Raw genomic sequence first — 55,929 nt, 5'->3', positions numbered from 1 at the left:
GCGTCGAGGAGCGATATTGCGCAGGAATATTGGCGTCGATCACCGGGGAGGTAAACGGTTGCAGAATGCCCATCTGTTCGGCTTGCCAGAGGTTACCGGCGTCGACCGTCAGCAACAGGTCAGCGGTGGCGTTCTCACCTTCGGCCTTGATCCGCTGCATCAGCGGGGCTTCCTTGTCGGTGATGAACTTGACCTTCACACCGGTCTTGGCGGTGTAAGCATCGAATACGGGTTTGATCAGCTCATCGATCCGTGATGAATACACCACTACCTCGTCGGCAGCTTGTGCGGTGCTGCCGAGCACTGTCAGTGTCAGTGTCAAAGCAGCCAGAATACGCTTGCTTGCCTGCATGGGAGTGTCTCGCGTTTGCAAAATGAGGCGAAATGGTAGTGAATCCCATTTGCTATCTCAATCGAACTCCCGACTCAGCCGTTACCAGATGTTGCAGACCGCCGATGCCATGATTCAAATCCTGGCCAACTCCGGCAAATCCCCACTCAACCCCAGCGCCTGACGCACGAAGATCGCCTTGGCTTCCGGCAGTTGATTGACCACTTTCAGCCCGGTATTACGCAGCCAGCGCAGCGGCAGCGGATCGGCCTGGAACAGGCGTTCGAAGCCTTCCATGGCCGCCATCAGCGCCAGGTTATGGGGCATGCGCCGACGCTCGAAGCGGCTTAGTACGCGCACATCGGCCAGCCGCTCGCCACGTTCGGCAGCATGCAGCAACACTTCGGCCAACACTGCAGCATCGAGGAAACCCAGGTTCACACCTTGCCCGGCCAGCGGGTGAATGGTGTGCGCCGCGTCGCCGATCAAGGCCAGGCCTTGCGCCACATAGCGCTTGGCATGACGCTGGCGCAATGGCACGCATAAGCGCGGGTCAGCGCTGATCACTGGGCCGAGCCGCCCTTCAAAGGCCTGTTCAAGTTCGCGGCAGAATGTTTCGTCGTCCAGCGCCATCAGGCGCTCGCCTTCGCCCGGCGTCACTGACCAGACGATGGAACACCAGTGTTCGCCTTCACGCTCCAGCGGCAGAATGGCCAGCGGGCCGTTGTCCGTGAAGCGCTGCCAGGCGGTTTTGCGATGGGAATCGGACGTACGCACGCTGGTGACGATGGCGTGGTGCAGGTAATCCCATTCGCGGGTTTCGGTACCGGTCAGGCGCCGCACGGCGGAGTTCGCGCCATCGGCGGCGACCACCAGCGGCGCGCGCAACAAGCGGCCGTCAGCCAGCGTCAGCAGCCAGTCCTCCCCGGAGCGACGCATCTGCTCCAGTCGCGCGTTGGCAAGCAGGCCAATATCGCTGTCGTGCAGGCGATCGAGCAACGCATCCTGAACCACGCGGTTTTCGACGATATGCCCCAGAACGTCGGCGTGCACACTGGATGCGGAGAAATGAATCTGCCCCGTGCCGCTGCCATCCCAGACCTGCATTTCGCCATAAGGACTGGCGCGGCGCTTCGCAATGCCATCCCAGACGTCGAGACGCTGCAGGATGCGCTGGCTGGCCGCCGACAAGGCGCTGACCCGAGGTTCAAACGCCGCTTGCGGATCGAACGGTTTGACGTCCAGCGGTCCGCCGTCGAGCACGATGATATTCAGGCCGCTGCCCTGCAACGCCAGCGCCAGCGCGCTACCGACCATTCCGGCCCCGACAATCAGCAGATCTGCGCGCGTTTCCATGCTTTAAATCGTTCTCGCTTGCGGCGTGAGCCGGGATTTGGAAATAAGTGCGTCAAACATCGGAGCGAGTCCCCAGCCCCATGGCCTGACGCGCAAACCAGCGCTTGGCCCCAGGCAACAGGTCCAGCCCCAGCAGGCCGAGGTTGCGACCGGTGGCAACCAATGGCTGTGTGCTGCCGAACAGGCGTGTCACCTGATCGGAAAAGCCCACCGTCAATTGTTGATCCAGACGCTGGCGCTCGCGATAAGCCAGCAAGGTCGGCAGGTCGCCGGGCAGCTTGTCGCTGGCCAGCAAAGCTTCTGCCAGCGCGTGAGCATCGCGCAACGACAGGTTGAAACCTTGCCCTGCAATCGGGTGCAGACTGTGGGCGGCATTGCCGAGCACTACCAGATGCGAGCGCACCTGTTCTTCGGCTTCGATCAGATTGAGCGGGTAAACATGCCGCGCGCCCACCTGACGCAAGGTGCCCAGGCGATAGCCGAAGACATTCTGCAATTCACTGAGAAAGGCGCGGTCATCCAGTGCAGCAAGGCGCTCGACGTCTTTGCCGGTGCGCGTCCAGACCAGCGCACAGCGGTTTTCCGGCAGCGGCAACAGCGCCATCGGGCCTTCGTCGGTGAAACGTTCGAACGCCTGGCCGCAATGCGCTTCGCTTGGCGTGATGTTGGCGATCAGCGCACTCTGGTTGTAAGGCCGCTGGCGCACGCCGATGCCCAGTTGCTCGCGCAGGCTTGAACGGCCGCCGTCAGCAAGCACCGCCAGATCGCACTCCAGTTCGGTTTCATCGTCCAGCGTCAGGCGATAGCCATCCGCCAAGGCCTGCATGTGCTTGACCTCGGCTGGCACGCGCCAGCTGACCACTTCCTCGTCCAGCCCGCGCCACAGGCATTGGCCGAGCCAGGCGTTTTCCGCCACGTAGCCCAAGGCCGGTACGCCTTCTTCGATAGCGGACAGACGCGCAGCGCCAAAACGACCGCGATCCGATACCAGGATTTGCCGGATCGGCTCCGCACGGCGGGCGATGTCTTGCCACAGCCCCAGACGCTCGTAGATTTGCCGCGCGCCAAACGACAGCGCCGAAGAGCGCGCGTCGTAGCTCGGTTGATAGCTGTCGCCGGGCGCGAAGGGTTCGATCAGAACGATCTTCCAGCCCCGCGCCTTGGCACCTGCCTGCAATGAAAGGGCGAGACTGGCACCGACCAGACCACCACCGACGATGGCGAGATTGAAACGACTCATGCGGCCCATCCCGGTTGATTGCGGGCGTCGGCCATCAGCGCCTCGATGGCGGCAACAGTCTTGGGCACGCCATCGGTAAGAATGTCACAACCTTGTTTGGTCACCACAACGTCATCCTCGATTCGCACACCAATGCCGCGCCATTTCTTCGCGACGTTCTGATTGTCCGGAGCAATGTAAATTCCCGGCTCGACGGTCAGCGCCATGCCGACTTCCAGCACCCGCCATTCACCGCCGACCTTGTAGTCGCCGACATCATGCACGTCCATGCCCAGCCAGTGACCGGCGCGGTGCATGTAGAACGGTTTGAAGGCTTCGTTGACGATCAGCTCGCCCACGTCGCCTTGCAGCAATCCCAGCTCGACCAGCCCGGCGGTAATCACATGCACCGTCGCTTCGTGGGCCTGATTCCAGTGCTTGCCCGGACCAATGGCCGCGAACGCCGCTTCCTGGGATTTGAGCACCAACTCATAAATGGCTTTCTGTTCCGGGGAAAACCTGCCGCTCACCGGAAAGGTCCGGGTGATATCGCTGGCATAGCAGTCGATTTCACAGCCCGCGTCGATCAGCACCAGATCGCCATCTTTGAGCAGCGCGTCGTTCTCCTGATAGTGCAGGATGCAGGCGTTGCGGCCCGAAGCGACGATGGAACCGTAAGCCGGCATCTTCGCGCCGCCTTTGCGGAATTCGTAATCCAGCTCGGCTTCAAGGCTGAACTCGTGCAGACCGGCGCGGCTGGCTTGCATGGCTCGCACATGGGCGCGGGCAGAGATTTGCGCAGCCTCGCGCATGACCTTCACTTCTGCCGCCGATTTATACAGGCGCATGTCGTGCAGCAGATGATCCAGCGCAACAAACTCCTTCGGCGGCTGGGCGCCCAGATGCGCCTTGGAGCGGATCACGTTGATCCAGTCCATCAAATGGCGGTCGAATTCCGGGTTGCTGCCCATGGCCGAGTACACCCGGTCGCGGCCTTCGATCAGGCCCGGCAGGATGTCGTCGATGTCGTTGATCGGGAACGCATCGTCAGCACCAAAATCGCGAATCGCGCCTTCCTGTCCGGCACGCAGACCGTCCCACAGCTCGCGCGCAGGATTGCGCTCGCGGCAGAACAACACGTACTCGCCATATTCACGACCGGGGATCAGCACGACCACGGCTTCGGGTTCCGGGAAGCCGCTCAAGTATTGAAAGTCGCTGTCCTGGCGGTAGACGTGTTCGACATCGCGGTTACGAATCGCCACCGCAGCAGCGGGCAATATTGCGATGCTGTTGGGTTCCATCTGCGCCATCAAGGCCTTGCGTCGACGAGCGTATTCCGACTTAGGGATATGGATCATTGGCAGGCAGGTTCCCGTTCTGGTGCGTTCCCGGTCATGGCTGGACAGGCCTGCCGTGACCGGAGTCGCCGGTGATGAACAATCAGTGCAGCGAAGGTTTTGGCGCGAGTGCTTCGGGCTTGTTGCATTCAGTGAACAGCAACAGCGGCGCGACGCGCAGGTATTCCATGACTTCCATGTAATCGCTTTCGCCGTCTTCGGACTCTTCCAGCGCATCCTGGACCTGGGAAATCGCTGCCAGATCCTGCAGCACTTCCATGGCTTCGCCACTAATGGCATTGTCACGGGCAGTCAGGCCGAAACCGGCGAGAAAACCCTGGCACCATTGGCCCAATGCGATAGCGCGCTCGCCGAGCGGCTCATCATCGCCGGGCAACAGCAGGACAACGGTCATGTCGTCGCCGGTGAGTTCGCCCTTGACCATTTCCTGCAGGCCGATCAATGCCTGACGGACGTTATCTTCGGGCGCGGAGCCAAGTATTTCAGTGGCGTCGGTCAACCAGCCTTCGTTATCGAAGCCGGCACCGGCACAACTGCGGCCCAGTAACAGGCCATGCAGCTCGGCAGGAGAGACAGGATGACCGCTGCTGGTGAGCAGGGTGGCGAACGCTTTGTACGGGGAATTCTGAATGGGCATGGGCAACTAGTCGCCAAACGGCGCAATGTCTAGAATGGAGGTCTTGTATCCTAGACTAATCGCGCAACAAGATCATCAAGGCGGCCGTCCAAGGCTGTGGCTCAAAGCCAGCTCCTGTGCCACTCATCAGAAAGTATTCAGTGGAAAACAATGGAAGACACCGACCTGCAAGCGCTGATGGCCCGACTGGAATTACTGATCAATCGAGTCGAGCAACTTAAACGCGAAAACGGACTCCTATTAGCTCAGGAAAAGTCCTGGCGCGAGGAACGCGCTCACCTCATTGAAAAAAACGAAATCGCCCGGCAAAAGGTCGAGTCAATGATTTCGCGCCTCAAGGCCCTGGAGCAAGACTCATGAGCAACGGCAATAACGTCACCGTACAAATTCTCGACAAAGAATATTCGATCATTTGCCCTCAGGAAGAGCGCACCAACCTGGTCAGCGCTGCGCGTTACCTGGATGGAAAAATGCGTGAAATCCGCAGCAGCGGCAAAGTTATCGGCGCCGACCGTATTGCCGTAATGGCCGCGCTGAACATTACTCACGATCTTTTGCATAAGCAGGATTTGCCTGACGTGCAGACCAGCGGCTCGACCCGCGAGCAGGTCAGGGATCTGCTCGATCGCGTTGATCTAGTGCTCTCCACGGACGCGGATTCGCCACCGGATGCACCTCGAAGCTGAATGTTGCGAAGAGTTTCGGGTATACTTGCGCCGCTCCCTGGAGTGCTTGCCAGTCGGTCATGTCCCTGAGCCGATACGCACAACCACGGGGGTTGCACGTTGGGGTTGGTGTGCATGTCCGCCTGACGGAAAGCCTTAAAACCTCCTGCAATCTCCACCTTGAACTTTCGGGTTCAAGGGCTACACCGACAGCGGCTCGTCGGGGAGCACCTATTCTGTCTGCCGCCGGTTTTGCCCGGCGCTGACAACCCCGAGATCGTCGCCCTGACGACTCAACTCTGGTTCAACCTTCAATGGATCAGCCTGCATGACCTGCCACTCATGACATCCGAAGCGCCACTTACCCGTCAGCAATTGCGTCGTCAGTTACGCAAGATACGGCGTGCCTTGAGTGCCAGTCAGCAGCGTGCAGCGGCGCGCGGACTTTATCGTCAATTGGCGCAACATCCCTTGTTCCGCAGGGCCCGCCATATCTCGCTGTATCTGCCCATGGACGGTGAAATCGATCCGCGCCTGTTGCTGCGCGCCGCCCAGCGTCGCGGCAAAGCCACGTACTTGCCGGTACTCAGCGCCTGGCCGCAGACCAAAATGGTTTTCCAGCGGGTCAGGCCCGGCGAGAAATTCAAGCCCAACCGTTTTCGCATCCCCGAACCGCGCATCAATCCCGCACGCCAGCGCAAGATCTGGGCGCTGGATCTGATTCTGATGCCATTGGTGGGTTTCGATGACGAAGGCGGGCGTCTGGGCATGGGCGGCGGTTTCTACGACCGCAGCCTGGCCTATCGCGCACGCCGAAAAGCCTGGCAGAAGCCGGTTTTGCTGGGGTTGGCACATGAATGTCAGAAGGTCGAGCGACTGGCGCAAGCCAGTTGGGACGTGCCGCTGGATGGTACTGTTTCGGATAAGGGTTGGTATCTGGCTTGAGAAGGTGCCGATTGTGGGACCGGCTTTAGCCGGGAAGGCGATATTACTGACACAAAAAATGCAGCGGATGTACCGGCCTCTTCCCGGCTAAAGCCGGTCCCACGTTTAGAGCGTCATGCTAATCAATGCCGCGAAGGATACTTCTGCTGCTGTTGGGTAATTTCCACTGGTGCGTCCGGTTTGCTGGCCCACAAACTCTGCGCATAACCCGTCGTCACGACACCCAAGCCGAACAAAATGACCAATATCCACAGTAAATCCGGCTTGCGTTTCATTGATTGCCCTCCGTCGGCAAATCAATACGATGTCAGCAGCGGTTTTTGTATAGGCCGTGCAACAGCGTGGTGCTTAAAATCCCGGCATTCTCCGACAACATTGGCAGACACGCAAACACTGACGTCAGCCAACCGTCGGTTTATCAGCAAAGTGTCTGACAACCTATCCATTCCCCCTTTTCAGGAGCACGAAAAATGGCCTACTGGCTGATGAAGTCCGAGCCCGACGAGTTCTCTATCGCGAGTCTGAAAAAGCTCGGCACCGCCCGCTGGGACGGGGTTCGCAATTATCAGGCACGCAATTTTCTACGCGCGATGGCGGTAGGCGACGAGTTTTTCTTTTATCACTCCAGTTGTCCGGAGCCGGGCATCGCCGGAATTGGGCGGATTAGCCAGACGGGCTATCCGGACCCAACCGCGCTGGATGCGCAAAGCCACTACTTCGACGTCAAAGCCAACGCGGAAAAAAATCCATGGACGGCCATCGACGTGACCTTCGTCGAAGCCTTCCCGAAAGTGCTTGGGCTGGGTTACCTGAAACAGCAAGCGGCGTTGGAACAATTGCCGCTGGTGCAAAAAGGCAGTCGACTGTCCGTCATGCCGGTCACCGCCGAGCAATGGGCGGCGGTGCTGGCCTTGCGCTGATTGCTCTGCGGATTATTGAACGATGAAGTTGTTGAACAGCAGGTCTTCAACCACGGGCTTGCCTTCTTCGTCGGTCATGACTTGCTGAACCTGCTTGAGCGCTTCCTGACGAATCTTTTCCTTCGCCTCGGCGCTGCTCATGCTGTCGACCGTCTGCTGGGTAAACAGCGCCACCAGCTGGTTGCGAATCAGTGGATCATTGCGTTTCACAGCGGCCTGCGCTTCCGGGCCGGTCACACGCAAGGCGATGTCAGCTTTATAGACGCGCAGTTTCGGCCCGCCGTCCAGCGCGTAGTTGCCCACGAACGGTGGTGTCAGCGAAACATAAATGGCCTTGGGCGCCTCGCCCTCTTTGGCTTCTTCCTGCGCCATGACGGGCAGTGACAGGGCCAACAACATCAGGATCCACGCTTTCACAGTCCACTCCTTATCCGGTTTGGCGCATAGGTTACTTCAACTTATGCAGGCTTATCAGGCCGGGTCATGCTCATTGACGCAAAAACCCACATACCTGAACGTATCGGCCACAAGTCCAAAAGGAATAGTCCGATGAAAGCCTTGCTGTGCAAAGCGTTTGGCCCCGCCGAAAACCTGGTGCTCGAAGACATCGCGAGCCCGGAAATCAAGAAGAACGAAATCCTCCTCAACGTCCACGCCGCCGGGGTCAATTTTCCGGACACGCTGATCATCGAAGGCAAATACCAATTCAAGCCGCCATTCCCGTTTTCACCGGGCGGCGAAGCAGCGGGCGTGGTGTCGGCCGTTGGCGAAAAAGTGACGCATTTGAAAGTCGGCGACCGCGTCATGGCTCTGACCGGCTGGGGCAGCTTCGCCGAACAAGTCGCCGTGCCGGGCTATAACGTCTTGCCCATGCCCGAAACCATGGACTTCAAAACCGCCGCCGCGTTCAGCATGACCTATGGCACTTCGATGCATGCGCTGAAACAACGCGCCAATCTGCAACCCGGCGAAACCTTGCTGGTGCTCGGCGCTTCCGGCGGAGTCGGTCTGGCAGCCGTGGAAATCGGCAAAGCCATGGGCGCCCGCGTCATCGCCGCCGCCAGCTCGGCTGAAAAACTCGAAGTCGCCAGAAACGCTGGCGCCGACGAACTGATCAACTACAGCGAAAGCAACCTCAAGGAAGAAATCAAACGCCTCACCAACGGCAACGGTGCGGACGTCATCTACGACCCGGTCGGCGGCGACCTCTTCGACCTAGCCATCCGCTCCATCGCCTGGAATGGCCGCTTACTGGTCGTCGGCTTCGCCAGCGGCCGCATCCCCGAACTGCCCGTCAACCTCGCGCTACTTAAAGGCGCTGCGGTGCTCGGCGTGTTCTGGGGCTCGTTTGCACAACGCCAGCCGCAGGACAATGCCGCCAACTTCCAGCAGCTGTTCGGCTGGTATGCCGAGGGAAAACTGAAACCGCTGGTCTCGCAGGTTTATTCGCTGGAGGACGCGGGCAAGGCGATCGATTCGTTGGGGCAGAGAAGGGCGGTGGGGAAGGTGGTAGTGCAGATTTGCTGACCTCGGCAACCTTCCCTCGACAAACAACGTCTCCTCATATCCCAAGGCAAGTCTCTATTTCGTAACATCCGCTTACACATCGACTGCGTGTTCGTAAAACAACATTAGGTGAATCGATTCTCCTGAGAATTCCCGCGCGATAAGCACTGCTTTTTTCTGTAATGAAAATGTAATATTCGCTTTCGCGCAGAAAAACAAAAACTGGAGAGACTTCGATGTTTGCCTTCTTTCGTCCCGCCGCACACAAGGCCCCGTTGCCTGAAGAAAAAATTGATAGCACTTATCGCCGTCTGCGCTGGCAGATTTTCGCAGGCATCTTCTTTGGCTACGCGGGTTATTACCTGCTGCGCAAAAACTTCTCGCTGGCGATGCCTTATCTGATCGACGAGGGTTACACGCGGGGCCAGTTGGGCGTGGCGATGTCGGCCATTGCGATTGCCTATGGCTTGTCGAAGTTTCTGATGGGGATTGTTTCCGACCGCTCCAACCCGCGCTACTTCCTGCCTTTTGGCTTGCTGGTTTCAGCGGCGGTGATGTTCGTGTTCGGCTTTTCGTCCTGGGCGACGTCCAGTGTCACGATCATGTTTATCCTGTTGTTCATCAACGGCTGGGCGCAGGGCATGGGCTGGCCGCCGAGCGGACGGACCATGGTGCACTGGTGGTCGCAGAAGGAACGTGGCGGCGTGGTTTCGGTATGGAACGTTGCGCATAACGTCGGCGGCGGTTTGATCGGGCCATTGTTCCTGCTGGGGCTGGGCTGGACCAACGACTGGCATGCAGCTTTCTATGTGCCGGCCGCTGTCGCATTGCTGGTCGCCGTGTTCGCCTTCGCGACCATGCGCGATACCCCGCAATCCATGGGTTTGCCGCCGATCGAGCATTACAAGAACGACTATCCGGAAGGCTATGACGACAGTCATGAAAAGGAATTCAGCGCCAAGGAAATCTTCGTCAAGTACGTGCTGCGCAACAAAATGCTGTGGTACATCGCGCTGGCCAATGTCTTCGTTTACCTGCTGCGCTACGGCGTACTGGACTGGGCGCCGACCTACCTGAAAGAAGCCAAGCACTTCACCGTGGACAAGACGTCCTGGGCGTATTTCCTTTACGAGTGGGCGGGGATTCCGGGCACGCTGCTGTGCGGCTGGATGTCAGACAAAATCTTCAAGGGCAATCGCGGCCTGACCGGCGTGGTGTTCATGGTGATGGTGACCATCGCGACGCTGGTGTACTGGCTGAACCCGCCGGGCAACCCGACCGTCGACATGATCGCCCTGGTTTCCATCGGCTTCCTGATCTACGGCCCGGTCATGCTGATCGGCTTGCAGGCGCTGGAACTGGCACCGAAGAAAGCCGCTGGCACCGCTGCGGGCTTCACCGGGCTATTCGGCTACCTGGGCGGCTCCGTCGCAGCCAGCGCGCTGATGGGCTACACCGTGGACCACTTCGGCTGGGACGGCGGCTTTGTCCTGCTGCTGATCGCCTGCGTGATGTCGATTGTGTTCCTGCTGCCAACGCTTTGGCATAAGCAGGTGGCGAGTACGACGCGTGAGGCGGTGGCTTAAAGCTGACTCTATGGCAGATCTTGAGCATTCGAGATCTGCCTCGCTTCAAGGGTACTGGCGCCGGGAATGCAGCACATTCACGACTTCTATTTTGTCCTTCACCCGATCGACGACTATGTAATTGGGGTGCACCACAATTTCCCGGGTTGTCGGTACGCGTCCGAATCGATAGAGGTATGGATGTTCAGGAAGGGCCGAGGTCGCTGCTTCAATATCTTCTAGAAGTGCAACGGCAGCCTGAGGGTTACGTTCATCTATGTAGTCGAAAATTTCAATCAGGGCAGCCAGTGCTTCTGGTCGCCATTCAACAATCATTTCGTCGCTTATCCCGCTTGGCTGCAAGATGGGCTTTCAGCTCAGCCATGACCTCATCGTGGGGGACGTTGGGTCGCGGATCATCAAGAGACGCCTGCACTTTCGCTCTGAACCAGGCGTCATAGCTGGCGGCCTGCTCCTCGGATTCGAACTCTGAAACGATAGGTGATAGTTGAGCACTCATTTAGAAGCTCCTTTGTCGATGTCGCTAAGTCTAGCGTTTACCCAATCAATTGCGAAAACGGTTTGCAACCTGATATTTAAACCGTTTCACACACCCCCCAACACCGCTTCAACCGCGCCTCCAGATTCAGATCCGGCATGGCGTGGCTGCGCAGGGCGATGGCGGTTTGTTCGACGTAGTCGCGGGTGGTGCCGTAGCGTCCGCTGGCGCTGGCCAGGACTTGGCTGAGGACGCTGTCCGGCAGGTTGCCTGCGTAGCTGGGCAGATGGCGTTCGAGCACGAAGCCCAGGGCTTGAACTCTGGTGCCGTCTTCCAGGCGGCAGCTGAGCCAGTGTGGACGATACGAAGGGAAGGGCATTTCCCGTTGCCATAAGGCCAGCAACGACTCTTCGAGATTATCTTCCGGCAATCGATAGGCGAATCCGCTGCAGGAGCCGCCGCGGTCCAGGCCAAACACCAGGCCGGGCATTTCCGGCGTACCGCGATGTTCGTGGGACCACAGATACAGGCCGCGATGATAGCCATGCACTCGGCCACGCTGGCGCTCGATGGCAGTGCATTCAGGTTTCCAGATCAGCGAGCCGTACGCGAACAGCCAGACCGGGCCGCCCTCGTGCCGGGCCATGGTGGCGCGCATCGAGATCATCAGTTGTTCGCGGGTCAGTTGCGGCCCGAGGTCAATTATCGGTGGATACGTCAGCCCTAGGCCATCGTGTACCGCAGCCACCAAGCCGTTGATTTTATTGCCCATTTCTGCCCCCCCTGGCGAATGTGCGGCCAGTTGTAGCGGTCCCTGCCGAATAAATGTGTCCGTGGCACTGACAAGCAAGCAATGCCTCGTCAAAAAGTGCCTGCCTGTCAGACCTCCCCAGAGATCCGTCAGGTCACGCGTCAATACTAAAATGCCTAAGCAGATTGACTGCAATTAGCAATCCACGCTCGCTACCATTGGGCGGCTGCGGCAACGCTGTCAAGCGCTGCGGCACTATCTTGCGAAAGGAATCACGACCTTGGTGCGTACGCAAATACGTCAGCACGCATTTGATGGGCGTTCATGCCCGCGCTGACCAGCGCGTCGAGCGTCGCGTAAATCATGGCTGGCGAACCGCTGGCATAGACGTGGACCGCCGCAAGATCGGCGATGTCGCTGCGAACCGCTTCGTGCAGCATGCCGCAGCGTCCTTCCCAGCCACACAGGTCGCTGACGACTTTATGCAGGAACAGGTTGGGCAGCTGCTTCCATTCATCCCAATGCTGGATTTCGTAGAAGTCTTCCGGCCGACGCACGCCCCAATACAGATGCACGGGATGGTTGAAACCCTTGCTGCGGCAGTGCTCGATCAAGCTCTGCATTTGCGCCATACCGGTGCCGGCGGCGATCAACACCAACGGGCCATCAGGCAGTTCGGCCAGATGGGTATCGCCAAACGGCAGTTCAACCTTGGCCATGGTGTTGCGCTGCAATTGTTCGATCAGGCTCTGCGCGCTGGCTTCGCGAACCAGCACATGCAATTGCAGATCGCGACCGCTTTCCGGCGCGGAGGCCAGCGAGAAGGCGGATTTTTCACCGTTGTCGCGATGAATCATCAGATACTGACCGGCGTGATAGCGTGGCGCCTTGCCGGCCGGGGCGCGCAGGCCCACGCGCCAGACATCGCCGCCCACTTCCACGCATTCACTCAACTGGCAGGCGAAGGTGCGCACCGGCAGTTCACCGAGGGCGAGCACGCCGTCCCACAGGACTTCGCAGTCCTCAAGCGGTTCGGCCAGGCAGGTGAAGATTTCGCCATGAGTCAGTTCTTCACCGGCCTGCAGCACACGGCCGTGGGCCAGCAATGCCGAACACACATGGCAATTGCCATTGCGACAGCTTTGCGGGCAGTCGTAACCCAGGCGTTGCGCGGCATCGAGAATCCGCTCGCCGGGCAATGTTTCCAGTACTGCGCCCGATGGCTGCAAGGTTACACGCATCAATCTATTCCCAACTGATTCCAGATGTCGTCGACCCGACGCGTGACGGCTTCGTCCTTGACGATAACCCGACCCCACTCGCGCGTGGTCTCGCCCGGCCATTTATGCGTTGCGTCCAGCCCCATTTTCGAACCCAGCCCGGAAACCGGAGATGCGAAATCCAGGTAGTCGATGGGCGTGTTGTCGATCATCACCGTGTCGCGTTTGGGGTCCATGCGCGTGGTGATGGCCCAGATTACGTCGTTCCAGTCCCGGGCGTTGATATCGTCGTCGGTGACAATAACGAACTTGGTGTACATGAACTGTCGCAAAAACGACCACACACCCAGCATCACACGCTTGGCATGGCCTGGGTACTGCTTCTTGATCGTCACGATAGCCATGCGATAAGAGCAGCCTTCCGGCGGCAGATAGAAGTCGGTGATTTCCGGGAACTGCTTTTGCAGGATCGGCACGAACACTTCGTTCAGTGCCACGCCCAGAATGGCCGGCTCATCAGGCGGCCGACCGGTGTAGGTGCTGTGGTAGATCGGTTTGATCCGATGAGTGATGCGTTCGACAGTGAACACCGGGAAGCTGTCGACTTCGTTGTAGTAGCCGGTGTGATCGCCGTAGGGGCCTTCATCGGCCATTTCGCCGGGATGAATCACGCCTTCGAGGACGAACTCGGCGCTGGCCGGAACTTGCAGGTTATTGCCACGGCACTTGATCAGCTCGGTACGACTGCCGCGCAACAGACCGGCAAACGCGTATTCGGAAAGGCTGTCAGGCACGGGCGTTACCGCGCCAAGGATGGTCGCAGGATCAGCGCCCAGGGCCACGGATACCGGGAAGGGTTCGCCGGGATGTTTGGCGCACCATTCCTTGAAGTCCAGCGCGCCGCCACGGTGGCTCAACCAGCGCATGATGACTTTGTTGCGACCGATGACCTGCTGACGATAGATACCGAGGTTCTGCCGTTCCTTGTTCGGGCCGCGCGTGACGGTCAGGCCCCAGGTGATCAGCGGCGCGACGTCGCCGGGCCAGCAGGTCTGCACCGGGAGCATGCCCAGATCCACGTCATCGCCTTCGATGACGATCTCCTGGCATGGTGCGTCCTTGACGACCTTGGGCGCCATGGCGATGACTTTCCTGAAGATCGGCAGCTTGGACCAGGCGTCTTTCAAGCCCTTGGGTGGCTCGGGCTCTTTGAGAAAAGCCAGCAGCTTGCCGATTTCCCGCAGCTCGCCGACTTCTTCTGCGCCCATGCCCATGGCAACGCGCTCGGGCGTGCCGAACAGGTTGCCGAGCACCGGAATGTCAAAGCCGACGGGCTTTTCAAACAGCAATGCCGGACCCTTGGCGCGCAAGGTGCGGTCGCAGATTTCGGTCATTTCCAGGACAGGGGAAATGGGCATCTGAATGCGTTTCAACTCTCCGCGCTGCTCAAGCTGCTGCACGAAATCCCGTAGATCCTTGAATTTCATTAACCCGGCCACTCATAAAATAGGTTCGTATCGTACCTGATCGCGGCCAGTGTGGGAGCGAGCTTGCTCACGAAGACGGCGTTACATGCGCAGCCTTGCAGCGTTCGGACATCGCTTTCGCGAGCAAGCTCGCTCCCACATTCCCTTCACATTGCGTTCTCACTCAAAAAAATCGGCGCAAACAACGGCTTCATCCGTTCGCCGCCTTGGTCCGACAGGTGATTCTCGTCCTTGTACTGGGAAGAACCATCGATGGCGGCGCGGCAAATACCTTCAGCGCAGAGCAATGGCGCCGGATCGATGATGTGGATGTGAGGATCGGAGGCGGCAAGATTGGCGAACAGCTGATCGATAAAGTGCTGACGCTCGCGGTGATCAGCTATGGGACGGCCGACTTGCAGCGCAGAACGCCCAACCATGGCCAGGCTGCTGAGTCGCGCAATAGTGCCTTGGCGTTGCAGCGGGATTTCCTTGAACAGCCAGACGTTCGCCCCGGCGGCGCGCAAGCTGGCCACCGTCGCGCGCAAGTGGTCGGCCAGATGCTGCTCGGCGGCGGCGCGGCTTTCGTGGCGATAAGTCATATGTTCCCGGTCGCCGTCCTCCTCGCCATACAAGTAAAGGCTCCAACGGGCGGCGAGTACGACGTCGCGGACCTTCTGCTTTTCGATCAGCGCCAGGGTTTGCTGGTTGAAGGTCTGGCATTGCGGGCGAGATTCGACGCCCAGCACCGGCATGCAGCCGGATAGACTGGTTAGCCAGACCGGAATACCGAAGCGCTCGGCATCGTCTTTTACCGCTGGCATCAACGCCGCCGCATGACTGTCACCCCACACCAGTTGCAGCGGCGGCACGTCGGCATTGCCGCCGAATCGACAGGCTGCGCTCAAATCTGGGCTGTCGCGCTGCAGCAGACAATCCATCTGGCCACGTTGCCATTCACGCGCTTCGGCGTACTGCCGGGCCTGGCCGGACAAGCGCTGCGGAAAGCCGTCGGCCCAACGCACAGCTTGCCCGGCCATCGCCACGACCAACATGCACAGTGCTGCGCTGGCGAGCACTGGTCTGCGCCCGGCCAGCAGGCGTTTTTCGCGAAACGGCATTTCGATGAAGCGCCACGACAGCCACGCCAGCACCACGCACAGCGCAATCCAGAACAGCGATTCCCGACGCTGCATGCCATCAATGGAGATCGCATTGGCGTATACAAATACCGGCCAATGCCAAAGGTACAGCGAGTAGGAAATCAGCCCGACCGCCACCAGCGGCGGCGTGCTCAACACCTTGCCGACCAGCGTCTGCGCCTGACCGTTGGTCCAGATCAACGCCGTGGCGCCCAACACCGGCAGCAACGCCGCCCAGCCTGGAAACGGCGTGCTGCGGTCAAACCCGCACACCGCGATCAGGATCGCGGCCAATCCCGCCAGACTGACGCTTTGGTAAACCCAAGGCCGCAGTTTGACTTGAGAAACCGGCATGACCGCAAGCATCGCGCCACAGAGCAATTCCCAGGCGCGCATCGGCAGCAGGAAAAACGCCGAGTCCGGCGCGCGGCTTACGCTCCAGATATTCAGGGCGAACGACACCAGCAGCAGGCCCAGCAGCATCAAACGCCAATGGCGGAAGAAGCGCGTGATCAACACCATCAGCAGCGGGAAGATGATGTAGTACTGCTCTTCCACCGACAGCGACCAGGTGTGCAGCAGGGGTTTGAAGTCCGACGCCGGATTGAAATAACCGTCCTGGCGCATGAACAGGATGTTGGAAATGAACATCGCCTGGTAACGCACCGTGCGCCCCAGTTGCGAATAATCATGAGGTGTCAGCAGCAACCAGCCGACCAGCAAGGTCGCGGCCAGCACCACGCTCAAGGCCGGAATGATCCGTCGGGCGCGACGCGCCCAGAAGTCGACAAAGCTGAAACGCCCAGCGCTTATTTCACGGTGAATGATCGAGGTAATCAGGAATCCGGAGATGACGAAAAACACGTCGACGCCAACAAAGCCGCCGCTGAATGCGCCGAATCCATAGTGAAAGAGCACAACGGGAATTACCGCTAGCGCGCGCAGGCCATCGATATCCCGCCGGTTGCCGAATGTGTGCATGACGCTCCTTGTCGCGATTCTCAAAAATCAGGCAAAAAAAATGGTGTCCATAAGGACACCATTCATTTGAAGCCGTTCAGCCTGTTATTTGCGCTTCATCGACAGGAAGAACTCATCGTTGGTCTTGGTCTGCTTCAGCTTGTCGATCAGGAACTCGATAGCAGCGACTTCGTCCATCGGGTGCAGCAGTTTGCGCAGGATCCACATACGTTGCAATTCGTCGTCGGCGGTCAGCAACTCTTCGCGGCGGGTGCCGGAGCGGTTGATGTTGATCGCCGGGAACACGCGCTTCTCTGCAATCTTGCGATCCAGAGGCAGCTCCATGTTGCCCGTACCCTTGAACTCTTCGTAGATCACTTCATCCATCTTCGAGCCGGTTTCAACCAGCGCGGTAGCGATGATGGTCAGCGAGCCGCCTTCTTCGATGTTCCGTGCGGCGCCGAAGAAACGTTTCGGTTTCTCCAGGGCGTGGGCATCGACACCGCCCGTCAGGACCTTGCCGGAGCTAGGAATGACGGTGTTGTAGGCGCGAGCCAGACGGGTAATGGAGTCGAGCAGGATAACGACGTCTTTCTTGTGCTCGACCAGGCGCTTGGCCTTTTCGATCACCATTTCGGCAACCTGTACGTGACGGGTTGGCGGTTCGTCGAACGTCGAGGCAACCACTTCGCCGCGCACGGTGCGCTGCATTTCGGTTACTTCTTCCGGGCGTTCATCGATCAGCAGAACGATCAGATGCACTTCCGGGTTGTTACGCGTGATGTTGGCCGCGATGTTCTGCAGCATGATCGTCTTGCCCGCTTTGGGCGGAGCAACGATCAGGCCGCGCTGGCCTTTACCGATCGGTGCGCACAAGTCGATCACACGGCCGGTCAAATCTTCGGTGGAACCGTTACCGGCTTCCATCTTCATGCGGATGGTCGGGAACAACGGCGTCAGGTTTTCGAAAAGAATCTTGTTCTTCGCGTTTTCCGGACGGTCGTAGTTGATCGTGTCGACCTTGAGCAGAGCGAAATAACGCTCGCCTTCTTTAGGTGGACGGATCTTGCCGACAATGGTGTCGCCAGTACGCAGATTGAAGCGGCGGATCTGGCTGGGCGAGACGTAGATATCGTCCGGGCCGGCGAGATAGGAAGCGTCTGCAGAGCGCAGGAAACCGAAGCCGTCCTGGAGGATCTCCAGCACGCCATCACCGGAAATTTCCTCGCCACTCTTGGCGTGCTTTTTCAGCAGGGAGAAAATGACATCCTGCTTGCGCGAACGGGCCATATTTTCTATGCCCATCTGTTCGGCCATTTCGAGCAGATCGGTAATCGGCTTTTGCTTGAGTTCAGTCAGGTTCATATAGGAATGACGTAATCATGTATGGAGGGGGAAATTAAGCTTTTGGCTTAATGAGGCCGCGCCGCAGAGAAGGCGACAGGATCGCGTACTAATTCGAAAGGAGAGCGTCGGCGACGGCTAGCAGGGGGCAACGGAGAAGCCGTTCCGGGGCCGAATGTACCACTTGATTTTCGAGGAGTCTAGTACGTCACCCGAAAAAAACCCCGCAATTTGCGGGGCTTTGATCATCAGATATTAGCGTCGAGGAACGCTGCAAGCTGAGACTTCGACAGCGCGCCAACCTTGGTAGCTTCGACGTTGCCATTTTTGAACAGCATCAACGTCGGGATACCACGCACGCCATGCTTGGCTGGAGTTTCCTGATTTTCATCGATGTTCAGCTTGGCGATGGTCAGCTTGCCCTTGTAGGTCTCGGCGATTTCATCCAGAACCGGGGCAATCATCTTGCATGGGCCACACCACTCAGCCCAGTAATCAACTAGTACAGCACCTTCAGCCTTGAGGACTTCAGCTTCGAAGCTGGCGTCGCTGACGTGCTTGATTAGGTCGCTACTCATGGAGTTCTCCGAGTTAGTAGGCTAAAAAACGTGGCCCATCATAGCGGGCCTTGCCCCGTTCAGGAAGCCAGACGTCATTGAGTCTGGCTATAGCTATCCATCAGTCTGGTTATAGCCGGGGAACGTCAGGCGGGCGAACGACGCTTATGACGCCGACAGAGGTTTGATTCTGTCGGCATCAAATCGGTTGCCTAGAGAGTGCGCAACGAGCTTTCAATCAACTGCACGAGCTGAGCCTTTGTTAATAACCCAACGTGCTCCGCGTGTCGTTTACCGTTTTTGTAGATATGCAGCGTTGGGACGCTCCGGACACCTGATTTCTCCGCAGTTAGCGGACTCTCATCTGTGTCGCACTTGTAGGTAAGCAGCTGACTTTCAAAAACCAGTGCAAGCTCCTGCACGATTGGTTCAAGCGGCTTGGCTGGCCCATTCCAGCCCGCAGTAAACATGACTAGCACCGGCTTGGTCGCCTTCAAGACCTTCGTATCAAAACTGGTTTCATCACCAACCGTGGCAATCGTGGAATCACCCATGAGAAAAACCTCCATGTCATCTTTCGGAACCGCTCCAAGGCTGCTGCATTTGCGGCAGCTCCCAAAAGTTTAGTTCTCTAACCAAGGACTATCGTCCCAGCCGATTAATGGCTCAGTTCGCGGGCGAAACAAACACGATTCCGGTGCGCAGCGCCGCGCCACGAATATGTTCGTGCATGGCTTTCTGGGCCGGGCCTGAGGCGTGGCGGGCCAGCGCGCGGAGGATCTTGCGGTGTTCCTGCCAGGTCTCCATGGCCCTTGAAGCGCGGATGAACGGCATTTTCTGGCTTTCCAGAAAAATATCCGCGCCTGCGGTCACGATACCGAGCATGGCCTGATTGCCACTGGCGACGAGGATATGCCGGTGAAACTCGAAATCCAGTCGCGACGCCGCTTCGAAATCTCCGGCGCGCAGCTCCAGGCGCATCGCCTCCACGTTGTCTTCCAGCACGTCACGTTCGTCGGCGGTCAAGGTCACGGCGGCCAGCCCGGCGGCAAAGCCTTCCAGGGCATAACGCAGCTGAAACGTATCAGCAGGCGAAATTTGCGCATCGAAAGGCCAGGAAAATCCGCTCGTGCGCTGTTCTGGTTCAGAAATTTTCTGCACGAACACGCCTTTGCCCGGCTGCACGCTGACCACGCCCAACGCGCTGAGCGACGACAATGCCTCGCGTAACGAGGCGCGACTGACGCCAAGCAACACAGCAAGATCGCGCTGCGACGGCAGGCTGTCGCCCGGTTCATAGCCTTGCTCGGCAATCAATTTGCGGATGGCCCGCAACGCGGATTCGGGTACGGCGATTGGGCTATGTGGCATCACTGTTCAGGCCAGTCAGTCCAGTAGAACCTCCTTTTATAGTCATCTTCGCGATCAGGCAAGCGACGCCCAGGCCTGGGGCGACGGGCCTTCGAGGCGCGCCAAAGCAGTGCGACCAACCCGGCAACTGTTCAGACCAGTAAGACCAAAATCGCGCTGCAACCCGCAGGTTTGGGTCGCACTTCATCGGATGGCATGGCCTGTGCAATCGCTATCCGTATTCAGCCTCGCAGAACAATCACTCGTCCGACTCGGAGTCTTCCCATGACCAAGCGTTACAGCGCCCTGCTCACTGCCCTGTTTGCCAGCCTCGTACTCAGCCAGGCACCTGCTCATGCCAATGGGCTGGACGACGTGATTTCCCGTGGCACGTTGAAAGTCGCCGTTCCGCAAGACTTCCCACCGTTCGGTTCAGTGGGTACCGACATGAAGCCGCGCGGCCTGGATATCGATACCGCCAAGCTGCTGGCCGACCAGTTGAAAGTGAAACTGGAACTAACCCCGGTCAACAGCACCAACCGCATCCCGTTCCTGACCACCGGCAAGGTTGATCTGGTGATCTCCAGCCTCGGCAAAAACCCGGATCGCGAAAAGGTCATCGACTTCTCCCGCGCCTACGCGCCGTTTTATCTGGCGGTATTCGGCCCACCTGAAGCCTCGATCAAGACCATTGACGATCTGAAAGGCAAAACCATCAGCGTGACGCGCGGCGCCATCGAAGATATCGAGCTGAGTGCTGTTGCGCCCAAGGAAGCCACCATCAAGCGCTTCGAAGACAACAACTCCACCATCGCGGCTTATCTCGCGGGCCAGACTGACCTGATTGCCAGCGGTAACGTGGTGATGGTCGCCATCAGCGAGAAGAACCCGAAGCGCATCCCTGAGCTGAAAGTGAAACTCAAGGATTCGCCGGTTTACGTCGGTGTGAACAAGGATCAGCCGGAGCTGCTGGGCAAGGTCAACGAGATCCTCAATGCTGCCAAGGCTGACGGCGTGCTGGAAAAAAACTCGCAAACCTGGCTCAAGCAGCCTTTGCCAGCTGACCTCTGATCGCTGTTTCTGCCTCTGTTCATTAAAGCCTCAGGGATCAGCCAATGGCGTATCACTTCGACTTTGTACCGGTTCTGCAAAACGCTGATCTGCTGCTGAAAGGCGCGTTGTTTACCCTGGAATTGACCGCCATCGGCACGGTGCTTGGGGTTGGCCTGGGCATTATTGGCGCGATCGTGCGGGCCTGGAAGATCCAGCCGTTCTCGGCGATTTTCGGGGTGTATGTCGAGCTGATCCGCAACACGCCGTTCCTGGTGCAGCTGTTTTTCATCTTCTTCGGCCTGCCGTCGCTGGGTATCCAGATCTCCGAATGGCAGGCGGCGATCCTGGCGATGGTGATCAACCTCGGCGCGTATTCGACGGAAATCATCCGCGCGGGCATTCAGGCGATTCCTCGGGGTCAGCTGGAAGCCGCAGCGGCGCTGGCGATGAGTCGCTTCGAAGCGTTCCGCTATGTGGTGCTGATTCCGGCGCTGGGCAAGGTCTGGCCGGCGCTGAGCAGCCAGATCATCATCGTGATGCTCGGTTCGGCGGTCTGTTCGCAGATCGCCACTGAAGAGCTGAGCTTCTTTGCCAACTTCATTCAGTCGCGCAATTTCCGCTCCTTCGAGACGTACATCATCACCACGGTGATCTACCTGTGCATGGCGTTGCTGATCCGCCAACTGCTGGCGTGGATCGGCCGTCGCTATATATCGAGGAAAGGCTGATGGATTTCACCCTTTGGGATGTTGTGCGCAATCTGCTCACCGGCCTGCAATGGACGCTAGCGCTGTCTTTGGTGGCGTTCATCGGCGGCGGCGTGATCGGCTTGCTGGTCATGTGGATGCGTATTTCGAAGCTGAATGCGCCGAGGGTTCTGGCCAGGATCTACATCGAATTATTTCAGGGCACGCCGTTGTTGATGCAGCTGTTCCTGGTGTTTTTCGGCGTCGCACTACTAGGCTTCGATATTTCGCCCTGGGCCGCCGCCGCGCTGGCCCTGACCTTGTTTACCAGCGCCTATCTGGCCGAAATCTGGCGCGGCTGTGTCGAGTCTATCGCCCACGGCCAGTGGGAAGCGTCGGCGAGCCTGGCGTTGTCACCGCTGGAGCAGCTGCGTTACGTGATCCTGCCGCAGGCGCTGCGCATTGCCGTTGCGCCAACCGTGGGCTTCTCGGTGCAGGTCGTGAAAGGCACGGCCGTGACTTCGATCATCGGCTTTACCGAATTGACTAAAACCGGCGGCATGCTCGCCAACGCAACGTTCCAGCCATTTCTGGTCTACGGCTTCGTCGCGCTGGGCTATTTCATGCTCTGTTACCCCTTGTCTCTCAGTGCCCGCTATCTGGAAAGGAGACTGCATGCCTCTGCTTAGAATTTCCGCGCTGCATAAATATTACGGCGACCATCACGTCCTCAAGGGCATCGATCTTTCTGTGGAAGAAGGCCAGGTCGTGGCGATCATCGGTCGCAGCGGTTCGGGCAAGAGCACGCTGTTGCGTACCCTGAACGGCCTGGAGTCGATCAATGACGGCGTTATCGAAGTCGATGGCGAATACCTGGATGCCGCGCGCGCTGACCTGCGCACGCTGCGGCAAAAAGTCGGCATGGTCTTTCAACAGTTCAACCTGTTTCCACACCTGAGCGTCGGCGAAAACGTCATGCTCGCGCCGCAAGTCGTACAAAAGGTGTCGCGCGACGAGGCCCGCAAGCTGGCCAAACGCATGCTGGAGCGGGTCGGGCTGAGTGAGAAATTCGATGCCTTCCCGGATCGACTGTCCGGCGGCCAGCAGCAGCGCGTGGCGATTGCCCGTGCGCTGGCAATGTCACCCAAAGTGCTGTTATGCGACGAAATCACCTCAGCGCTGGACCCGGAACTGGTCAACGAAGTGCTGGGCGTGGTGCGGCAACTGGCGGCTGATGGCATGACGCTGATCATGGTCACCCACGAAATGCGTTTTGCCCGTGAAGTCGGCGACAAGCTGGTGTTCATGCATCAAGGGAAAGTGCACGAAGTGGGCGACCCGAAGATTCTCTTCGCCAACCCGCGTACGCCGGAGCTGGCGAATTTTATCGGCTCGGTGGAGCAGGGGGCCTGAAGCCACAGGGAATAGGGCATTCCTGTGCCGACTGTGTGGGACCGGCTTTAGCCGGGAATAGGCCGGTACAGGCGACGCAAATGTGTCGCCTGAAACGCCCCCTTCCCGGCTAAAGCCGGTCCCACGAGTTCGCGACAGCGCTTACAAACGCAACAAGGTTTTCCAGGCGCGGCTCTGGAACACCACGATGGTTTGTTGCACGCGAGCGTCCAGCACTTCGTCGCTGATCGGCTGTTCGGCCACTTGCACCAGCTTGTTCAGCTCGCCGTACAGACGATCCAGCTCCGGCAGATCCAGCGCGCCACGGGCGTGATGCAGCCAGGCCTGGATGCGTTCAATGCGCGGCAACTGCTCGGCAAGATCTTCCGGCTGCTGCTGATAACGACCCAACTGCAAGGCAGTCGCTTCGTCCGCCAACAGACGCGGCAACCAGCTGGCCAGTTGCGCAGCGCCCTGGCGATTGCCACGGTTGTTGCGTTCGGCGGTCCAGTTGCGGGTCAGCAACCAGCGAGAGGTGTTCAGCGAGAACAAACCCCAGCGCGTGTCCTGCATTTCCTCCAGGAACTGCTCGTGGGCAGCGTTGCGCACATCGCCATCTTCCTGGCCGGCCTGCACCAGCGGGCGCCAGTCTTCCAGCAACGCATCCAGCGATGTACGCAGTTCAGCCGACGAGGAGCGCGGTGCGGCCTGGCCGAGGCTGCCGGTCAGCGAACGCAATTCAACCAGCAACGCGACCCAGTCCTGCAACAAGCGCCAATGGCCATTGAAGCGGTACTGCTCGGCGAGCCGCTGACTGCTACCCAGCAGATGCCAGGCCAACGCAGAATATGCGTCGTCCAGCGGCATTTCGGCATGCAGTTGCGGCGTCGGCAGGCTCAGGGAATAACTGTTGGCATCGAACAGGCGATAGCCGCGCTCAGCCTTGCTGATATCGCACGGCATCAACGGCAGCGTCAGAGCCAGCTCGGCGGCCAGTTCCAGCAGCGCGGCCGGATCGCCTTCGCGCAATTCCAGCTCCAGCTCGCAGATTTCTTCCTTCTGCTTGCCCGCAACGACCTGACCCAGATCCAGTGCGGCTTCGATCACCACCTTGGTCTTGCCCCGGCCCCAGGCGATTTCTGCCTTCTCGCGGATGAAGTCAGTGGTGAACAGCGGCTTGATGGTTTTTTTGTCCAGCTCAGCCAGTTGCTCCGGCCAGCATTCGCCATCGAGCTTTTTCAGATCCAGCTTGGCTTTGGGCAGATCCCAGTTGTACTCGTTGCGCTCCGACAGGCCGGCAATGCTCTGCCCGCGGGTCTTGAGGGTCTGGATGATCTGCTCGCCATCACGACGCACGCGCAGGGCAACCTTGGCGTTGGCCAGGTCGCGCTCAGGGGTGTCGAAATACTGGTTGGACAGCTCAAGACGCTCCCAACCGCTTTTGTTGCGCTTCTTCAGCAACGGGTGTTCGCGCAGTGCAGCGAGGGTTTCGCGGCTGACGCGGAGTTTGATTTCTGTTTCTTTCTGCATGGCCGGGAATCCAGACGCTGATAACTAAAAACGGGGGCGCAGCCTGTTGTCGCGTGGCTGCTGAGGTCGTGCAGTGTACAGGACATAGGTTGAAAACTGGCCGGATCACTGATTTTGGATCAGATCAGGTGGCAGAACTCAGAGTGCCCTTGCCCTGCGTGGGACCGGCTTTAACCGGGAAGGGGCCGGAAGATGCTGCGGATCTGCGTCGATAGTCATGCAGCCTTCCCGGCTAAAGCCGGTCCCACAAGTCCGCCCAATAGCCCTATGATGGTCCGCGTGTTGACCCGCTTTGAGGAATCATCGATGCCTTTGCCGTCCATGAAAGACCAGTTTGCCGCCCTGATCGCCACGCCTTCGGTGAGCTGCACGCAGCCTTCCCTGGACCAGTCCAACCGCCCGGTCATCGATCTGTTGGCCACATGGCTGGGCGATCTGGGCTTTGCCTGTGATATCCAGCAGGTTTCGCCGGGTAAATTCAATCTGCTGGCCAGTTTCGGCAGCGGTCCCGGCGGCCTGGTGCTGGCGGGGCACAGCGATACCGTGCCGTTCGATGGCGCCTTGTGGCAGACCGATCCGCTGAAGCTGACAGAAGTTGACGGCCGCTGGGTCGGACTGGGCAGCTGCGACATGAAGGGCTTTTTCGCGTTGGTTATCGAAGCTGTGCAGCCATTGCTAGACAAGCCGTTCAAGCAACCGCTGCTGATCCTCGCCACCTGCGACGAAGAAAGCTCCATGGCTGGCGCTCGCGCGCTGGCTGACGCCGGTCGGCCGCTGGGGCGCGCAGCCGTAATCGGCGAACCCACCGGGCTCAAGCCGATTCGCCTGCACAAGGGCGTGATGATGGAGCGCATCGATATTCTCGGGCGCAGCGGTCATTCGTCTGACCCGAGCCTGGGCCACAGCGCGCTTGAGGCGATGCATGATGCGATCAGCGAGCTGAAAGTCCTGCGCCAGCAATGGCAGCTGGAATACCGCAATCCGCAGTTCAGCGTGCCGACGCCGACCCTGAATTTCGGCTGCATTCATGGCGGCGACAACCCGAACCGAATCTGCGGCCAATGCTCCCTGGAGTTCGACCTGCGGCCTTTGCCGGGCATGGACCCGAGCGTGTTGCGCGCGACGATCCGGCAGAAGCTGGAGCCGCTGGCCGAGTTGCACCAGGTGAAAATCGATTACGCGCCGCTGTTTCCCGAGGCGCCGCCGTTCGAACAGGACGCCGATGCGGAACTGGTGCGGGTTGCCGAGCGTCTTACAGGACATCGCGCCGAGGCTGTAGCATTCGGCACCGAAGCGGCATATTTTCAGCGCCTGGGTTGCGAGACGCTGGTATTGGGCCCTGGCGACATTGCGTGCGCGCATCAGCCGGGCGAATACCTCGAAATGTCACGCTTGCAGCCTACTGTGCGTCTATTGAGCCAGTTGATCGAACATTATTGCTTGAGCCCGCAATGAATCGGGCCTTGTTGACCATCCAGAAAAGGAGAGTGCGCGTGTTGCCAGGCCTGTTCCGACGATAACCATTTCACGGTTGTGAGTGTTTTTGTCCTTCGTCCATCTTTTTCGCAGGCTCCCAAGGTTATGCACGAGTACGTCAACTGGCTTCGCCACGCTTCGCCTTATATCAACGCCCACCGGGATCGCACCTTTGTCGTGATACTGCCCGGCGACGGCGTTGAACATCCCAATTTCGGCAATATCGTCCACGATCTGGTACTGCTGCACAGCCTGGGCGTGCGCCTGGTGCTGGTTCATGGTTCGCGACCACAGATCGAAAGTCGCCTCGCAGCGCGTGGTTTGACACCCAAGTTTCATCGCAACCTGCGCATCACCGATGCCGAGACGCTGGATTGTGTGATCGACGCGGTCGGCCATTTGCGCCTGGACATCGAAGCGCGCCTGTCCATGGACATGGCTGCCTCGCCAATGCAGGGTTCGCGGCTGCGGGTTACCAGTGGCAATCTGGTCACCGCGCGGCCAATCGGCGTACTCGAAGGCGTGGATTATCAGCACACCGGCGAAGTGCGCCGGATCGACCGCAAGGGTATCAATCGTCTGCTGGACGAGCGTCATATCGTGCTCTTGTCGCCGATTGGTTATTCGCCAACCGGCGAGATTTTTAACATCGCCTGTGAAGACGTCGCGACTCGCGCCGCCATCGATCTGGGCGCCGACAAGCTGCTGCTGTTCGGTGAAGAACCTGGCTTGCTGGATGAGCAAGGACGGCTGGTGCGCGAGCTGCGGCCTCAGCAGGTTCCGGCGCATATGCTGCGTCTGGGCACCAATTATCAGGCAGAGCTGTTGGAGGCTGCCGCTGAAGCCTGTCGCGGCGGCGTCGGGCGCAGTCACATCGTCAGCTACGTCGAAGACGGCGCGCTGCTCACCGAGCTGTTCACCCGTGACGGCGGCGGTACGCTGGTGGCGCAGGAACAATTCGAACTGGTACGCGAAGCGGCCATCGAGGATGTCGGCGGCCTGATGGACTTGATCACACCGCTGGAAGAGCAAGGCATTCTGGTGCGCCGTTCCCGCGAAGTGCTGGAGCGTGAGATCGAGCAATTCAGCGTGGTCGAGCGCGAAGGGTTGATCATCGCCTGTGCAGCGCTGTATCGCATCGCCGATTCGGATGCGGGCGAGCTGGCTTGCCTGGCCGTGAACCCGGAATACCGCCACGGCGGGCGCGGCGACGAACTGCTCGAACGCATCGAAACCCGCGCGCGGGAGCTAGGCCTGAAAACCCTGTTCGTCCTCACCACCCGCACCGCCCACTGGTTCCGCGAGCGCGGCTTCGAGCCAAGCACCGTCGACCGCATGCCTGCGGCCAGAGCGTCGCTTTACAACTACCAGCGTAATTCGAAGATCTTCGAGAAGGCGTTGTAGTAGCGGATCCTGTTGGCGAGGCTTGCCCGCGAAGAGTCGCTGGATGTAACGGCCTCTTCGCGGGCAAGCCTCGCCCGATCACGCCAGTACCGAGGCACTCCGGGAAAAATACCGCCCTGATCCAGATGTGGACATCGACAAAATAGTTGAAGTGACCGCAATCCTGGGGGAAGACTCGCTGGCACGCAGTGTCGGGAGAACGGTCGATTATGTGGTTGCGTCGCATGTTATCGAGCATGTCCCGAATCTGATCGGTTGGCTCAATGAACTGTGTTCGATTTTGAATGAAGGCGGTGAGATTCGGCTGGTCGTTCCTGATAAACGCTTCACCTTCGATTACCTCCGAGACACGACCCGATTGTCCGATGTGCTGTATGCCGATCTGGTGAAGGCGCGTTTTCCCATGGCTCATATCGTGATGGATTACGTGCTTAATGTCGTCAAGCTGGACGGAGCCAAAGCGTGGAGGTCTCGGATTAAACCCAGCGAACTTGAGCACCACCACACGCTCAGGGATGCGCTAAATATTGCACAGCAAATCCTCAGTTCAAATGCCTATCACGACGTTCATTGCTGGGTGTTCACGCCTCGCTCAATGGCGCAATTGTTCGTCGAGTTGACGGATCATCGGCTTGTAGAGCTTGAGTGCGTCAGCTTCCATGACACAGCTCCAGACACCATCGAGTTTTTTGTAGGCATGAGGCATACCAGGGATTTTGCGCAGGCCAGGCGGAGCTGGTTGTCGATGGCGGAAGCGGCAAAGCATGTGGAGACGCAGGTGCGCTGACTGTGGGGCGTGAGAATTTAACGTCACCTTGTTGGAGGCTTGCCCGCGAAGATCGATCACTGGGTGTATCTGAAACACCAAGGTGACTGATCGCGGGCAAGCCTCGCTCCAACGGATCTGCACGTACAGCCGATGCATTTGCGTCTACTGGAATGCCGTCTTCCCGGCTAAAGCCGGTCCCACAGTGGGACCGGCTTTAGCCGGGAAGACGTCGGTTCAGACAATACATCTGGCGCCTGGCGGTTGCCCCCCGACATAGAATCTCCAACAGTGACAGGGCACCGGTCAGTTACTGATGCGCAGAATGCTCGCCTGATAAGCCCCCACGAACGTATCGAAATCCACCACTTCTTCGGTCTGTTCCAGCTCGGCCTGTTCGGCGATGGAGGTTCGGGCCAGGGTTTCGAAGTTTGATTGCTCTTCCACGCTCAGCGGGTTGCTGCGGAAGTATTCGGCATGCAGCTGGCTCTGGCGCATCGAGAATGCAGTGAAGCCTTCCTTGTGCTCATTCATGCTCGCCAGCACCTTGGCCGACGGGGTCAGGGATGAGTCGTTGACCTTCGACTGCTGGGCCGCGATCGACTTGATGTGTTCGTCAGTGCCTTGCGCTTCATCGAGCAGCAGGGCGATCGGCTTGATCTTCTCCAACAGCTCGGTGGCCCAGGCTTTCAGGTCGATGGTGCTGTCATTGCGATTCAATTCCAGGCCCGGACGGCGGCCTTCCTTGACCACGGTCAGGAAGTTCGACGCCGCATTGTTGCACTCGTTATTGGCCAGTTGCGGGCTTTCCTGCAGGGCGCAATACAGCACGAACGCATCAATGAAGCGTGATTGCTGCAAGTCGATACCGGTCGGCAGGAACGGGTTGATGTCCAGGCAGCGCACTTCAACGTATTGCACACCACGGGCAACCAGCGCCTGAATCGGACGTTCGCCCGAATAGGTCACGCGTTTCGGGCGGATGTTGGAGTAGTACTCGTTTTCAATCTGCAACACGTTGGTGTTGAGTTGAATCCACTCGCCGTCCTTGTGGGTGCCGATTTCGACATAAGGCGCGTAGGGCGTTGCCACCGCTTTGCGCAGGCTGTCGGTGTAGCTGAGCAGATCGTTGTAGCAAGGCGTCAGGCCAGCCTGGGCGTTGCTTTGATAACCCAGATCGCTCATGCGCAAGCTGGTCGCGTAAGGCAGATACAGCGTATCGGCATCGAACTGATCCAGCTGATGCGCCCGACCGCGCAGGAAGCCAGCATCCAGAGCCGGCGAAGCGCCAAACAGGTACATCAGCAACCAGCTGTAACGGCGGAAGTTACGGATCAGCGCAATGTAGGAATGCGACTGATACTCCCGAGCGCTGCCTTCGAATTGCTCGGTTTGCTTGAGCAGCGGCCAGACAGCTTCCGGCAGCGAGAAATTGTAGTGAATCCCGGCAATGCACTGCATGGTCTTGCCGTAACGCAGAGCCAGGCCCTTGCGATAAACGTACTTGAGCTTGCCGATATTCGAGGTGCCGTAGTAGGCAATCGGAATGTCTTCTTCGGCGGGCAGCGGACAAGGCATCGATGGGCTCCAGAGGAACTCGCTGCCCAGCTTGCTGTAGGCAAATCGATGGATCTTGTCGAGACTTTCCAGGGTTGCCGCCGGATCAGCCAGCGCGGGCGTGATGAACTCCAGCAACGACTCGGAATAGTCAGTAGTAATCAGGCCGTTGGTCAGCGCAGCGCCCAGCTCTTCAGGATGGGGCGTCTGGGCCAGGCGTGCTTCGCCGGTCACGCGCAGGCATTCACGCTCTATACCATGCAGGCACTGCTCCAGCAGGGAGAGGTTAGTGCGCTCGCCAAGCAAAGCCAGGCGGCGGTTGAGAAGTTCGCTCAAGTTGGATTCCTTCACGCGTCAGTCGCCCCAATATGGGGGTGGACATGCCGGTGTACAAGGGTGAGGGGGGAACTGGCGTTGTCGCCTGGTTTTGCGCCCTATAGGTATTTCGTATAGAGCATGGTTCGAAAACGCCATTACCCGTTGCTCATTCTGGCCACAGCGAACCCGGAAAATTCCGGCGCCGCTTTCGCAACGCCGAAATTAACTCAAATCCAGTGGTGACAGCTAGAGCACAGCGAACGTGCCTTGTGCTTTTGCGACCAGTTTATCGCCCTGGACCACTTCGGCTTCGACGACCAGCGTACGACGTCCCGCATGCAACACCTTGGCGATGCACAGGACTTCGCCATCAGCCACCGCACGCACATAGTTGATCTTGCATTCGATGGTCGCGCTGCGTTGATCAAAGCCGTGGGAACTGGAGCAAGCCAGTCCCATTGCGATATCGACCAGGCTGAAAATCGCGCCGCCGTGCATTACATTGCCGCGATTGCGCAGGTGCGGCTCCAGCGGCAGCGCCACTTCGGCAACGCCGACGTCGAGCCGCCGCAACTGGCAGCCGATGGCGCGAAAATACGCGCTCTCGGTAAGGCCTTCAGGAATGTCCATCAGCGCTTCTTCAGTTGTTTGGCGTTGGCGAACAGCGAAGCCATGGCATTGTTGGCCGGAGCCGCAACCTGGGTTTCCTTGCGTGGCGCGCTGCTCTGCTGCTGACGCGGGGCCGAGCCTGGCCGTGCGCCGCGAGCACCGTCGATTTTCTCGCCCGGCGTGTCACTCATGCGCATCGACAGACCGACGCGTTTGCGCGGAATGTCCACTTCCATGACCTTGACCTTGACCACATCGCCCGCTTTCACCGCCTCACGCGGGTCCTTGATGAATTTCTCGGACAGCGCCGAGATATGCACCAGACCGTCCTGATGCACGCCGATGTCGACGAATGCACCGAAGTTGGTGACGTTGGTAACGACGCCTTCGAGGATCATGCCCAATTGCAGGTCTTTCAAGTCTTCAACGCCTTCCTGGAACTCGGCGGTCTTGAACTCCGGACGTGGGTCGCGACCCGGCTTTTCCAGCTCTTGCAGGATGTCGGTCACCGTTGGCAGGCCGAAGGTTTCGTCGGTGTATTTTTTCGGGTCCAGACGCTTGAGGAAGCTGGCATCGCCGATCAGGGAGCGGATATCGCGGTCGGTCTCGGCAGCGATGCGTTTGACCAGTGGATACGCTTCCGGGTGAACCGCCGAGGAATCCAGCGGGTTGTCGCCGTTCATCACGCGCAGGAAACCAGCCGCCTGTTCGAAGGTTTTCTCGCCCAGACGCGGGACTTTCTTCAGCGCAGCACGGGATTTGAACGCGCCGTTTTCATCACGGTGCGCGACGATATTCTGCGCCAGCGTGGTGTTGAGGCCGGAAATCCGCGCCAACAGGGCGACCGAAGCGGTGTTCACGTCGACGCCAACCGCGTTCACGCAATCCTCGACCACAGCGTCCAGGCCACGGGCCAGCTTGAGCTGCGAGACGTCATGCTGGTATTGACCGACACCAATAGACTTCGGATCGATCTTCACCAGTTCGGCCAGCGGATCCTGCAAGCGTCGGGCGATGGACACCGCGCCACGGATCGACACATCCAGATCCGGGAATTCCTTGGCGGCCAGTTCCGATGCCGAATACACCGAAGCGCCAGCCTCGGAGACCATGACCTTGGTCATTTTCAGGCCTGGGTATTTTTTGATCAGCTCTGCGGCGAGCTTGTCGGTTTCACGGCTGGCGGTGCCGTTGCCAATGGCGATCAGGTCTACCGAATGCTTGGCGCACAGCGCGGCCAGCACGGCGATGGTCTGATCCCACTGGTTCTTCGGCACGTGCGGGTAAACCGTGGCGTAGTCCAGCATCTTGCCGGTGGAATCCACGACCGCGACCTTGCAACCGGTGCGCAGGCCTGGGTCCAGGCCCAATGTGGCGCGCGGGCCAGCCGGAGCGGCGAGCAGCAGGTCGTGCAGGTTGTGGGCGAACACATTGATCGCCTCGGTTTCCGCGCCTTCGCGCAGTTCGCCGAACAGGTCGGTTTCCAGATGGCTGTAAAGCTTGACCTTCCAGGTCCAGCGCACCACTTCGCCCAGCCATTTATCGGCAGGACGATTCTGGTTCTGCAGGCCGAAACGCTCGCTGATCATCATTTCGCAAGGGTGCATGGCGCCGGGCAGTTCTTCGCCGACCTTCATGGCCGAACTGAGGAAACCTTCGTTGCGGCCGCGAAAAATCGCCAGCGCGCGGTGTGACGGCATGCTTTTGAGCGGTTCATCGTGTTCAAAGTAATCGCGGAACTTGGCGCCTTCTTCTTCCTTGCCGGCCACGACCCGGGCGCTGATCACCGCTTCCTGCTTGAGGAAACTGCGCAGCTTGTCGAGCAAGGTCGCGTCTTCGGCGAAGCGTTCCATGAGGATGTATTTGGCGCCTTCCAGCGCGGCTTTGACATCGGCGACACCTTTTTCGGCGTCCACGAAGCGCGCGGCTTCGGTTTCCGGCGTCAGGCTCGGGTCATTGAACAGGCCGTCAGCCAGTTCACCAAGGCCGGCTTCGAGCGCGATCTGGCCCTTGGTGCGGCGTTTTTGCTTGTAAGGCAGGTACAAATCTTCGAGGCGGGTCTTGGTGTCGGCGAGTTTGATATCGCGAGCCAGCTCGGGGGTCAGCTTGCCTTGCTCTTCGATGCTGGCAAGGATGCTGATGCGTCGCTCGTCGAGTTCACGCAGGTAGCGCAGGCGCTCTTCAAGATGACGCAACTGCGTGTCATCGAGGCTGCCGGTCACTTCCTTGCGGTAGCGGGAAATGAAGGGCACTGTCGAGCCTTCATCCAGTAGCGCTACGGCCGCTGCGACCTGTTGCGGGCGGACACCGAGTTCTTCGGCGATGCGACTGTTGATGCTGTCCATAAGACCACCTGGAGTTGTGAGCAAAAAAATCTGTTGCTAGCGAACTGCCATGTTCAGGCGTTGCCTGACTTCGAGGGCGGCGCATTATACCCAGCGTTGCCCGATTAGGGGATCAGCCGTTCAAACGCGCCTATTTGCGCCGGAAAAAAAGCCGTCAGTGGCGGCTCCGGTAAAATCTGCTAACAATGCACACGGTGCGCATCACAGCAGCTACGCCATAATGCGCGCCGAGATCAAAGGAGCATCTATGAGCAGCACTGCACAAACTGCTGAAGGCGAAAAAATCCTGATCGTTGATGACGATCCGGGATTGAGCAGCCTGTTGGAACGTTTTTTCACCAGCAAGGGCTATCGCGCCCGGGCCGTGGCCAACGTCGAACAAATGGATCGCCTGTTGGCGCGCGAGGTGTTCAACCTTGTGGTTCTGGACTTGATGCTGCCTGGTGAAGACGGCCTGTCTGCCTGCCGTCGTCTGCGCGCCGCCAACAATCAGGTTCCGATCATCATGCTTACCGCCAAGGGCGACGAGCTGAGCCGCATCAAGGGTCTGGAGCTAGGCGCTGACGATTACCTCGCCAAGCCTTTCAACCCCGATGAGTTGATGGCCCGCGTCAAAGCGGTCTTGCGTCGTCAGGCAGCGCCGGTCCCTGGCGCGCCAGGCAGTGAAGACGAATCGGTGAGCTTCGGCGACTACGAGCTGTCCCTGGCAACCCGCGAACTCAAGCGTGGCGAAGAAGTACACATGCTCACCACCGGTGAATTTGCCGTACTCAAGGCGCTGGTGATGCATGCCCGCGAGCCGCTGACCCGCGACAAGCTGATGAATCTGGCCCGTGGTCGGGAGTGGGACGCTCTGGAGCGTTCGATTGACGTGCAGATTTCCCGTCTGCGCCGCCTGATCGAGCCGGATCCGTCCAAGCCACGCTACATCCAGACTGTCTGGGGTGTTGGTTATGTATTCGTTCCAGATGGCGCCGGTAATCGATAATCGGCTTGCGTCAGCCACTCGAAGCCGTTGCCAGTCACGTCGATAACCCTTGAAGGGGTTATCGACGTTTTGGTTTTCGCGTTTCTGCGTTTGACACCATTCGCGATTCGCAAACCCTGCGAGCCTGGCTCGCTCCTGCAAAGTGTATAGCTGCAGTTATGAAGACCCCGCTCTGGTTTCCGCAAAGCTTTTTCTCCCGCACCCTCTGGCTGGTGCTCATCGTCGTGCTGTTTTCCAAGGCGTTGACCCTGGTTTACCTGTTGATGAATGAGGACGTGCTGGTCGACCGGCAGTACAGCCATGGCGTGGCGTTGACCTTGCGTGCCTATTGGGCGGCCAACGAAGACGACCGCGAAGCGATTGCCGACGCGGCGGGGCTGATCCGAGTGGTGGGCGGCGGTGTACCTGAAGGCGAGCAGCACTGGCCGTACAGCGAAATCTATCAGCGCCAGATGCAGGCCGAGCTGGGCGCCGACACCGAAGTCCGTTTGCGCGTTCACGCACCGCCTGCTCTGTGGGTGCGAGCGCCGAGTCTTGGTGATGGCTGGCTGAAGGTGCCGCTGTACCCGCATCCGCTGCGCGGGCAGAAAATCTGGAGCGTGCTGGGCTGGTTCCTGGCCATCGGTTTGCTGTCCACGGCGTCCGCGTGGATTTTCGTCCGGCAACTCAATCAACCACTCAAACGCCTGGTCTTCGCCGCCCGCCAACTCGGGCAAGGCCGCAGCGTGCGCCTGCCAGTGAGCGATACGCCCAGCGAGATGACCGAAGTTTACCGGGCCTTCAATCAGATGGCCGAAGATGTCGAGCAGGCGGGTCAGGAGCGGGAACTGATGCTGGCCGGGGTTTCCCACGACCTGCGCACGCCGCTGACCCGCTTGCGGCTGTCGCTGGAACTGATGACCGATGAAAACGAACTGACCGAGGGCATGGTGCGGGACATCGAAGACATGGATGCCATTCTGGATCAGTTCCTGGCGTTCATCCGCGACGGCCGCGACGAAGAAATCGAAGAAGTCGACCTGAGCGATCTGGTGCGTGAAGTGGTCGCGCCCTACAACAACCCGGAACTCTCGGAAGAACAGATTCGCTTGTGTCTGGAAACCATCCCACCGTTCCCTCTACGTCGGGTGTCGATGAAGCGCCTGATGAACAACCTGATCGGCAATGCCATGCATCATGCGGGCAACGGCATCGAAGTGGCGGCTTACGTGTCAGGCGACGCCAATGCGCCTTACGTGGTGCTGAGCGTGCTGGATCGCGGGGCGGGTATCGATCCATCGGAGCTGGAAGTGATCTTCAATCCATTCATCCGTGGTGATCGCGCCCGCAGCGGCAAAGGCACCGGCCTGGGCCTGGCCATCGTCAAGCGCATCGCGGCCATGCATGGCGGCAATGTGGAACTGCGGAATCGCTCAGGTGGCGGGCTGGAAGCGCGCGTGCGCCTGCCGTTGGGGCTGATGTTGCCGAGGGATGCTGTTTGAAGCAGCCCCAAGCCACAAGCGGCAAGTCAAGTAACCTGACTTGTGACTTGTAGCTTGTGGCTTAAAGCTTGTACTGCCCCTATCCTTTCCCTTTGGTCCGCGTCATATGCGGGCCGCTGTTCTTCTCCAGGTATTCGATGATCATCCCGGCCACGTCCTTGCTGGTGGTGACTTCGATGCCTTCCAGACCCGGTGACGAGTTTACTTCCATCACCAACGGCCCGTGATTGGAGCGCAGGATGTCGACGCCCGCGACGCTCAGGCCCATGACCTTGGCGGCACGAATGGCGGTCATGCGCTCTTCCGGAGTGATCTTGATCAGGCTGGCGCTGCCACCGCGATGCAGGTTGGAGCGAAACTCGCCCGGCTTGGCCTGACGCTTCATCGAGGCAATGACCTTGTCGCCGACCACGAAGCAGCGAATATCAGCGCCGCCCGCTTCCTTGATGTATTCCTGAACCATGATGTCCTGCTTGAGGCCCATGAACGCCTCGATCACCGATTCGGCAGCGGTTGCCGTCTCGCACAGCACGACGCCGATGCCTTGCGTGCCTTCCAGCACCTTGATCACCAGCGGCGCGCCGTTGACCATCTGGATCAGGTCGGGAATATCATCCGGCGAGTGAGCAAAACCGGTAACAGGCAGGCCGATCCCGCGCCGTGACAGCAATTGCAGGGAACGCAGCTTGTCCCGCGAGCGGGCGATGGCCACCGACTCGTTGAGCGGGAATACACCCATCATTTCAAACTGGCGCAACACCGCGCATCCATAAAACGTCACCGAAGCCCCGATGCGCGGGATCACCGCATCGAAACCTTCCAGCGGTTTGCCGCGATAGTGGATCTGCGGTTTATGGCTGGCGATGTTCATATAGGCGCGCAGGGTGTCGATCACCACCATCTCATGGCCGCGTTCAATACCAGCTTCGACCAGACGACGGGTTGAATACAGACGCGGGTTACGCGACAGCACAGCGATCTTCATGCAGCACCTGTGGCAGAGGTAGTCGAGGCCGGAAATACCGGCTTGTCCTGAACATAAGTAATGCCGGGATTGACGACCAGCTGGCCGTCGATCAAAGCGTTGGATCCGAGCAGCAAGCGATAGCGCATTGCTTTGCGGCAAGCCAGCGTGAATTCCACCGGCCAGACACGATCACCCAAGGCCAGGGTGGTGCGAATGACGTAGCGGACCTGCGCATGGCCGTTGGAGCTTTTAATGGTTTTCATCGCGACCAGCAGCGCTTCGCAACGGCGATGGCGCAACTGAACGACCGTACCCAAGTGAGCATTGAAGCGAACCCATTTCTGGCCCTCGCGCTCGAAAGGTTCAATTTCCGTGGCGTGCAGGCTTGAGGTGCTCGCGCCGGTATCGATTTTCGCCCGCAGGCCGGCTACCCCCAAATCGGGCAGCGCCACCCACTCGCGCAGGCCGATGACTGTCAGGTGATCAAATGTTTTCAAAAGGGATTCCGTACTTCTTACGCTGTCTGCCAGACACCAGGATCAACCTGGGCCAATGCTTTGAATGCAGGTTTGGCGAACCAGAAGCCTTGCATCAGAAAAATCCCGCAGTCGGCGAGGAAGTCACGCTCCTCGGCACACTCGATGCCTTCAGCGATGACTGTAACGCCCAACTCCGTACACATTGTGACAACCCCACGAACGATAGCCTGACGAACGCGATTGCGGTGAATATCTCGAATTAAATGCATGTCGAGTTTTATCAGGTCCGGCTGAAAATCCGCCAGCAGCCCCAGGCCTGAATAGCCGGCGCCAAAATCGTCAATCGCCGTCATGAAGCCGAATTCGCGGTATTCACGCAGAATATTGGTCAAATGGCGATTGTTATCGAGGTGTTCGGTTTCGATAGTCTCGAAAATCAGACGATCCAGCGGGAAGTTGTGGGTTCGGGCGGCCTCCAATGTGCTGCGAATGCACAGCTCCGGACGATAAACCGCGTTGGGCAAAAAATTGATCGACAGGCGTTCGTTCATACCCAGCGCGGCAGCGCCAGCGATGGCATGCGTGCGACACAGCTGATCGAAGCGATAGCGATTCTGGTCGGTCACCTGATTGAGCACCGACAACGCGCCTTCACCCTTGATGCCGCGCACCAATGCTTCATGGGCAAAAACCGACTGGTCGCGCAAATCCACGATGGGCTGGTAGGCGAATGCGAATGAAAAGTCGAGTTCGGGGCTGTTTTTGCAGCCCTCGCAGCCGGCTTTAGGTGAGGTCAATGACGATGGGAACTCAGTCATATCGCACTCCTTTTAAGAAAGAGGTCATTGAGGAGAAACGGATTTGGCGCCAGCAAGCGTATTGCTGGCGTATCACACGCGACGTAGTACAGTTCTGACTACGGCTTAGTTGAGGAATTCATATGGCACAAAAGTCAGAAGAAGACGACAAAGTTCGTCTGGACAAGTGGTTATGGGCAGCGCGCTTCTTCAAGACTCGCGCCCTCGCCAAAGCGGCTATCGAGAACGGCAAGGTTCATTGTCGGGGCGAGCGTTGCAAGCCCGGCAAGGAACCGCACATCGGCGACGAGATTGTGGTTCGCATCGGTTTCGAGGAACGTACCGTGGTCGTGCAGGCACTCTCGACCGTGCGCCGCGGCGCGCCGGAAGCGCAGACCCTGTACAGCGAAACCCCGGAAAGCATTGCCAAGCGGGAGAACGCCGCTGCACAACGCAAGGCCGACAACCTGGGCATGACCACCGATGGCAAGCCGAGCAAGAAACAGCGCCGGCAGCTGTTTCAGTTCCGTGGTTCGAGTAATGATGATTGAGTCTTTGTTGGCGAGGCCGTCCACTACACTCAGCCGCTGAACCACCGGCAACTTCTGACCCAGGCTTGGAAGAGTGCGGGATAGTCCATAAAATGGCCCTCATCGACATGACAAGTCGCACCACTAAAGTGCGAAACGGCGCTTTATAGAGGCTTGTCATCATTTTTGTCATCACCTCAGATACCTCTTTCCTATGCATGATTTCCCGGATATCGACTACACCCAGCGCTTCATCTTCGACGAGACCGACGTACGCGGCGAGCTGGTTGCGCTGGAACGCAGCTATGCTGAAGTACTCGCCAAGCACCCGTACCCGGAACCCGTCGCGCAGCTGCTCGGCGAATTGATGGCTGCCGCTGCGTTGCTGGTAGGCACGTTGAAATTCGAAGGTTTGCTGATTCTTCAGGCGCGCTCCAGCGGGGCCGTTCCGTTGTTGATGGTCGAATGCTCCAGCGAGCGCGAGCTGCGCGGTATTGCTCGTTACGAGGAGTCGCAGATCCTGCCGGGCGCCGGCCTGCAGGACTTGATGCCTGATGGCTCGCTGACCCTGACGGTCGATCCACGGCAGGGCAAACGCTATCAAGGCATTGTCGCTCTGGACGGAGTCGACCTGTCCGAGAGCCTTTCCAGCTACTTCGTGATGTCGGAGCAATTGGGCACACGTTTCTGGCTGCGCGCCGACGGCCATCGCGCCCGTGGTCTGTTGTTGCAACAGTTGCCCGCCGCGCGCATCACCGATTCCGAAGAGCGCGACGCCAGCTGGGAGCACGTCACCACGCTGGCCAGCACCCTGTCGGCAGAGGAGCTGTTAAGCCTGGACAACGAAACCGTGCTGCATCGCCTGTTTCACCAGGACCCGGTTCGGATGTTCGACATCCAGCCGATTTGCTTCCGCTGCAGCTGTTCACGGGAGCGCTCGGCCAACGCACTTATCAGCCTCGGGCTCGAAGATGCGCAGCAGTTGGTCATCGAGCACAACGGAACGGTGGAGATCGATTGTCAGTTCTGCAACGAGCGCTATTTGTTCGATGCCACCGACATTGCGCAGTTGTTCGCGGGCGGCGGTGTGGATTCGCCCTCTGATACGCGTCATTAAACAGGCACGTAACCACGTTGTGACACGCCTGGAGCCATGGTGTCGTTCTTCTGACAGGAGGGCCCTACTTTTTTTAGGCTTTTCTGGCATAATCCGGCCCACTTTTACGCTGTAGTAGTGGTTGTTTTTTTACTACAAAACCGTTTGGAGCACTCGGCCACTGGCCGACGGGGACCCTCATGACGCAAACCAATAACGCTGTGTACACCGATCTGAGCATCGACGAACTGGTCAAGGAAGCTCTTGCCCGCGGCGAAGGCGAACTTTCCGATACTGGCGCTCTGGTTGTGAAAACAGGCCATCGTACTGGCCGCTCGCCGGTTGATCGTTTCATTGTTGAAGAGCCGAGCACCCAGGACGCGATCGCCTGGGGCCCTATCAACCGCAAGTTTCCGGCGGACAAATTCGACGCTTTGTGGGACCGCGTTGCTGCGTACCTGGGCGAGCGCGAACGTTTCGTTTCCCACGTTCATGTAGGCTCTGATCCGGCGCACTACCTGCCGGTCAAGATGACCACTGAAACTGCCTGGCATAACCTGTTCGGCCGTTGCCTGTTCATCAATCCCGAACAGTACAACGCTGGCGGCAAGGACGAGTGGCAGATCCAGAACGCCCCTTGGTTCGTCTGCGAGCCAGAGCGTGACGGCACCAACTCCGACGGCACCGTGATCATCAACTTCGCAGCCAAGAAAGTGCTGATCGCCGGCATGCGTTACGCCGGTGAAATGAAGAAAGCGCTGTTCTCGGTACAGAACTTCCTGCTGCCAGCGGTCGACGTACTGCCAATGCACTGCGCGGCCAACATGGGCGAAGAGGGCGACGTCACATTGTTCTTCGGCCTGTCCGGCACCGGCAAAACCACGCTGTCGGCTGACGAAAGCCGTTACCTGATCGGCGACGACGAACATGGCTGGGGCGTGGGCGTTGTGTTCAACATCGAAGGCGGTTGCTATGCCAAGTGCATCGACCTCTCCGAGAAAAACGAGCCTGTCATCTGGAAAGCCATCCAGCACGGCGCCGTCCTGGAAAACGTGGTTCTCGACCCGGTCACCAAGAAAGCCGACTACGCCGACGACAGCCTGACCCAGAACAGCCGCGCGGCGTACCCGCGTGAACTGATCGAGAAACGCGCACCGCTGAACCTGGGCGGCGAGCCGAACGCTGTGATCTTCCTGACTTGCGACCTGACCGGCGTGCTGCCACCAGTGTCGATCCTCAGCGAAGAACAAGCGGCTTATCACTTCCTGTCGGGTTACACCGCGCTGGTGGGCTCCACTGAAATGGGTTCGGGCAGCGGCATCAAGTCGACTTTCTCCACCTGCTTCGGCGCGCCATTCTTCCCGCGTCCGGCTGGCGAATACGCAGAGCTGCTGATCAAGCGCATCCGCGGTTTCGGCTCCAAGGTTTACCTGGTCAACACCGGCTGGACCGGCGGCGGCTACGGCGTCGGCAAACGCTTCAACATTCCGACCACTCGTGGCGTGATTGCAGCCATCCAGAGCGGCGCACTGATCGGTGCAGCCACCGAACACCTGGACACCATCAACCTCGACGTGCCGCTGGCCGTACCGGGCGTGGAAACCAACCTGCTCAACCCACGCAATACCTGGGCTGACAAGGCTGCCTACGACGAATCGGCCAAGGCACTCGCCAGCCTGTTCATCGAGAACTTCAAGAAGTTTGAAGTGAGCGACGCAATCAAGGCAGCGGGTCCGAAGTTGTAAGATTCGGATTAGTTGAACAAAAAACCGCCCTTCGGGGCGGTTTTTTTGTGGGGTTCAACTTTGTGGGAGCGAGCTTGCTCACGAAAGCAATTGCCTGAACGCTAAAAGATGCACTGGATGCCCTGGCCCCTTCGCAAGCAAGCTTGCTCCCACAAATGCGGTCGAGCTGAGAATGCGGGAACCCACTGTGGGAGCGAGCTTGCTCACGAAAGCAATTGCCTGAACGCTAAAAGATGCACTGGATGCCCTGGCCCCTTCGCAAGCAAGCTTGCTCCCACAAATGCGGTCGAGCTGAGAATGCGGGAACCCACTGTGGGAGCGAGCTTGCTCGCGAAAGCCACGGTTTGAGCACTGCAGAGCCTAAAGCTGATCACAGTGCTGAGCCTGAGTAATATCCAGTCAATAATGCATTCCCCAGCTGTATTTTTTCTCAGTAAATTATCCCTCTGGCTTTCAGGATCAAGAGGGCAATGGAATGCCTGCAAAAGCTCACTCTCATTCATTACGCTCGGGCAGGGTTTCCTTGCCAGGGCAGGTTTATCTCGTGACGACACGACTGATAGATGGGCGTCGCACTTTCGCAGACTGGCAAATGGGGCGACTCGTGGTCGAGGAACTGCGCCAGGTGCATGAAAAAGATATAGCTCATTCCCTGGCCTGGGTTGTCATGCCAGATCATCTGCACTGGTTGTTTGAATTACGCGAAGGAACGCTGGCAAGCGTTATGCAGCGAGTCAAATCCAGAAGCAGCATCGCCCTGAATAAAGCTACCGGTAACTGTGGTCGTGTCTGGCAGACGGGTTACCACGACATTGCAATGCGTCACGAAAGAAACCTCAAAGATTTTGCCCGATACGTTGTAGCAAATCCGCTACGTGCCGGACTGGTCAGAAATGTTGGGGATTACCCATTGTGGGATTGTAAATGGCTCTGACATCCGGAACCTGGTCACTACCGTCTTCGCGAGCAAGCTCGCTCCCAACAAAATCGATTTCAGCCCGTGGGAGCGAGCGCGCGAAAGTGATTTGTTTATCGCCGCCAAACACTCGCCAGCCACGGCTGCTGCTCCAGCGGCAAGCCTTCAGGTCTGTAGTAATAATCCAACTCGCTGAATCCGGCCTCGCTCATCAGTGCGCGCCAAGCCTCTAGATCGTGATATGAGCCATAGCGCGGGCCGTTCCAGCCTTCGCGGTTTTCGCCCCGTGGGTTGGAGCTGAAAAGGACGCCGCCGGGTTTCAGCGTGGCGTGCAGTTCCTGCAAGACCCGTGGCAGTTCCTGCTTGGGGACGTGGAATAACGCGGCGTTGGCGAAGATGCCGTCGAAGCGTTCTGCAGGAAGGTTCAGTTCAAGGAAGCTCTGCTGCCAGACTTCGCAACCCGTCTCGGCGCGGGCCATCTCGGCGAAGCGCTCCGAGCCGTCCAGACCGACAGCGATGTGGCCCATGGCGGTAAAGGTTTTCAAGTCGCGACCCGGCCCGCAGCCGAAATCCAGAATCTGCCACGGCACCTGACTTTCTATATGCCGCAACAGCGCGGCAATGTTCTGGCTGACGTCGTGGTCGCGGGTGCCTTCGCGGAACGCGTCGGCCACCTGGTTATAGTGGCCAACGGTGGTCTCGGTAATCTGCGCGAGATCCTGCGGTGCGAGTTTCATGACGGGTCGTTCCAGGCAGTTGATGCCGTGAATATAACCCACTCAGCGTTTGTTCAGACCCCGCGCCAGCCGATCACCGCCCAGCTGAATCACCGCCACCAACACCACCAACAGCACAATCACGGTCAGCATCACCTGGCTGTCGAAGCGTTGATAGCCGTAGCGATAAGCAATGTCGCCCAGGCCGCCCGCACCGATTGCACCCGCCATCGCCGAAGAGTTGATCATCGTCACCAGAGTGATGGTGAAGCCACCGACAATCCCCGGCAGCGCTTCAGGCAACAGCACGTGCCAGACAATGTGCCAGCGTCGGCAGCCCATCGCTTGAGCCGCTTCGATCAGACCGTGATCGACTTCGCGCAAACTGACTTCCGCGATGCGGGCAAAGAATGGCGTGGCAGCGATAGTCAGCGGCACCACCGCCGCCCATACGCCATAGGTCGTGCCGACGATCAGCCGGGTTAAGGGAATCAGCGCCACCATCAGAATCAGAAACGGGATGGAGCGAAACAGGTTCACGAACCCGCCCAGCACGCGATTCAATCCCGGCGCCTGATAGATGCCACCCTTGGAGCTGGTGACCAGAATCACCGCCAGCGGGATGCCCAGCAGCAATGCGATGAGCGAAGACACGCCAACCATCAGGAAGGTGTCGATAGTGCCTTGTAACAAACGGTCAAACCACATAACCGATGACCTCTGCGTGTTGCGCCTGTTTGCGCGCCCTGATCAGCAGTTCTTCGCGGGAATGCGGCGAGTCGGCAATCGACAGCAGCAAATGCCCCAGCGCGCGGCCCTGAATACGTTCAACGCCGCCTTGCAAAAGGCTGACGCGTCCGCCCAGCGCGGCGAACAGCGCTGCCAGATCCGGTTCGTCGCCAGTCTCGCCGGTGAAGTGCAGATCCAGCAGCACAGCCGCGCCGCTTTGCTGCGGCTGCGCGGCGATGCGCGATTGCAGGTCTTCGGGGACGCCGTGTTGCAGCGGCGCGAGCAAGGTTTTGCTGACCTCGTGACGCGGATCGCCAAACACTTGCCAGACCGGGCCTTGCTCGACGACACGGCCTTGTTCGAGAACCACCACGCGGTCGCAGATGTCGCGAATAACCGCCATTTCGTGGGTGATAAGGATGACCGTCAGGCCCAGGCGCAGATTGATTTCGCGCAGCAGGCCGAGAATCGACTGGGTGGTTTCCGGGTCCAGCGCTGAAGTGGCTTCGTCACACAGCAGAATCGCCGGATCATGCACCAGCGCGCGGGCAATGCCGACGCGCTGCTTCTGGCCGCCGGACAGCTGCGCCGGATAGGCCTTGTGCTTGTCTTGCAGGCCCACCAGATCCAGCAGTTCGGTGACTTTGCGCTGGCGCTGGTCCTTGGGCACGCCCGCGACCTTGAGCGGCAACTCGACGTTTTGCCACACGGTCTTGGCCGACATCAGGTTGAAGTGCTGGAAGATCATGCCGATCCGCCGCCGCAGCTCCACCAGCTTGTCTTCGTTGAACTCGCCAATGTCGGTCTGATCGATGAGCACCCGGCCGCTGCTGGGTTGCTCAAGGCGATTGATGGTGCGGATCAGCGACGATTTGCCCGCGCCGCTGCGACCGATGATGCCAAAAATCTCGCCGCGCTGAATCGCCAGATCGATGTTCTGCAAGGCATCCACCGGCCCTTGCTGGCCCTGATAGGTCTTGCCCAGATTGATGAAGCGCACGTGAGCGCGATTCAGGTCGGCGTGCAGCTCGGCTTGTTGTGCCGAATGCGCTGCGCCCGTGGCTTCGAGTGGCAGTTGGCGTTGCACGGTGGCATTCATATCAACCTTCCCAGCCAGCTTGGTAAAGTTTGCCGTTCACTTTATCCAGCGCCGCGCGAACCACCGGCGAGTGTTGATAGATGTCGATGAACTTGGCCAGGCGCGGGTCGTTCTTGTGGTCAGGTTTGATCACGAACTGAATCACGTATTCCGGGTGATCGAGGCCGTCGAACATAATGGCCGAGGACGCGTCGAAAGTTTTCGCCAGACGAATGTAGGCCGGATAACCCTGCACCAGATCGGCATCTTCGTAAGCGCGCACCAATTGCACGGCTTCAACCTGAATCAGCTTGAGCTTTTTCGGGTTGGCGGTGATGTCTTCTTCGGTGGCCTTGTAACCAACGCCCGCCTTGAGGGTGATCAAGCCTGCCTTGGCGAGCAGTTGCAGGCCGCGCCCGCTGTTGATCGGGTCGTTGGCAATGGCCACGGTAGCGCCGGTCGGCAGCTCATCGAAGCTTTTGTACTTTTTCGAATACAGGCCGACGTTGTTGATGATCCCCGGCGCGTAAGGCACCAGATTGAAACCGGCGGCTTCGTTGGCGTTGGTCAGGAACGGGATGTGCTGGAAATAATTCACGTCAATATCACCCGCCGCGAGGCTGACGTTGGGCGCGATCCAGTCGGTGAATTCAACCAACTCCACCTTCAGGCCTTGCTTGCCGGCTTCCTCGACAGCCGCTTCCAGCGGGATGGCGAAGGCTGCCGTGGTGCCGACTTTCAAGGGTTGGTCGGCGGCATGGGCGGTGAGTGTCAACAGGCTCAAGGCCAGGGTAGCGATCAGTTTGTTCATGGTGAAATTCCGGTACGCAAGGTTAGGTTTTTGTGTGGTTGTTGGAGTGATCTCTTCTTGTGGGACCGGCTTTAGCCGGGAAGGGGCCGGTACAGCTGAAACATCTGCTGAGTCAGGAATGCCACCTTCCCGGCTAAAGCCGGTCCTACGAGAACGCTCTTCAGTGTCGATAACTCGCCCCCACATGCCGCTCCGGCAACCGCGCTCCACCTTCAGGAAAGAACTTCTCCCGCAAGCTGCCGTTGTCGTAGGCGGTTTTGTACGAGCCGCGGCGTTGCAGTTCGGGGATCACCAGGTCGATGAAATCCGCGTAGCTTTCCGGGGTGACGATGCGGGTGAGGTTGAAGCCGTCCAGGCCGGTTTCCGCGATCCAGGATTCCAGCTCGTCGGCCACTTGCGCAGGCGAGCCGATCACCGTGATGTAGCGCCCGCCCAACGCGTGCTGGTCGAGCAGTTTTTGCCGGGTCCAGTCGTTGTTTTTCAGGTTTTTCGTCGCCGATTGAATGGCGTTGCTTTTTACGTACTGGATCGGCTCGTCCAGTTCGTATTCGGAGAAATCGATGCCCGTGGACGCCGCGAAATGCGCCACGCCCGCTTCGGCGCTGGCGAACTCGCGGTATTCGGCATGCTTGGCCCGCGCTTCAGCTTCGGTCGCGCCGACGATTACGTTGATACCCATGAACACTTTGATGTCGTCCGGGTTGCGCCCGGCGGCCACCGCGCTGGCGCGCACCTTGTCCACTTGCTCGCGGGTCGAGGGTTTGTTCTGGCCACTGATGAACACGCATTCGGCGTGACTGCCGGCGAACTGCAAACCGCGCTCGGAACTACCCGCTTGAAACAAAACCGGCGTGCGCTGCGGCGACGGTTCGCACAGGTGATAGCCCTCAACCTGATAGAACTCGCCCTTGTGCCGCACCTTGTGAACTTTGTCCGGCTGCGCGTAAATCCGCTGTTGCGGATCGTTGAGCACCGCGTCGTCTTCCCAGCTACCTTCCCAGAGTTTGTATAAAACCTGCAGATATTCGTCGGCCTGATCATAGCGGCGGTCATGTTCGACCTGCTCGCTCAAACCCATGGCCCGGGCGGCGCTGTCGAGGTAACCGGTGACGATGTTCCAACCCACTCGACCACGGCTGAGGTGGTCCAGCGTCGACATGCGTCGTGCGAAAAGATACGGCGCTTCGTAGGTCAGGTTTGCGGTCAGACCGAAGCCGAGGTTTTTCGTGACGGCCGCCATGGCCGAAACCAACAACAGCGGGTCATTGACCGGCAGCTGGATCGACTCCCTGAGCGGCACGTCCACGGAGTTCTGATACACGTCATACACGCCAACAATGTCGGCAATGAACAAGCCATCGAACAGGCCACGCTCCAGCAGTTGCGCCAGCTCGGTCCAGTATTCGAGGGTCTTGTACTGGGTTGAGTTGTCTCGCGGATGGGTCCACAAACCGTGATTGATATGACCGATGCAGTTCATGTTGAACGCATTGAGCAGGATCTTTTTCTTCGCCATCAGATGGTCCCCCGCAGCGGTGGGTTCTGATCGTTGAGGTAGTAATTGCCGATGGCGTGATACTTCCAGCGCACCGGGTCGTGCAAGGTATGCACTCGCGCGTTTCGCCAGTGGCGATCCAGGCCATGTTCGGCCAGCGTCGCCTGACTGCCAGCCAACTCGAACAAAGTGCTGCCCGCCGCCAGGGAAATTTCCGTGCTGATGGCGCGCGCTTCAGCGACCGCGATGGACGCGGCGGCTACGTTTTCTGCGCTGCTGTCGGCCTGGGCGATATCAAGGAAGTCACCGGCACGCTCCAGCAACGCTTCAGCGGCATACAAACGAATGCCCAACTTACCGAAGCTGTGCAGGGTAAGCGGATCATCCACGGCTTTTTCGATGCCCGAATCGATCCACGGCCGGGTGCGAGTGCGCACGAAATGCAGCGCATCTTCAAAGGCTGCTCGGGCGATGCCGGTGTCGATGGCGGCATGAAGGATCTGCGCCAGCGGGCCGACTGTGGTGGGGCGTTCGAAGGCAGTCTGGAAAGGGATCACATCACTTGCGCTGACCAAGACGTCTTCGAACACCACCGATCCGCTGCCCGTGGTGCGCTGGCCAAAGCCGCTCCAGTCGTCAATAACTGTCAGACCCTGGCTTTCGGCAGGTACGAAAGCCAGTTGTTGCACGCCATTTTCGTCGACCACGGATGTCGGAATCCGCTGTGCGTACAGTGCGCCGGTGGAGTAAAACTTGCGGCCGTTGATGCGATAACCATCACCGTCGCGAGTCAGCCTCGTGGTGCGGTCGTGAGCGGTCTTCGTACCCAGCTCCGCCAGCGCGTTGCCGAACCTGAAACCTGCGAGCGCTTCAGCGTACAAACACTTTTGCTGTTCGGGATTGCCGTTCACGCGCAGGACTTCCAGCGCGTAGAAATGATTCTGCGGGATCTGCCCCAACGACCCATCGGCTTCACTGATCAGGCAAATGACCTTCGCCAGCGTGACATTCGACACACCCGCGCCGCCAAATGCCTTGGGTACGCTGATACCCCAAAGCCCGGAGCGGCTGAACAGCTCCAGTTCAACGTGGGGCAAGCGGCGTTCACGATCACGTACGGCGCTGTCGCGTTTGAAATGCGCGGCCAGTTCATGGGCAACGCGCAGGGCCTCGTGATCGCTGTCGATAAGGGCAACGCGTTGACGCGGCTGAAGATTAGAAGTCATAACGGTGTCTCCAGTGGTCTGGTTCAAATCCACGAATGGCGGGCGGGCAAGGTGCCATTGAGGTGCCACGCACCGATGGCGTGATATTTCCAGCGCACCGGGTCATGGAGGGTGTGAACGCGAGCGTTACGCCAGTGCCGGTCCAGGTTGAACTCAGCCAGAGTGGCGCGGCTGCCGGCCAGCTCGAACAGCTTTTCGCTGGCCAACAGCGAGATCTCGGTGGTCAGCACCTTGGCGCGGGCAACCGCAATCGAAGCGCGTGCCGCCGAATATTCGTCGATGGGTTTAGTGTTGACCTCGTCGAGCACCTTGGCCGACTCACGCAGCAAGGCTTCGGCCGCGTGCAGCTCAAGTTTGAGCTTGCCGATGTCGGCGATGACGTAAGGATCGTCGCTGGCCCGTTCGACATGGGCATCGATCCAGGGCCGCGAGCGCTTCCTGACAAACTCAATGGTGTCGTCGATGGCGGCACGGGCGATGCCGGCGTCGATCGCGGCCTGAATCAGCTGCGAGACCGCGCCCTGAATGTTCGGCGTCAAGGCCAGGCGCCAGTTCTCGACAACCAGTGCGCCATCGATCTGCACGTTATCCAGCAATACCGTGCCGCTTGCGGTGGTGCGCTGACCGAAGCCCGACCAGTCATCGACGATCTGCAACCCGGCAGTGGCACGCGGGACAAAAGCCATGATTTGCTGACCTTGCTCGTCGAGTGCTTTCACCGCAACCCAATGAGCGAATAGCGCGCCGGTGGAGTAAAACTTCTGACCGTTTATGACGTATTTTCCGCCGTGGGCGGTGATGCGAGCTTTCAGCTCAAGGGTATTTTTCGTACCGCGCTCCGGCCCCGCGTTGCCAATGCGCCAGCCGTCCAGCACGCTTTTGAACAAGACTTTTTTCTGCTGCTCGGTGGCGCTGTTCTGCAGAAGATGAATGATCCCGAACTGGTTTTGCGGAATCTGCCCCAGCGCCGGATCGGCAGCCGAAATGATCCGGAATACCTCGGCAATGGTGACGAATGAAACCTGTGGACCGCCATATGCGCGAGGGATGGAAATACTGCCCAGGCCGCTTTGCGTGAAGCGTTCGATTTCCGACCAGGGCAACAGCCGCTCGGCGTCACGTTGAGAGGCCTGCAAGCGGGCATGTTCGGCCACCTGATGGGCTGCGGCGATAGCCTGAGCGTCGTTTTGCAGAATCACCGCCGAGAATACAGGCGGTGCGCTGTCCGGCCCAAGTGCGACCGGTGCGGTGCGCAAGGCGCGGGCTGCCAGCTCAGACATGTTCGCCGCCTCTCGGGCTGCGCACTGTTGCGTTGTTTTGTCTGTGGGTGGAGCGGGAAATGACCATACGAACCTCGCGTCAGATGCCGCAAGTAGCGGCAGGATAAATCACGATGTCCGGTGGTCCGGTCTATATACCGTAAAGGCGTATAAATATTAAATAAACTAGTTTTTTGGAATAAGCATAGAAGGTGAAATTCACCGGTTTTCAGACGTGTTGTGCATACGTCAGACACGAGCCGAAGACCATTAATAAAATGCATATCTTAAGAAATTTATTGCGCGCCACGAGCATAACCCTCTTGCAGTAATGCAATGCTTTCAAAAGGCTAGCAGTGGGCGTCGATCAGGTTTAAAAAAGCCTGTAGGTCGATAAGTAGTTTTGTGTAGGAAACCTCTCGGCATGCAGCTCAATGTGAGACCGTTCACAGGTTGTGTAGCCGTAAGCACCACCAATACGGCGGATCGGGATAAGCAACCCGGGCGTATCAGCAGTGTTTTCAGGGACATGCGGCCAGTCACTGACAGCGGTTAATTTGGACGTTGACGTTGATTTCACGGGCGGGTGCCCACCGTGAGTTGTTGCCTACTCGATCAATGATGCAGTAAGTCACGTCCAGTTGTTGTTCCCGTCCCGCCTCCAGAATCAGCGAGGGCGGGACGATCAGGCTGACGGCTTTGCCGACGTTCTCGGCTTTCAAGGGCGGCAGGTCCATACGCATATCTCCCCAACGCAGGGTGATTTCATCGTTGGGTGCCATATTGAGATAGGGTTCGATACCGAGTGGCATGCCGGTTTTTGCATACCGGGAAATCATCCCATAACGGATCACCGCCTCTGGCAACAAGACGGGCGCCAGCCCCTGGTTTTCTTCATCGCTGAGCGTCAGGAGCTGCCCGCCGGGCACATCGAGTTTTACCCTGAGCTTGCGGCTGGGCGATGTAATGGGCGTACCTCCAACTTTCATGACGCGATAGCAGGTTTTAATCGTCCCGGTTTGTAGGAAACTTTCAGGAACGCGTAGGACTACTGTGTAGCCGATGTCAGACTTGCTCAAAAGTTTTGACGCGACGTAACAGCCATCCCAGAACAATTCGATCAAGTCTCCTTCATCCATCCATGGGTAGGGGTCAATGTTGACTAGCAGATGGGCCGCGGCGCGAACGCCGACGCCGTGGTTGTGAGCCTGGGGCAGGTAGGGCGCGAACAGCTTTGCAATACCGGTTTTGCAGGGTGCGTGGGACATGGCTGAATACTCATGGCTATTTGTTAAACGAATAATTAGTCCGTTGATTCGGTAATAACGGGTATTGAGTAGCTCACCGAAAAACGGCGCGGGGATAAGTACCTTAGAGATCAGAGTTATGGCAAACATTACAAACTGTATGGAATTGAAGCTTGTAATAAGCTCGAAGCTTTGAATTAACGTTTATCTTTGAGCTAATGGGGTTTGCACGTGCCTGTCAATGTCTAATGGGGATAAGATATCGGCGAGACGGCGAATTAGACATTTCCTACACAAACACCACAGTCTTATTACGAAGTAGGTCAGGATCTTCCCACTTCAATATATGAATGCTCATGCGAATGAACAGTCATTGGGTGTTGGTAGTGTGGGCATGAGGGGGAAGTGAATATGACTTTTTATGACGCGTTATTACTGGCTGCAATGACTGGCTAACTTTGCTTTGATAAACCTGATCATTCCACGAGTGAATACTTGAACGATCTAGCAGCGGTTTAGATCGTTCAATTGTTGTACAAATGTAAGGCACAGAAAAACAGCGCCGAATGGCGCTGATTTTGTTACAGGGCGATGTAGGATCAGGAGCGACTTCGCTCCAGAAATTGCCGAGTCCGTTCTTCGCGAGGGTTGGCAAATAATTCCTTGGCCTCCCCTTGTTCGACGATTACGCCCTTGTCGATGAAGATCACTCGGTTCGCCACGTCCCGGGCGAAACTCATTTCGTGAGTGACGATGACCATGGTGCGTTTTTCTTCGGCGAGCGCGCGAATCGTCGCAAGCACTTCGCCCACCAGTTCCGGATCCAGGGCCGAGGTGGGTTCATCGAAAAGGATCACTTCCGGCTCCATCGCGAGCGCGCGCGCAATCGCCACCCGCTGCTGCTGACCTCCGGACAGACGCCGTGGATAAGCATCTTCCTTACCTGCGAGGCCGACCTTGGCGAGAAGCTTGCGGCCTTGCTCCATGGCCAGTTCCCGCGCAATCTTCTTGACCACCACAGGGCCTTCCATAACGTTTTCCAGGGCGGTGCGGTGCGGAAACAGATTGAAGTTCTGGAACACAAAACCCACATGCTGACGCAACTGGCGAATCAGGCCCTGTTGCTGGCTCAAGGGTCGATTGCCATCAACCGCGATGTCACCGACGATAATCTTGCCGCTGGTGGGCTCTTCGAGAAAATTCAGACAGCGCAGCAAGGTGGTCTTGCCAGAGCCGCTGGGCCCGATGATGGCCACCACTTCCCCGGCTTCGACGCGCAGATCAATGCCCTTGAGCACTTGCTGACCCTTGAATTCCTTGGTCAGTTTTTCAACCACGATCATGTTCAGGACTCCAGGTCATGTCGGTTGACCCGCGCTTCAAGACGGTTTTGCAGGTGCGAGAGCGCGGTGGCAAGAATCCAGTAAATGAGCGCCGCAGCCAGATACATGGTGAAAATTTCGAAGGTCCTGGCGGTAATCAACTGCGCCTGACGGAACAGCTCAGGCACCTGGATGGTTGCTGCCAGCGCCGTGTCCTTGACCAATGAGATAAAGCTGTTGCCCAACGGCGGCAAGGCTGTGCGCGCGGCCTGAGGCAGGATCGCCCGGCGCATCGCCTGTCCACGTGTCATACCCATGCTGGCAGCAGCTTCCCACTGGCCGCGATCCACCGAGCCGATAGCCGCCCGGAGGATTTCGCACGCGTACGCGCCCATGTTCAACGAAAAGCCGATCAGCGCGGCAGGCAACGGATCCAATTCAATGCCCAATTGCGGCAAGCCGTAATAGATCATGAACAGCTGAACCAGCAAGGGTGTGCCGCGAAAGAATGACACGTAGACCCGGGTAATACCGCGCAGCACCATCAGCCGCGACAGGCGCATCAGCGCCAGGCCGAAACCCAGCAGCAAGCCGAAGAACATGCCACCCAGACTGAGAAATACCGTGTAGTACGCGCCCTTTATCAGAAAGGGCGCGGAATCCAGCGCGAGCTTTAGGCTCTCTTCAATCATTTGGTCACGTCAGCCTGGAAATACTTCTGCGACAGCTTGGCGAGGGTGCCATCAGCGCGCAGTTTATCGATGGCCTTGTTAATGGCTTCCAGCAGCTCAGGCTCGCCTTTGCGCAGCGCAATCCCGGATTCCTGACGGGAGAAGGGTTCGCCGGAAACAGCCAGGCTGTCTTTGGTTTTGCTGACCAGTTCCAAGGCTGCAAGACGGTCGACCAGAATCGCGTCGATACGGCCAACGCGCAGGTCTTGGTACTTGGTCGGATCATCGTCGTAGGTTTTGACGACCGCGCCCGGTACATTTTCCTTCAACCACTGCTCGTAATTGGTGCCCAGACCAACGCCCACTTTCTTGCCTGTCAGGCTGGCTGCTTTTTCAAACTTGCCTGCGTCTTTCTTCTGCACCAGCGCCTGGATACCGGAGATGGTGTAAGGCGTGGAGAAGTCATACTTCTTTTTACGCTCTTCGGAAATAGTGACCTGGTTGATCACCACGTCCAGACGCTTGGATTCCAGCGCCGCGAGGATCCCGGCCCAAGGAGTCGGCTGCAGCTTGGCTTTTACGCCCAGTTCCTTGGCCAGCGCTTCGGAAAATTCGACTTCGAAACCTGCAAGCTTGCCGCTTTCATCTACGAAGCTGAACGGCGGATAAGTGCCTTCCAGACCCACGTTGATGGTGCCGCTGTCTTTGATTTTCTGTAGTTGATCACCGGCCACGGCTTGACCGATCAGGCCGGAGCCGAGCACCAGGCTCAGGGTTGAAAGCAGAAACGTACGACGGATTGCGGAAGTAATCATGACTAGCCCCATATTTTGTTGTTGATGTCAGGCAAGAATCGGACCCGACGAAAGCTACGTTGGCACCAAAAGTTTATCCAGCTTTTTCAAGACGCTCGATGCGCCAGCAGTCCTGTTGGCGGCGATAATAAAAGCCTCTGCTTATAATTCAAAATAATCAAAAACATAATTCATATGATGTTTTTGCATATACAGCCGCATCAGTCGTTCTGTCCGGAAAAAACGCCTGGGTAAGCGAACAAGGCGGGCGCACCGCCGGTGTGCAGAAAGATCAGCGGGCCGTCCTCAAAACGCTGGCGTCCAATACCATCAAGCAGGCCTGACATCGCTTTGCCGGTGTACACCGGATCGAGCAAAATCCCCTCCTGGCTGGCCATCAGTTTGATTGCAGACAAGGTTCCAGCGTTCGGCTCGCCATAGCGCGGTGCGAAGTATTCGTCCCACAGTTCGACTTTGAATGCAGTCGGCAGCGGCACGCCCAGCAGTTCGGCGGTGCGCTCCGCGAGACTCAGCACCTTGGGCCGCTGGGCCTCGTCGGTGCGCGATACGGTCACGCCCACCACTGGCAGATTGGGCAGCACTTCAGCCAGCGCCAACGCCAGACCGCTGTGAGTACCGGCGCTGCCGGAAGCGAGCACCACGGCGGCGAAATCCAGCCCGGTCGCCTTGATTTGCTCGGCCAGCTCCAGTCCTGCACGCACATAACCCAGCGCGCCAACGGAATTGGAGCCACCGATGGGCACCAGATATGGTTTCTTGCCGCTGGACTGGAGACGCGCGGCGAGGGCTTGCAACAGCTCGTCGGCGTTATCCAGGTTCTCCACAAGTTCGACCTTGGCATCAAACAGGTCCAGCAGCAGCCGGTTGCCGTTGTGCAGGTAATTGACGTCGTCAGTGGAGATAGGGTTTTCCAGCAGAGCCACGCAGCCCAAGCCCAGGCGCGCGGCAAGGGCTGCCGTCTGGCGCACATGGTTGGACTGAATCGCGCCGGCCGTAATCAGCGTATCGGCGCCTTGCGCCAGCGCATCGGCGGCAAGGTATTCAAGCTTGCGCACTTTGTTGCCGCCCATGGCCAGGGTCGTGGTGTCGTCGCGCTTGATATAGATGTCGCGACCGGCCCAGACCGAAAGCCGCTCCAGTTTTTCCAGCGCAGTAGGTGCGGCGATCAGATCCAGACGATTGAAGCGAGCAAGCTGTGTTTTGATCATGGTGATAGTCAAGCCGTGTAGAGAGTCGCTGGACTATAGGCAGGCGTTTCCTACAGGGCAACTCATAAGGTCTTATGCTTCAAGAGTAGAAGTCCTACAAAAATAGTTATTTTTTCGTGCTAAATCTTTGCCGTAGAGTGAGCGCACCTGCGGCGAACGTGTCAAAAGCCGCATCCGAACCAGGAGAAGTCAGCGTGAGCGATATTCCAGAGGCATCTGCCAAGGGCCGTTCCAGCCACTGGCAATTGCAGCAGATTGTCAGCCAGTTGCGTCAGGCCCGTAATGACTGGCGCACCAGTAACGGTCGCGTCAGCGGCGAGCACGGTGGACGCGAGTTGCCTTCAAGGGCGGCGATGCGCGACATCCTCGAAGCGTTGTGCGGTGCGTTGTTCCCCATGCGGTTGGGGCCGGTTGATCTGCGCGAGGAAAGCGAAGACTTCTACGTCGGGCACACGCTTGATGTCGCTTTGAATGCGTTGCTGGCCCAGACCCGACTGGAACTGCGCTACGTCGCCCATCAACGCGGCGAAGAAGTGGGCAATTTGAACGAACACGCGGTGGAGCTGATCCAGGGTTTCGCCAGCGCTTTGCCCGCAATGCGCGCGCTGCTCGACACCGACGTGTTGGCCGCCTATCACGGCGACCCGGCAGCGCGCAGCGTGGACGAAGTGCTGCTGTGCTATCCGGGAATTCTCGCGGTCATTCATCACCGGATTGCCCACCATCTTTATCGCGTGGGCCTGCCGTTGCTGGCGCGAATCAGCTCGGAAATCGCTCACTCGGCCACCGGCATCGACATCCACCCCGGCGCGCAGATCGGACGCAGCTTCTTTATCGATCACGGTACAGGCGTGGTCATCGGCGAAACCGCGATCATTGGCGAGCGGGTGCGCATCTATCAAGCCGTGACCCTCGGCGCGAAACGTTTCCCGGCAGACGAAGACGGTCAATTGCAGAAAGGCCACGCACGCCACCCTATCGTTGAAGACGACGTCGTGATCTACGCCGGCGCGACCATCCTCGGACGCATCACCATCGGCAAAGGCTCGACCATTGGTGGCAACGTCTGGCTGACCCGCAGCGTACCGGCCGGATGCAATCTGACGCAGGCTAATTTGTTGCAGCAGCAGGATGATGGGTGTCAGAAATAACCTTCTAACACCGATTTGCTAGCCAAGCGTTTCTTGGGATAAATCCTACGGATGCTGTACGCAGCATCCGACTTTTTGTAGTCCTGTATTGGTGCAAAGTTCTGCCTTTCCCCAGGCCAAGGACTCGCCCATGCTCACCCCCGCCAACCAAGACACCTTCACGCTGGATATCCCGGGAGTTGAGCATCAGCTTCGCGTGCTGAGTTTTACCGCCAAAGAGGCCGTCAGCCGGCCTTTCAGCGTGCGTATCGAACTGGTCAGCGAGCGGGCCA

General features: G+C 58.7%; 56 protein-coding genes and 1 other RNA gene (1 of these 57 only partly in view). 21 read left to right on the top strand and 36 right to left on the bottom strand.

What is annotated here, in order from left to right; translation table 11 throughout:
* The 5 genes from ACP7E4_RS25580 to ACP7E4_RS25560 all read right to left on the bottom strand — a co-directional run.
* Positions 1–352, bottom strand: partial view of an extracellular solute-binding protein gene (locus tag ACP7E4_RS25580; protein WP_426118542.1) — the beginning only. The gene continues 656 nt to the left of window position 1, outside the view; only the first 352 of its 1,008 coding nucleotides appear in the window; it begins with the start codon at positions 350–352; its stop codon lies beyond the left edge, outside the window.
* A 114-nt stretch (positions 353–466) separates the two neighbouring features.
* Positions 467–1,687 (bottom strand): 2-octaprenyl-3-methyl-6-methoxy-1,4-benzoquinol hydroxylase, encoded by a 1,221-nt coding sequence (locus ACP7E4_RS25575; protein ID WP_426118541.1) that lies wholly within the window; start codon positions 1,685–1,687, stop codon positions 467–469.
* 52 nt (positions 1,688–1,739) lie between these two features.
* The gene (gene ubiH / locus ACP7E4_RS25570; protein ID WP_426118540.1) at positions 1,740–2,927 is read right to left on the bottom strand and encodes a 2-octaprenyl-6-methoxyphenyl hydroxylase; all 1,188 of its coding nucleotides are present in this window, start codon (positions 2,925–2,927) and stop codon (positions 1,740–1,742) included.
* Positions 2,924–4,267, bottom strand: coding sequence for a Xaa-Pro aminopeptidase (gene pepP, locus ACP7E4_RS25565; protein WP_426118538.1), 1,344 nt, complete (start codon positions 4,265–4,267; stop codon positions 2,924–2,926). The genes ubiH and pepP overlap by 4 nt, the downstream gene beginning before the upstream one ends.
* A gap of 82 nt (positions 4,268–4,349) precedes the next feature.
* On the bottom strand, positions 4,350–4,904 hold the full coding sequence (locus ACP7E4_RS25560; protein ID WP_426118537.1) for a YecA family protein: 555 nt from the start codon (positions 4,902–4,904) through the stop codon (positions 4,350–4,352).
* 150 nt (positions 4,905–5,054) lie between these two features.
* Between ACP7E4_RS25560 and ACP7E4_RS25555 the strand changes: the two genes are divergently transcribed.
* The 4 genes from ACP7E4_RS25555 to ACP7E4_RS25540 all read left to right on the top strand — a co-directional run bounded on the left by ACP7E4_RS25555 (position 5,055) and on the right by ACP7E4_RS25540 (position 6,514).
* Positions 5,055–5,264 (top strand): TIGR02449 family protein, encoded by a 210-nt coding sequence (locus ACP7E4_RS25555; protein ID WP_426118535.1) that lies wholly within the window; start codon positions 5,055–5,057, stop codon positions 5,262–5,264.
* Positions 5,261–5,590: a cell division protein ZapA gene (locus ACP7E4_RS25550; RefSeq protein WP_065831908.1), complete on the top strand. Its 330-nt coding sequence runs from the start codon at positions 5,261–5,263 to the stop codon at positions 5,588–5,590. The genes ACP7E4_RS25555 and ACP7E4_RS25550 overlap by 4 nt, the downstream gene beginning before the upstream one ends.
* Before the next feature lie 31 nt (positions 5,591–5,621).
* Positions 5,622–5,800: non-coding RNA, 6S RNA (gene ssrS, locus ACP7E4_RS25545), on the top strand.
* Between the two features lie 111 nt (positions 5,801–5,911).
* Positions 5,912–6,514, top strand: coding sequence for a 5-formyltetrahydrofolate cyclo-ligase (locus ACP7E4_RS25540; protein ID WP_426118553.1), 603 nt, complete (start codon positions 5,912–5,914; stop codon positions 6,512–6,514).
* A gap of 122 nt (positions 6,515–6,636) precedes the next feature.
* On the opposite strand, the gene ACP7E4_RS25535 is transcribed toward ACP7E4_RS25540, so the two are convergent.
* Positions 6,637–6,789, bottom strand: a complete 153-nt coding sequence (locus tag ACP7E4_RS25535) for a hypothetical protein (RefSeq protein ID WP_020293287.1) — start codon at positions 6,787–6,789, stop codon at positions 6,637–6,639.
* Positions 6,790–6,984: 195 nt separating this feature from the next.
* Here ACP7E4_RS25535 and ACP7E4_RS25530 point away from each other — a divergent pair, with 195 nt between their 5' ends.
* Positions 6,985–7,434, top strand: a complete 450-nt coding sequence (locus ACP7E4_RS25530; RefSeq protein ID WP_426118534.1) for an EVE domain-containing protein — start codon at positions 6,985–6,987, stop codon at positions 7,432–7,434.
* A gap of 12 nt (positions 7,435–7,446) precedes the next feature.
* Here ACP7E4_RS25530 and ACP7E4_RS25525 read toward each other — a convergent pair whose 3' ends face one another.
* Positions 7,447–7,851 (bottom strand): flagellar basal body-associated protein FliL, encoded by a 405-nt coding sequence (locus ACP7E4_RS25525; RefSeq protein WP_065831905.1) that lies wholly within the window; start codon positions 7,849–7,851, stop codon positions 7,447–7,449.
* A gap of 132 nt (positions 7,852–7,983) precedes the next feature.
* Here ACP7E4_RS25525 and ACP7E4_RS25520 point away from each other — a divergent pair, with 132 nt between their 5' ends.
* Together ACP7E4_RS25520 and glpT are read left to right on the top strand one after the other, a co-directional pair.
* Positions 7,984–8,961 (top strand): NADPH:quinone oxidoreductase family protein, encoded by a 978-nt coding sequence (locus ACP7E4_RS25520; protein WP_426118532.1) that lies wholly within the window; start codon positions 7,984–7,986, stop codon positions 8,959–8,961.
* Between the two features lie 215 nt (positions 8,962–9,176).
* Positions 9,177–10,526 carry a glycerol-3-phosphate transporter gene (gene glpT, locus ACP7E4_RS25515; RefSeq protein ID WP_020293282.1) on the top strand — a complete coding sequence of 450 codons (1,350 nt, stop codon included), beginning with the start codon at positions 9,177–9,179 and terminating at the stop codon, positions 10,524–10,526.
* A 45-nt stretch (positions 10,527–10,571) separates the two neighbouring features.
* On the opposite strand, the gene ACP7E4_RS25510 is transcribed toward glpT, so the two are convergent.
* The 10 genes from ACP7E4_RS25510 to ACP7E4_RS25465 form a co-directional block, all read right to left on the bottom strand.
* Entirely contained in the window at positions 10,572–10,841 is a 270-nt protein-coding gene (locus tag ACP7E4_RS25510) for a type II toxin-antitoxin system RelE/ParE family toxin (protein WP_426118531.1), read from the bottom strand.
* Positions 10,831–11,025 (bottom strand): antitoxin, encoded by a 195-nt coding sequence (locus tag ACP7E4_RS25505; protein ID WP_426118529.1) that lies wholly within the window; start codon positions 11,023–11,025, stop codon positions 10,831–10,833. Before ACP7E4_RS25505 ends, ACP7E4_RS25510 begins: the two co-directional genes overlap by 11 nt.
* Positions 11,026–11,101: 76 nt before the next feature.
* On the bottom strand, positions 11,102–11,776 hold the full coding sequence (locus tag ACP7E4_RS25500; RefSeq protein WP_426118527.1) for a gamma-glutamylcyclotransferase: 675 nt from the start codon (positions 11,774–11,776) through the stop codon (positions 11,102–11,104).
* Between the two features lie 251 nt (positions 11,777–12,027).
* The gene (locus ACP7E4_RS25495; protein WP_426118526.1) at positions 12,028–12,996 is read right to left on the bottom strand and encodes a CDP-6-deoxy-delta-3,4-glucoseen reductase; all 969 of its coding nucleotides are present in this window, start codon (positions 12,994–12,996) and stop codon (positions 12,028–12,030) included.
* Positions 12,996–14,462, bottom strand: coding sequence for a 4-hydroxy-3-polyprenylbenzoate decarboxylase (ubiD, locus tag ACP7E4_RS25490; RefSeq protein WP_020293279.1), 1,467 nt, complete (start codon positions 14,460–14,462; stop codon positions 12,996–12,998). Before ubiD ends, ACP7E4_RS25495 begins: the two co-directional genes overlap by 1 nt.
* A gap of 146 nt (positions 14,463–14,608) precedes the next feature.
* Positions 14,609–16,564, bottom strand: coding sequence for an acyltransferase family protein (locus ACP7E4_RS25485; protein ID WP_426118524.1), 1,956 nt, complete (start codon positions 16,562–16,564; stop codon positions 14,609–14,611).
* 84 nt (positions 16,565–16,648) lie between these two features.
* Entirely contained in the window at positions 16,649–17,908 is a 1,260-nt protein-coding gene (gene rho, locus ACP7E4_RS25480) for a transcription termination factor Rho (RefSeq protein WP_020293277.1), read from the bottom strand.
* 227 nt (positions 17,909–18,135) lie between these two features.
* Complete coding sequence (gene trxA, locus ACP7E4_RS25475; protein WP_065831897.1) at positions 18,136–18,465, bottom strand: thioredoxin TrxA; 330 nt, start codon at positions 18,463–18,465, stop codon at positions 18,136–18,138.
* A gap of 191 nt (positions 18,466–18,656) precedes the next feature.
* A complete protein-coding gene (locus tag ACP7E4_RS25470) occupies positions 18,657–18,998 on the bottom strand; it encodes a thioredoxin family protein (RefSeq protein ID WP_426118522.1) in 342 nt (113 codons plus the stop codon).
* Positions 18,999–19,110: 112 nt separating this feature from the next.
* Positions 19,111–19,815, bottom strand: coding sequence for a FadR/GntR family transcriptional regulator (locus tag ACP7E4_RS25465; RefSeq protein WP_426118520.1), 705 nt, complete (start codon positions 19,813–19,815; stop codon positions 19,111–19,113).
* Between the two features lie 264 nt (positions 19,816–20,079).
* Here ACP7E4_RS25465 and ACP7E4_RS25460 point away from each other — a divergent pair, with 264 nt between their 5' ends.
* The 4 genes from ACP7E4_RS25460 to ACP7E4_RS25445 are packed head-to-tail and all read left to right on the top strand — an operon-like array spanning position 20,080 to position 22,946.
* Complete coding sequence (locus ACP7E4_RS25460) at positions 20,080–20,865, top strand: transporter substrate-binding domain-containing protein (RefSeq protein WP_426118518.1); 786 nt, start codon at positions 20,080–20,082, stop codon at positions 20,863–20,865.
* A gap of 44 nt (positions 20,866–20,909) precedes the next feature.
* Positions 20,910–21,575, top strand: a complete 666-nt coding sequence (locus tag ACP7E4_RS25455) for an amino acid ABC transporter permease (RefSeq protein ID WP_426118516.1) — start codon at positions 20,910–20,912, stop codon at positions 21,573–21,575.
* On the top strand, positions 21,572–22,222 hold the full coding sequence (locus tag ACP7E4_RS25450) for an amino acid ABC transporter permease (RefSeq protein ID WP_426118551.1): 651 nt from the start codon (positions 21,572–21,574) through the stop codon (positions 22,220–22,222). The genes ACP7E4_RS25455 and ACP7E4_RS25450 overlap by 4 nt, the downstream gene beginning before the upstream one ends.
* Positions 22,209–22,946 (top strand): amino acid ABC transporter ATP-binding protein, encoded by a 738-nt coding sequence (locus ACP7E4_RS25445; RefSeq protein ID WP_020293271.1) that lies wholly within the window; start codon positions 22,209–22,211, stop codon positions 22,944–22,946. The genes ACP7E4_RS25450 and ACP7E4_RS25445 overlap by 14 nt, the downstream gene beginning before the upstream one ends.
* Positions 22,947–23,087: 141 nt before the next feature.
* Here the strand turns inward: ACP7E4_RS25445 and ACP7E4_RS25440 are convergent, their stop codons facing one another.
* Positions 23,088–24,455: an inorganic triphosphatase gene (locus tag ACP7E4_RS25440; protein WP_426118514.1), complete on the bottom strand. Its 1,368-nt coding sequence runs from the start codon at positions 24,453–24,455 to the stop codon at positions 23,088–23,090.
* A 306-nt stretch (positions 24,456–24,761) separates the two neighbouring features.
* Between ACP7E4_RS25440 and argE the strand changes: the two genes are divergently transcribed.
* The 3 genes from argE to ACP7E4_RS25425 all read left to right on the top strand — a co-directional run bounded on the left by argE (position 24,762) and on the right by ACP7E4_RS25425 (position 28,122).
* Positions 24,762–25,910, top strand: coding sequence for an acetylornithine deacetylase (gene argE / locus ACP7E4_RS25435; RefSeq protein WP_426118512.1), 1,149 nt, complete (start codon positions 24,762–24,764; stop codon positions 25,908–25,910).
* A 126-nt stretch (positions 25,911–26,036) separates the two neighbouring features.
* A complete protein-coding gene (gene argA, locus ACP7E4_RS25430) occupies positions 26,037–27,335 on the top strand; it encodes an amino-acid N-acetyltransferase (RefSeq protein WP_426118510.1) in 1,299 nt (432 codons plus the stop codon).
* Between the two features lie 127 nt (positions 27,336–27,462).
* Positions 27,463–28,122, top strand: a complete 660-nt coding sequence (locus tag ACP7E4_RS25425) for a methyltransferase domain-containing protein (protein ID WP_426118509.1) — start codon at positions 27,463–27,465, stop codon at positions 28,120–28,122.
* Positions 28,123–28,407: 285 nt separating this feature from the next.
* Here the strand turns inward: ACP7E4_RS25425 and gshA are convergent, their stop codons facing one another.
* The 3 genes from gshA to ACP7E4_RS25410 form a co-directional block, all read right to left on the bottom strand.
* On the bottom strand, positions 28,408–29,994 hold the full coding sequence (gshA, locus tag ACP7E4_RS25420; RefSeq protein WP_426118507.1) for a glutamate--cysteine ligase: 1,587 nt from the start codon (positions 29,992–29,994) through the stop codon (positions 28,408–28,410).
* A gap of 228 nt (positions 29,995–30,222) precedes the next feature.
* On the bottom strand, positions 30,223–30,606 hold the full coding sequence (locus ACP7E4_RS25415; protein WP_331151147.1) for a PaaI family thioesterase: 384 nt from the start codon (positions 30,604–30,606) through the stop codon (positions 30,223–30,225).
* On the bottom strand, positions 30,606–32,930 hold the full coding sequence (locus tag ACP7E4_RS25410) for a Tex family protein (RefSeq protein WP_426118504.1): 2,325 nt from the start codon (positions 32,928–32,930) through the stop codon (positions 30,606–30,608). Before ACP7E4_RS25410 ends, ACP7E4_RS25415 begins: the two co-directional genes overlap by 1 nt.
* 247 nt (positions 32,931–33,177) lie before the next feature.
* Here ACP7E4_RS25410 and ompR point away from each other — a divergent pair, with 247 nt between their 5' ends.
* Positions 33,178–33,918 (top strand): two-component system response regulator OmpR, encoded by a 741-nt coding sequence (gene ompR / locus ACP7E4_RS25405; protein ID WP_020293262.1) that lies wholly within the window; start codon positions 33,178–33,180, stop codon positions 33,916–33,918.
* A gap of 158 nt (positions 33,919–34,076) precedes the next feature.
* Entirely contained in the window at positions 34,077–35,399 is a 1,323-nt protein-coding gene (locus ACP7E4_RS25400) for an ATP-binding protein (RefSeq protein ID WP_426118502.1), read from the top strand.
* Between the two features lie 79 nt (positions 35,400–35,478).
* Here the strand turns inward: ACP7E4_RS25400 and rimK are convergent, their stop codons facing one another.
* The 3 genes from rimK to ACP7E4_RS25385 are packed head-to-tail and all read right to left on the bottom strand — an operon-like array spanning position 35,479 to position 37,663.
* Positions 35,479–36,384, bottom strand: a complete 906-nt coding sequence (rimK, locus tag ACP7E4_RS25395; RefSeq protein WP_020293260.1) for a 30S ribosomal protein S6--L-glutamate ligase — start codon at positions 36,382–36,384, stop codon at positions 35,479–35,481.
* A complete protein-coding gene (locus ACP7E4_RS25390; RefSeq protein ID WP_426118549.1) occupies positions 36,381–36,830 on the bottom strand; it encodes an ATP-dependent zinc protease in 450 nt (149 codons plus the stop codon). The genes rimK and ACP7E4_RS25390 overlap by 4 nt, the downstream gene beginning before the upstream one ends.
* Before the next feature lie 50 nt (positions 36,831–36,880).
* The gene (locus tag ACP7E4_RS25385; protein WP_426118500.1) at positions 36,881–37,663 is read right to left on the bottom strand and encodes an EAL domain-containing protein; all 783 of its coding nucleotides are present in this window, start codon (positions 37,661–37,663) and stop codon (positions 36,881–36,883) included.
* Positions 37,664–37,785: 122 nt separating this feature from the next.
* Between ACP7E4_RS25385 and ACP7E4_RS25380 the strand changes: the two genes are divergently transcribed.
* The 4 genes from ACP7E4_RS25380 (at position 37,786) to ACP7E4_RS25365 (ending at position 41,947) form a co-directional block, all read left to right on the top strand.
* On the top strand, positions 37,786–38,193 hold the full coding sequence (locus ACP7E4_RS25380) for an RNA-binding S4 domain-containing protein (protein ID WP_426118499.1): 408 nt from the start codon (positions 37,786–37,788) through the stop codon (positions 38,191–38,193).
* Positions 38,194–38,386: 193 nt separating this feature from the next.
* Positions 38,387–39,289, top strand: coding sequence for an Hsp33 family molecular chaperone HslO (hslO, locus tag ACP7E4_RS25375; RefSeq protein WP_426118498.1), 903 nt, complete (start codon positions 38,387–38,389; stop codon positions 39,287–39,289).
* Positions 39,290–39,468: 179 nt separating this feature from the next.
* Positions 39,469–41,013 carry a phosphoenolpyruvate carboxykinase gene (locus tag ACP7E4_RS25370; RefSeq protein WP_426118497.1) on the top strand — a complete coding sequence of 515 codons (1,545 nt, stop codon included), beginning with the start codon at positions 39,469–39,471 and terminating at the stop codon, positions 41,011–41,013.
* A gap of 475 nt (positions 41,014–41,488) precedes the next feature.
* Positions 41,489–41,947: an REP-associated tyrosine transposase gene (locus ACP7E4_RS25365; RefSeq protein ID WP_426118496.1), complete on the top strand. Its 459-nt coding sequence runs from the start codon at positions 41,489–41,491 to the stop codon at positions 41,945–41,947.
* Between the two features lie 95 nt (positions 41,948–42,042).
* Here the strand turns inward: ACP7E4_RS25365 and ACP7E4_RS25360 are convergent, their stop codons facing one another.
* The 12 genes from ACP7E4_RS25360 to ACP7E4_RS25305 all read right to left on the bottom strand — a co-directional run bounded on the left by ACP7E4_RS25360 (position 42,043) and on the right by ACP7E4_RS25305 (position 54,506).
* Positions 42,043–42,666, bottom strand: coding sequence for a class I SAM-dependent methyltransferase (locus tag ACP7E4_RS25360; RefSeq protein WP_426118495.1), 624 nt, complete (start codon positions 42,664–42,666; stop codon positions 42,043–42,045).
* A gap of 42 nt (positions 42,667–42,708) precedes the next feature.
* Complete coding sequence (locus tag ACP7E4_RS25355) at positions 42,709–43,353, bottom strand: methionine ABC transporter permease (RefSeq protein ID WP_426118493.1); 645 nt, start codon at positions 43,351–43,353, stop codon at positions 42,709–42,711.
* On the bottom strand, positions 43,343–44,473 hold the full coding sequence (locus ACP7E4_RS25350) for a methionine ABC transporter ATP-binding protein (protein ID WP_426118491.1): 1,131 nt from the start codon (positions 44,471–44,473) through the stop codon (positions 43,343–43,345). Before ACP7E4_RS25350 ends, ACP7E4_RS25355 begins: the two co-directional genes overlap by 11 nt.
* A 1-nt stretch (position 44,474) precedes the next feature.
* Positions 44,475–45,263, bottom strand: a complete 789-nt coding sequence (locus tag ACP7E4_RS25345) for a MetQ/NlpA family ABC transporter substrate-binding protein (RefSeq protein ID WP_426118490.1) — start codon at positions 45,261–45,263, stop codon at positions 44,475–44,477.
* 160 nt (positions 45,264–45,423) lie between these two features.
* The gene (locus ACP7E4_RS25340; protein WP_426118489.1) at positions 45,424–46,779 is read right to left on the bottom strand and encodes an LLM class flavin-dependent oxidoreductase; all 1,356 of its coding nucleotides are present in this window, start codon (positions 46,777–46,779) and stop codon (positions 45,424–45,426) included.
* Positions 46,779–47,984 (bottom strand): SfnB family sulfur acquisition oxidoreductase, encoded by a 1,206-nt coding sequence (locus tag ACP7E4_RS25335; RefSeq protein WP_426118487.1) that lies wholly within the window; start codon positions 47,982–47,984, stop codon positions 46,779–46,781. The genes ACP7E4_RS25340 and ACP7E4_RS25335 overlap by 1 nt, the downstream gene beginning before the upstream one ends.
* 23 nt (positions 47,985–48,007) lie before the next feature.
* Positions 48,008–49,264, bottom strand: a complete 1,257-nt coding sequence (locus tag ACP7E4_RS25330; protein WP_426118485.1) for an SfnB family sulfur acquisition oxidoreductase — start codon at positions 49,262–49,264, stop codon at positions 48,008–48,010.
* A gap of 518 nt (positions 49,265–49,782) precedes the next feature.
* Positions 49,783–50,511, bottom strand: coding sequence for a hypothetical protein (locus tag ACP7E4_RS25325; protein WP_426118483.1), 729 nt, complete (start codon positions 50,509–50,511; stop codon positions 49,783–49,785).
* Positions 50,512–51,089: 578 nt separating this feature from the next.
* Positions 51,090–51,833: an L-cystine ABC transporter ATP-binding protein TcyN gene (gene tcyN / locus ACP7E4_RS25320; protein WP_426118481.1), complete on the bottom strand. Its 744-nt coding sequence runs from the start codon at positions 51,831–51,833 to the stop codon at positions 51,090–51,092.
* 2 nt (positions 51,834–51,835) lie between these two features.
* The gene (gene tcyL, locus ACP7E4_RS25315; protein WP_426118479.1) at positions 51,836–52,504 is read right to left on the bottom strand and encodes a cystine ABC transporter permease; all 669 of its coding nucleotides are present in this window, start codon (positions 52,502–52,504) and stop codon (positions 51,836–51,838) included.
* Entirely contained in the window at positions 52,501–53,298 is a 798-nt protein-coding gene (tcyJ, locus tag ACP7E4_RS25310; protein ID WP_426118477.1) for a cystine ABC transporter substrate-binding protein, read from the bottom strand. Before tcyJ ends, tcyL begins: the two co-directional genes overlap by 4 nt.
* 200 nt (positions 53,299–53,498) lie before the next feature.
* Positions 53,499–54,506, bottom strand: a complete 1,008-nt coding sequence (locus ACP7E4_RS25305) for a D-cysteine desulfhydrase (RefSeq protein WP_426118475.1) — start codon at positions 54,504–54,506, stop codon at positions 53,499–53,501.
* A 194-nt stretch (positions 54,507–54,700) separates the two neighbouring features.
* Here ACP7E4_RS25305 and epsC point away from each other — a divergent pair, with 194 nt between their 5' ends.
* Positions 54,701–55,657, top strand: coding sequence for a serine O-acetyltransferase EpsC (gene epsC, locus ACP7E4_RS25300; RefSeq protein WP_426118473.1), 957 nt, complete (start codon positions 54,701–54,703; stop codon positions 55,655–55,657).
* The last annotated feature ends 272 nt before the right edge of the window (positions 55,658–55,929 follow it).

This window comes from Pseudomonas sp. DSP3-2-3, assembly GCF_049898225.1.
GTDB lineage: Bacteria > Pseudomonadota > Gammaproteobacteria > Pseudomonadales > Pseudomonadaceae > Aquipseudomonas.
Note: the sequence above shows the minus strand (reverse complement) of the source record. Positions and strands in the feature narration are given on the sequence as shown.

Coding starts and splice junctions, on each gene's coding strand:
- ACP7E4_RS25575 (WP_426118541.1), bottom strand. CDS start 1,687: ATGGAAACGCGCGCAGATCTGCTGATTGTCGGGGCCGGAATGGTCGGT.
- ubiH (WP_426118540.1), bottom strand. CDS start 2,927: ATGAGTCGTTTCAATCTCGCCATCGTCGGTGGTGGTCTGGTCGGTGCC.
- pepP (WP_426118538.1), bottom strand. CDS start 4,267: ATGATCCATATCCCTAAGTCGGAATACGCTCGTCGACGCAAGGCCTTG.
- ACP7E4_RS25560 (WP_426118537.1), bottom strand. CDS start 4,904: ATGCCCATTCAGAATTCCCCGTACAAAGCGTTCGCCACCCTGCTCACC.
- ACP7E4_RS25555 (WP_426118535.1), top strand. CDS start 5,055: ATGGAAGACACCGACCTGCAAGCGCTGATGGCCCGACTGGAATTACTG.
- ACP7E4_RS25550 (WP_065831908.1), top strand. CDS start 5,261: ATGAGCAACGGCAATAACGTCACCGTACAAATTCTCGACAAAGAATAT.
- ACP7E4_RS25540 (WP_426118553.1), top strand. CDS start 5,912: ATGACATCCGAAGCGCCACTTACCCGTCAGCAATTGCGTCGTCAGTTA.
- ACP7E4_RS25535 (WP_020293287.1), bottom strand. CDS start 6,789: ATGAAACGCAAGCCGGATTTACTGTGGATATTGGTCATTTTGTTCGGC.
- ACP7E4_RS25530 (WP_426118534.1), top strand. CDS start 6,985: ATGGCCTACTGGCTGATGAAGTCCGAGCCCGACGAGTTCTCTATCGCG.
- ACP7E4_RS25520 (WP_426118532.1), top strand. CDS start 7,984: ATGAAAGCCTTGCTGTGCAAAGCGTTTGGCCCCGCCGAAAACCTGGTG.
- glpT (WP_020293282.1), top strand. CDS start 9,177: ATGTTTGCCTTCTTTCGTCCCGCCGCACACAAGGCCCCGTTGCCTGAA.
- ACP7E4_RS25510 (WP_426118531.1), bottom strand. CDS start 10,841: ATGATTGTTGAATGGCGACCAGAAGCACTGGCTGCCCTGATTGAAATT.
- ACP7E4_RS25505 (WP_426118529.1), bottom strand. CDS start 11,025: ATGAGTGCTCAACTATCACCTATCGTTTCAGAGTTCGAATCCGAGGAG.
- ACP7E4_RS25500 (WP_426118527.1), bottom strand. CDS start 11,776: ATGGGCAATAAAATCAACGGCTTGGTGGCTGCGGTACACGATGGCCTA.
- ACP7E4_RS25495 (WP_426118526.1), bottom strand. CDS start 12,996: ATGCGTGTAACCTTGCAGCCATCGGGCGCAGTACTGGAAACATTGCCC.
- ubiD (WP_020293279.1), bottom strand. CDS start 14,462: ATGAAATTCAAGGATCTACGGGATTTCGTGCAGCAGCTTGAGCAGCGC.
- ACP7E4_RS25485 (WP_426118524.1), bottom strand. CDS start 16,564: ATGCACACATTCGGCAACCGGCGGGATATCGATGGCCTGCGCGCGCTA.
- rho (WP_020293277.1), bottom strand. CDS start 17,908: ATGAACCTGACTGAACTCAAGCAAAAGCCGATTACCGATCTGCTCGAA.
- trxA (WP_065831897.1), bottom strand. CDS start 18,465: ATGAGTAGCGACCTAATCAAGCACGTCAGCGACGCCAGCTTCGAAGCT.
- ACP7E4_RS25470 (WP_426118522.1), bottom strand. CDS start 18,998: ATGGGTGATTCCACGATTGCCACGGTTGGTGATGAAACCAGTTTTGAT.
- ACP7E4_RS25465 (WP_426118520.1), bottom strand. CDS start 19,815: ATGCCACATAGCCCAATCGCCGTACCCGAATCCGCGTTGCGGGCCATC.
- ACP7E4_RS25460 (WP_426118518.1), top strand. CDS start 20,080: ATGACCAAGCGTTACAGCGCCCTGCTCACTGCCCTGTTTGCCAGCCTC.
- ACP7E4_RS25455 (WP_426118516.1), top strand. CDS start 20,910: ATGGCGTATCACTTCGACTTTGTACCGGTTCTGCAAAACGCTGATCTG.
- ACP7E4_RS25445 (WP_020293271.1), top strand. CDS start 22,209: ATGCCTCTGCTTAGAATTTCCGCGCTGCATAAATATTACGGCGACCAT.
- ACP7E4_RS25440 (WP_426118514.1), bottom strand. CDS start 24,455: ATGCAGAAAGAAACAGAAATCAAACTCCGCGTCAGCCGCGAAACCCTC.
- argE (WP_426118512.1), top strand. CDS start 24,762: ATGCCTTTGCCGTCCATGAAAGACCAGTTTGCCGCCCTGATCGCCACG.
- argA (WP_426118510.1), top strand. CDS start 26,037: ATGCACGAGTACGTCAACTGGCTTCGCCACGCTTCGCCTTATATCAAC.
- ACP7E4_RS25415 (WP_331151147.1), bottom strand. CDS start 30,606: ATGGACATTCCTGAAGGCCTTACCGAGAGCGCGTATTTTCGCGCCATC.
- ACP7E4_RS25410 (WP_426118504.1), bottom strand. CDS start 32,930: ATGGACAGCATCAACAGTCGCATCGCCGAAGAACTCGGTGTCCGCCCG.
- ompR (WP_020293262.1), top strand. CDS start 33,178: ATGAGCAGCACTGCACAAACTGCTGAAGGCGAAAAAATCCTGATCGTT.
- ACP7E4_RS25400 (WP_426118502.1), top strand. CDS start 34,077: ATGAAGACCCCGCTCTGGTTTCCGCAAAGCTTTTTCTCCCGCACCCTC.
- rimK (WP_020293260.1), bottom strand. CDS start 36,384: ATGAAGATCGCTGTGCTGTCGCGTAACCCGCGTCTGTATTCAACCCGT.
- ACP7E4_RS25385 (WP_426118500.1), bottom strand. CDS start 37,663: ATGACTGAGTTCCCATCGTCATTGACCTCACCTAAAGCCGGCTGCGAG.
- ACP7E4_RS25380 (WP_426118499.1), top strand. CDS start 37,786: ATGGCACAAAAGTCAGAAGAAGACGACAAAGTTCGTCTGGACAAGTGG.
- hslO (WP_426118498.1), top strand. CDS start 38,387: ATGCATGATTTCCCGGATATCGACTACACCCAGCGCTTCATCTTCGAC.
- ACP7E4_RS25370 (WP_426118497.1), top strand. CDS start 39,469: ATGACGCAAACCAATAACGCTGTGTACACCGATCTGAGCATCGACGAA.
- ACP7E4_RS25365 (WP_426118496.1), top strand. CDS start 41,489: ATGCCTGCAAAAGCTCACTCTCATTCATTACGCTCGGGCAGGGTTTCC.
- ACP7E4_RS25360 (WP_426118495.1), bottom strand. CDS start 42,666: ATGAAACTCGCACCGCAGGATCTCGCGCAGATTACCGAGACCACCGTT.
- ACP7E4_RS25355 (WP_426118493.1), bottom strand. CDS start 43,353: ATGTGGTTTGACCGTTTGTTACAAGGCACTATCGACACCTTCCTGATG.
- ACP7E4_RS25350 (WP_426118491.1), bottom strand. CDS start 44,473: ATGAATGCCACCGTGCAACGCCAACTGCCACTCGAAGCCACGGGCGCA.
- ACP7E4_RS25345 (WP_426118490.1), bottom strand. CDS start 45,263: ATGAACAAACTGATCGCTACCCTGGCCTTGAGCCTGTTGACACTCACC.
- ACP7E4_RS25340 (WP_426118489.1), bottom strand. CDS start 46,779: ATGGCGAAGAAAAAGATCCTGCTCAATGCGTTCAACATGAACTGCATC.
- ACP7E4_RS25335 (WP_426118487.1), bottom strand. CDS start 47,984: ATGACTTCTAATCTTCAGCCGCGTCAACGCGTTGCCCTTATCGACAGC.
- ACP7E4_RS25330 (WP_426118485.1), bottom strand. CDS start 49,264: ATGTCTGAGCTGGCAGCCCGCGCCTTGCGCACCGCACCGGTCGCACTT.
- ACP7E4_RS25325 (WP_426118483.1), bottom strand. CDS start 50,511: ATGTCCCACGCACCCTGCAAAACCGGTATTGCAAAGCTGTTCGCGCCC.
- tcyN (WP_426118481.1), bottom strand. CDS start 51,833: ATGATCGTGGTTGAAAAACTGACCAAGGAATTCAAGGGTCAGCAAGTG.
- tcyL (WP_426118479.1), bottom strand. CDS start 52,504: ATGATTGAAGAGAGCCTAAAGCTCGCGCTGGATTCCGCGCCCTTTCTG.
- tcyJ (WP_426118477.1), bottom strand. CDS start 53,298: ATGATTACTTCCGCAATCCGTCGTACGTTTCTGCTTTCAACCCTGAGC.
- ACP7E4_RS25305 (WP_426118475.1), bottom strand. CDS start 54,506: ATGATCAAAACACAGCTTGCTCGCTTCAATCGTCTGGATCTGATCGCC.